Below are 57,671 nucleotides of genomic sequence, written 5' to 3'. Positions count from 1 at the left end.
TAGTCCAATATTGCAAAAGTGTACGGTTCGTCGTGTGGGCCATTGGCCGGAGCGTTTCGTTCCTAATGCCAGTGCTGGCGTTTATCGTAGCCTACGAAGTGTTTGCGCGTTATTTTCTCGATGCACCAACAATTTGGGCTTACGACACATCACTGTTCCTATTCGGCTATATCTCTGCTCTGGGTGGTGCGTATGCCCAACAAAAGAAATCGCACATCAATGTCGACATCCTGTACCTACACGTCTCGATCACGGTTCGTCGAATTTTCAGCATTATCACGATACTGCTGGCCGTCGCGTTCCTTGTCGTGATGACTAAAGTCAGTTTTGAAAAATTCCTTGAAACTGTGGAGTACGGTTACAAGCTTCAATCTGAATGGGCGCCAAACGTTCACCACTTTTGGTTCATGATTTGTGTGGCGGGTGTCTTATTCATCGCCGAATACACAGCCCAATTGATTTGCCACGTATTCTGGCTGCTCTCCAAGCGAGACCTGATGCCAGGTATTTATGAAGAACAAGTCCATACAGCGCAACAACAACCGGACAACGCTGAAACGAAAAAAGCCAATCAAAAGGAAGTGATTGAAGTGCCAGTAGGAGGCCAACATGGGAATTGAGTTACTAACACTGGTCCTTCTAGGCTGTATTCTGGTCACGTTCGCGCTAGGCGCTCAGGTTGGGCTTGCACTGGCTGGGATTGCAATGGGCGTAGGCTATCTGTCGTGGGGAGATACGCTATTTAACATCATTCCGACCACCATTGAGTCGACCTTCTTCAGCTTCATCTTGCTGGCTATCCCTCTATACATTTATATGGGCCAGCTTCTTACTCGCTCAGGAATTGGGGATGCGATGTTTAATGCTAGCCAACTGATTATTGGGCGAGTACGTGGCTCATTGGCTATCAGCGTGATCGGCGTGTGTTCGATGATTGGAGCCATGGTTGGCATCATCGGGGCAGGCATCATGACTTCAAGCAGTATTGCTCTCAAACCCATGCTAGACCGGGGTTACGACAAGCGTCTCGCACTGGGTGTCATCATGGCCGGTGGCTCGCTAGGGATTCTTATTCCACCAAGTATTCCAATGATCATGTTTGCATCCGCCACGCAAAATTCGGTTGGCCGAATGTTCTTAGGCGCCATGGGCCCTGCATTGATCACCATTATTTTGCTGATCACCTATGTAGTGATTACCTGCAAAATGAACCCGACCAAAGCGCCTCTAGACGCAGAGAATGATATTCAAGTACCGAAAGGCCTTGAAATGTTTAAAACCATTCGCGATGGAGCGTCTTCTTTAGTCCTCATTGTTGCGGTATTAGGCAGCATCATTATGGGTATCGCTACCCCTACCGAATCTGGCGCGATAGGAGTTGTCGGCGCGATCATCCTTTCAATCTTATTTAAGCGCTTTAAGCCACAAATGATGCACAAAGCCGGCGTACAAACGGCACTGTTAGTGAGCGTGGCGATGTGGATTATTCTAGGCGCCTCCATTTTCAGCAACTTCCACTTGCTGATGGGCGTGCAGAACATGGTGGCGAGTTTCGCTACCAGTATCGATCTGCCACCAATTATGATCATACTGATGTTCCAAGTCATCATGCTGTTACTGGGCTTTATCATCGACGAGTTCATTATTGTGTTGATGTGTGCCCCTATTTTCACTCCGGTTGCGGTGATGCTCGGCTATGACCCTATCTGGTTCGGTGTCTTGATGATCCTTAACATCGTTATCGCCGTCCAAACACCACCTTATGGTTTCGCTCTTTTCTACCTCAAAGGCATTGCGCCTAAAGGTATTACAATGATGGACATCTACCGTTCCATCACCCCTTTTGTTTTAGTCCAAGTCAGCGTTCTGATCCTCTGTATGTGTTTCCCAGAAATCGTACTTTGGTTACCTAATAAAATGATGAATTAACTTTGGTTTATATACACCCCACATCTAGCAATAGGTGTGGTCGGCTTGTTGCACCCTGAAAGTTAGCCAACCTAGCCTAACTGCCGTATCAGGACCTTACAAAATGGAGAATAAAAGGATGAAGTTTCCTATCACCGTTCCATTCCTGTTGAGTGGATTCATGGTACACGCAACATCGGCAGAGACTATCTTGGCAGATGATTTCAACTCAGGCTTGTCACAGTGGCAGACTAGTGGGGACGCGTCTACTAACAGCAGTTATGTTATAGATGGCCTTTCAGCCTACCTGAAAGTGACAGGGAGTATCACTAAGCAAATTGATACTGCTCATTACTCAAACCTAGAAGTCAGCTATTCGATGGCTGCGCGGCTACTAGAAGATCCTGACTACTGTCACGCGGAATACTCGCTTGATGGTGGCACGTTTACTAACCTATCTACCTTAGGCAATGGCCAAGATAACGGTTCTTTTTACTTTAATAGCCAGTCATTACCTAATGCTACAACCCTTACGCTCCGATTTCGTGCAGCAACAGGCACTGCTGACCACTGCTACGTAGAAGATGTTGCCGTGACAGGCGATGCTAGCTCGGTTAACCCTGAACCGCAAATCTCTGTCAACGAGACAGTTCAGTTTGGCAGTGTCACTGTAAATGAAACCGTGCAGCAGAACCTCACAGTAAGCAACTCAGGCGCGGCACTACTTAACATTGGTAGTATTTCCTCTCCAAGCAGCAACTTCAGCTTATCAAATGATAGTTGTACTGGTAGCAGTTTAAATGCCGGCGAAACGTGTCAGATGTCAGTGACCTTTTCTCCGGTGTCTGTCGGCAGCTACTCTAGCTTACTCACCATATCCAGTAACGATCCAAACAACGCAAATACTGATGTCTCTTTGCTCGGATACGGCAGCGCCGATTCTGGCGATGGATACGTTGAAAATTATCAACCGTTGAATGGCAGTGGTAATGTCACACGTACTGAACTTACCCATGCCCAGCTAAACAGTAACAACCCGATTACCCAGTTGGTATCGACTCAAGCGTTCAGTCTGCCTGCTGACGCCGCTCAGCCAAGCCACCAATTTGAAGGGAGTTTAAAACTCACTTCCCCAGCTACTGCGGGTATCGGTCAGTTTACCGAACATAAAGACACCTACCGCTATACTTCGAATGCCGATGACCCTCGTAAGCACATTCCAGAATTCAACTTTGAATTTGTACAAAGTGGCACCCACCTCATCCCAGTACAACGTGGGATTCAACTGGGGGCTCATCCATACTGGGAATACATCTTAGAGCCAGGCCGAGTGTGGAAGGAAACAGGCGACAACGGCGATTCCCGTGCTGCGTTCCCATTCTCTATTATGCAGAAAAATTCCAACTGTGTTCATAACGGCTTAATGACATTCACGTTTAATGATCAATCAGTCAGTCAGGTGGCTTACCAAATAGCCTCTGAAACTTGTCTTTACTACCAATTTGATATGTGGGGAAGTACCGATGCTGAATATACGCCAAAATCCATTGCCAATAGCTTATCGATCAAGCAGGCCCACCAGACGTACGAATCCAGTAAGATCGAGATGCGCCCAATCAGCCAACTAGCCGCTGATTACCCAACGTTGAATATCGACACCAATAATTTTGGCCACGCAAGCGAAGTGACGCCAGAGTATATGTCGGTATTCGGTGTGTTCTTCGAAGGCATCCATTACACCGGTGGATGTGAAACCCGACAAGGCATGCACCCCTACTGTGATCGCTTACGTGTTCCTTCGTACTCAACTGCTAAAACGACTCTTGCTGGCACCGCCTCAATGCGCCTAGAAACACTGTACCCTGGCTATATGGAAAGTCGATTAACCGACTTGATTCCTGAAGCGGCCGCTGATCCTGAAGGGGACTGGGTAGACGTTACACCAAACAATGCGATTGATATGGCAACCGGTAATTACCGCCTGTCATCAGGTTACTTGAGCGATGAATACTCTACCGCCAATGACACTGGCTTCTTCTTAGTGCTCGATCACCAAGGCAAATTGGATTACTCAGTCAGCCGTTACCCGAGAAAAGCACAGCCAGGTACGTTCTTTAACTACCACACGACCGATACCTACATCGCGACTGTCGCGGCGCAAAACTTCATAAAAGGAGAACGTGGCAATCAAGTTGATATCTTCGACAACATCATTGTTGACGATATCTGGACACCACTGAACGTTGACGAAGGGACCAAAGATACTCGTAGAACTTACGACTCAGAGGGCATGCCTTTTGGTGGTTACGGGCTAACTTATCTTCGTGACGACATCGTAAAACTAGTGAAATTCACCTCGATTGATCAAGGTGTAATCAATGGCCAAGCTATGCTTGACCCAGCAGAGTTGCGCATCGCAATGTTCCAAGACCCAAACACTCCTCCGTTGGACGTGCGCAGCGACAGCAAGTACTACAGCAATAGTGTATGGGCGAAGCTCAAAACCGTTGCTGGGAATTGTGAGATTTACGCGCCGTACATGTCTGGCTATGGCGGTATCCAATTTGTTATGTTGCCAAATGACGTCATCTACTACTACGTCAGTGACAACAATGAATTTGTGTGGGACAAAGCGCTAGAAGAAGCCAATAAGCTGGCTCCTTATTGCCCTTAGTTTCAAAACGATACGAGTACAAAAAAGCCCAACCGATAGTTGGGCTTTTTTATTTATTGTCAATGTACTAGCGGTAAATAGATTTTGTAGACTGGCGAACAATCAAGTCTATCGGCGGCAGTCTCGCTTCATGGCGCTCGCCAGTCAGTAGGTTCAAAATCGAGTGCGCACATACCGCACCAATCTCTTCGATCGGTTGCCTTAGCGTGGTGAGCGCTGGGGTAAAATAGTACGAGGTTGGCAGATCATCGAAACCAATCACCGAGACATCTTCAGGTACGCGATAACCTCGATCGGTTAGTGCTTTAATTGCGCCATAAGCAGTTTGATCATTCGCGGCGAATAATGCCGAGAAATGCACCTTCGATTCCAATAGTTCAATGGTTTTCTCGTAGCCAAGTTCTGAGCTGAAATCACCTTGTTTCACTAGCTTAGGATTAACTTTAATATCCGATTCCTGCAACGCTTTCTTATAGCCTTCAAAACGATCGCCAGAGTCAGGCTGACTACTCAAACCCTTAATATGTGCAATGTTCACATGACCCAGCTGCAACAAGTGCAGTGTCGCAATGTAACCACCAAGGACATTATCTAGATTGAGTGAGCGTACATTATTACCGACAACATCGTACCCAACAGTCACCATAGGTATAGTTTCGGCGGTTTTTAGGATTAAGTCTTCTTGAAGGTTGCCTGTCACGACGATGATGCCATCGACATTGCTTTTCACTAGGTACTCAAGAGCATGCACTTCCAGCTTACTTTGCCAATGCCCCGTTGCAATCACAAGTGAGTAACCCTGAGAGATCAGCACCTTCTCCATATCATTCAAGATACGGCTGGTATAAGGGCTGTCTGGGTGTTGGATCAGTACACCAATGGTCATAGAACGACGATTAGTATTCTGTTGCATTTGAAAGTTGGGCTTGTAACCCAGTTCGTTGATCGCCTGTTCTATATTCTGACTTTTCTCGTCGGAGACATAGGTCGTGCGATTTAAAAAGCGAGATACTGTACTAGGCGATACGCCAGCGAGTCGGGCGACATCATAAACCGTGGGTGCTTTTTTCTTTTTGGCCATAGTCAGTATCTTGCTTGCAGTTTAATTGATAGAAATGTAAGAGCCTGTCCCTGTTTGGTCAAACACCTTAATCTGCGAGTGAGATCTCAGTGAGAAACCAAGCGTTCACTTGGTTTCTCTTTAACCACTTTGGGTTTAATACTCGCTTTAACACCACTAAATGGATCTGTTCCCATATAGATAGGCAAAGATCATCCCTGGCCTAAAGTAACGTCCTGCGGTGTACTTAAGCCCAGTACTGAGCAGCCATTTATGCAGAGTAGAGTGACGATCTTTCGCTAACTTGTCACCGATTAACAGTGTAAATTGATCCAATGACTGGCTGAGGTCTGGGTTAACCCTACCATCAGACAACAGGCAATCAGAACGGGTTAACCAATCAATTAGTTCCCTCGATTGTTGCTCATCGCAGTTCAAGACTTTCGCCATCTCATCAGCCGTCACTGCCACAGAGCAATTAAAGCCTTCCGGAGCCGCAAAAGGTATTTTGGCATAGTGATACAAGGCGGTGTACACCGTGTCCATCAACTCTTCGGCTTGCTGTTTTTTACCGGCTAGCCTTAATGCTGTCGCGACACTAAACTGAACCCCAATCCACACATCTTGCGCTTGGAACGCATTATGAGGTGCGCCATTAGCCAAAGTCATGTTAGCCACACCCAGTTTAGGGCTGTTGATCTGAAAGTTGTGTTTGTACACATAATCCAACGCGCGACTGATTCGCTGGTGATCGAATAGCCCCTCTAACCCAACAAGTTGCAAGTAGCTATCGGCTAGCAAGGCGTCGCCAAAGCTGTTGTCCGAGTCGAGCAGCAATGCTTGATATTCATCGGTAAAGACCTGTGGGGCCAATTCCAACATTTGCTGTTTTTTAAACAGACGCTGCTCAAGTTTGCTTTGCTGACTATCCAAATCGCACTCGTCTAGATACGCATTGAGTGTATTTTTATCTTGGATAGCATCGCCACACAGCTCAATCCCAATCGATTTTAGTGCCTCTAATCCCTTACCGGTCAAATGCTTGGTTTGAACTGGAGTGACAAAGAAGTGGTAATAGCCTTGGCGCTCATCCCATAACCCGCTTTCTAACGTTGTCAGTGCAGCATCAGAGCGCTGGCGGTATTCCAGTGCAAGCTCTGGTTGTTCCAATAAAACGGCTAACTCAGCTGCTGCTTTCAACCCTGCAGCCCACAAGCTGGCACAGTAAATTGAAATGCCGTGGGAAGATAAGTTATCAAAAGTATCATCCGTACCACGAGTATGAGGTAGCGTGTCCCCTTCTTCAATCAGAGAAGATAAAAACTCGATGCTCTCTTGGATAGCCGGCCAGCATGCAGCGACTAAAGAGAGGTTACCGCTGTGTTGGTAATGGCGATAAACCATTAAAATGTACTTCGGTGCTAAGTCTTTCCACTCTTTGACGTTGTGCCAGCTGTATGCATCGGGCTGGATGTCATACGGGCTGCCTAAATCGTGAATCACAGCACCACGCACTGCACGCACACCTTCATACTTACTATCCACAAGCTCCGCATAAGGCTTATCTTCATATTCCCAATAGCGTCGTTTGGTTGCATCGCTGGCAAGAATCGCATCGGCGAATGCTTGCATCACACAGCCGTCAAGCTCTGGTAGTAAATACAACAAAGAAAACGACCCGTAGAAGTACACATCTAACGAGTTAAAGAATGGGTAATCGACACACTCTTTCACCAAAAATTTGTCCTGCTTATCCCACACGGTTGATTCAGCCAAGAAAGACAAGGTATTCATTGCCATAGTGGCAAACCGTTGCGCTCGTTCAGAATCTTGAATCTGTTGTTGTGTTTGTAGCAAGAATGCATTTTGCTGCTCAACAATTTGCGCCTCGATTGCATCGAGTTGAGGCAATAGGAAGGCTAAGATCTGCTGAGCACGAGATGGCTGCTCAAAAAACTGCGTGTAGGCTTTGTCAGACTGCCAACCATTAAGCAGAATTTTGCTGTGATCCATGACTTGAGCAAAACGCAATTCAACACTCTCATTTGGCTGCAGTTCAACCTGAACGGTGACCAGAGACGACAAACCTTCGCGACCACTGTAAATGCCGTGGTCGAAATGATTGTTGGTGCGCCCAGTACTCAAAGCAGCGACCACTTGCTGATCGACTTTACTGCTGTACAGTGACGATTTCACCGATACGGTTACTTTGCCGCTCTCAAGCTGGCTGTTATTGGCTTGAACGCCGTATACCACTTCCCCTTCTATATCCGAAGCGTAAGGAGAGTCACTCGCCAGCGTCACTCCGCTGAAACTGGATTCTTCCCCGGTAATTTGAAGCGGGTTATGGCTTTGTGCAATTGGGTTTTGAGTCAAAGTGCACGCCGAGTCTTGGATACCATCGCGTCCCTTTCGGTAAGTAGAACCTAACAGGTTGTTGAACGGCTGAACTAAGGTGACGACTTTGACCTGTGAACTATTATTGGTCAGCTCAAAATGATTCCAGTGAGCAGGTAACGAACATAAACGTTTGTCATCTTTCACTACCGGCGACACGACTTTACGCTCGACCGTAACCCCAGAAAACTCTGAGTAACGATAATGAGCCATTGGGTACAATGCCTGATACGTTACGTCGTCACTCGATATAGATTCAACAGCAGCACGACTATCAGCAGTCAAAGACTGGCTTCGCACCGAAGTATTAACAAGTAGACCATTGAAAAAATCCAATGCGACTAAAATTTGCGTCTCAATTGCGCGTGGATTTTGTACAATGTGGCGCTTAGTTTTATCATTAAATTCGATATTCCAACGTTCAAATGAGTCTTTATTATCTAAATAAAACTGTCCACTTTCCAATGCAGATTTAATATCTAATAGTGCTAATTCATCTGAAGATAAATTGATACCACCTTGACCAAACTTAGCAGGATAGTAATTTATAAAACTTGTTAAGTGACTTAATGAATATATTTCAAGATTATTCAAACTCGGGACATCCATCACCGAAAGATAATAGTCATTGAAATGAATATCTTGATCCTGACAATCGATAAAGATACCAGGAATGAAGCTAAAGTTAGGTGTGTCACCCTTAGCAGTTAGCGTGAACGTATTGCCAATACCACCTACCGCCATTCCTGTATTTTCAGGCGTCGTTGAAATCGGCGTATACCATGGTTGAATAAACTCTACTGCATCCCCTTTGCGGCACAATTCACTAGCTAGCCCTGAATAACTTGTATATGGAATTTTATTCTTCATATTTAAAATCCAATATTGAATATTTTATTTTGCTTGTTAATATCATCATCAAATGGAGATATTACAATGTTCAAAATCAAGAAAGATAATTTTAATAATTTAAGCGCTGTCAAAATATTAAATCCAAACCTTGGTATAGAAGTTCAAATAATCGAAGAGTTTGGGGCTATTGTTAATAAATACATTGTTAATCATAGTCCATTCTCCTTTATTTCTGGTTACCAAAACTGTGATGATTTAATGCATCAACACCCTTTTTTCTCTCGTAGTGCCAAGCTCTTCCCCTTCCCTAACCGGCTCAACCTAGGCCACTATCAGTACAATCAGCAAAGCTATCAGCTTCCAGCGAACTTCCCTTGGTCCGCTCATGCTGTTCACGGGCTCGTTTACAATCAGCCATTTAAATTGATTGACTCACAAGCGAGTGAGCAGCACGCTGAAATCACCCTTCGCTTTAGCACGCAGGATCTCGACCAATCGTCACTGCACTCAGGCTACCCATTTGGATTTCAGCTTGATATTCAGTACCGAGTAGAGGCATCAGGGCAATTAAGTTGCTCTACGCACATCACCAACCTTGGTGACGATACAATGCCTATGGGCGATGCTTGGCACCCTTATTTCACCCTTGGTTGCCCCCTCGATAACTGCACGCTTCATATGCCAGATTGTCTTGAACTGGAACATCAACACGATCTCCCTACAGGGCAAAAAACCGCTTACGATGCGTTCTCTCCCCCGTCATCACTTGAAGGCCAGTGTTTTAATCACTGCTTCGAGTTTGGGTCGAACCAATCTGTTGAACTGACGTTACAGCGACAAGACGGTTTAGCTCAACTCACCTTCCAGCAAGGTTCTGGCTACCGGTTTGTTCAGCTCTACACACCAGACTCGGAACCTTCAATCGCCATTGAACCAATGACTTGCCCTGCCGATGCTTTTAACAATCGAATCGGACTCATAGAGCTATTACCTAATCAAACTATTTCGCTCGCTTGGCAGTGCCACGCTCGCTATTCGAATCCAAGTGAATAAGAGAAAACGCACTACGTGAGAAAGGGCGCACTCTGAACCTCAGAATGCGCCCTAATTATTAACCTAGTACCACTTCAATACGATGTTCACCGGAAGTAAAGACAGGTGCTTTGTTCCCATCTATTGCCTCACCATTTACTCGCATTTCTACCACACCCTTGCTCACCCCATTCGGGTTGCTGACGTGAATATGATACGTCGCTCCGCGGAATTGGCGGCGAACCTTAAACTCAGGCCAACTGCGCGGAATACATGGGTCAATAAGCAATCCATCGATTTCAGGGCGAACACCAAGAATCCACTGAGTACCGGCCACGTATGTCCAAGAAGACGTACCAGACAGCCATGCGTTTCGGCCTAAACCAAACTGCTGGTGTTCATCACCCAGAATGTTTTGTGGGTAGCAGTAAGGTTCTGATTCAAAGGTATCAATATCGTCATTTTTCGATGCTGGATTGATTTGACGGTAGTACTCATAAGCACGGTCACCATTACCCATTTTTGCTTCCGCAATCATCACCCAAGGATTTGAGTGCAGGAAGATGCCGCCGTTCTCTTTCGCACCAGGAGGATATGTCGATACACCGCCTAACTGAGGATCGAAACCGTTATAGCCGGGTGTAGATAACTTAATACCGTTCGCGGTGTTGAGCTTGCTATACACAGACTCTAGCGCTTGTGTAGCACGCTCTTTAGTAGCAAATCCAGAGATCACAGGCCAGCTCTGACCATTGGTGTAGATTTGCCCTTGTTCGTTGGTATGAGAACCAATAGGGGCACCCGTTTCATCGAAGTAACGAATAAACCACTCGCCATCCCAACCACATTCATTAACGGTGCTTTGCATCTGCTCATATTGAGCTTGGAACTGTTTCGCAAGCGATGACTCACCGCGAAGTTCACACAAATCGAGCATATCCAATAGAGCTTTGCCGTACATGTTGGCTACCATCATCGACTCTGCGCCGGTAGGCAGGTTAACGGTATCATTCCAGTCAGCAAACCCTAGCAACGGCAATCCATGTTGACCTGTATTGCTGTAAGTAAACTCAATCGCACGGCATAAGTGATCCCACACCGTGCCTGATTCGACTGGATTGCCTTGCTTATCCTTCTGGTAATATGGGATTTCTTTGTTTAGGAAGTCTCCATTACCCGTCTCTTTCACGTACTGTGTGACAGCGTAAATGATCCATAAGTGGTCATCACCGTAGTAGTCTGGGCGGTCTTCTTCTTCACGTGAGTCACCCGCATTCGCTTCCATTGTTGAAGGGAAGAACTGGTGCATGGCCGAACCATTGGTATTTTGTACCGACAACAAGCGCTCGATGAATTCGCGTGCTTCTTCTGGCATGTGAGTAATCACACCCAGAGTATCTTGTGACGAATCACGGAAACCAATGCCGCGAGCCCCATAGCCCAGTTGGTATAGAGATAAGTAACGTGACCAGTTTTTAGTGGTATGACACTGACGAGGATTGTGGATGTTCAGCATGGAATTCATCGCTGGATCCGGCGTCTCAACTTGAACCGTATCTAGGTAGCTATCCCAGTGTTCAGTCAGCTCCGCAAACGCTGCGTCCACCACAGAATGGTCGCGATATTTCGCTAACATGTCTTTAGCGGCGTCTAAACTTTCCATTTGGGTCAACTGCACGACAGTACGTTCTGTTTGCTGCGGTGCTAACCAACCAAGACGTAGATTCAAAGCGCCGATGTTGTCACCACGTAAGCACTCACTATTACCTAATTCGTTGTTGTTTAATGCTTCTGGCGCAGCCCAGCTGCCGTAACCTAGGTTACCAATGAACTTCTGTCGGTCACCATCAAATGAGGTCGCAGGGCGGTCTGCCGTCATTAGGTTTACAGCGTAATCGCGCTTCATAAACGCATACTGCTCTAACACAGTGTGACCAGTTTGTTGCTGGTGCGCCTTGAGGGTCATCGTTTGTGGTACCCAGTCCGCATTCAGCAGTTGTTTAAGCGCGGCGAAGTGAGTGAACTCGAACACAGGTACAACATCCACATGCAGCTCGTTGCCAGAAATGTTGGTCACTTTAATGTCTTGCAGTAACACTTCGTCATTCTTTGGAATAAAGAACGTACTCTCACAACGCACACCAAATGCTTCCGCCATAATGGTGGTGTAAGACAAACCCGTGTGGTTTTCAAACTTATCTAGAGGTTTGAGTGTTGGGGTATAGAACGGAGAGAACACTTGTGTATTCCCTTCGCTATCACGTACCTTCAGGTACAAAGTCGACCCTTTAAAGTCAGAGTTTGGCAGCTGGGCAATATATTTGGTGATGCGATTGAGTGCTGGGTCCCCCTTACATAGCAGCACTCCACCATTACTATCGACCAAGCCGCCAAAATTGAGCGTGCCAACATAGTTACACCATTTGATGGGTGTACATGGTGTTGTTGCCACGTATTCTTTGTTTTTATCGTCAAAATATCCGAATTTCATCGTCACTATCCCTAGCCTCCCCCCATAGGGGAGAAGCTGAATTATTCTAGAATGAGGTTTGCCTGAGTTGGTTTTTACTTGGGCAGATTTAGCTCGCGAGTGAGTTTTCGCTCAGAGCATCAAACAAGTGAATAGCATCAAGATCTAAGTAGAGCGTCAGTGCATCAACATCGACTTCTGCCGCTTGAGTCTCAACCATCAAAGATTGGCCAGCGATTTCTGTTTTCAACAGGATGCTCGCGCCAAGTAGCTCTTTATCTTTGATTTTCACAGGGAAAGGCAGCACTCTGTCATGATCCACTTGCTCCGCTCGCAGGTGAATATCCGTCGGGCGAACACCGAAATGCAGGGCGAGGTTCTTCGACGCGTGCGCTTTGAATCGTTCTGGTAACGGAATTTGAACATCACCAAGCTCTACGAAGAATTCACCTTCTTTTTCAATCAGTTGAGCATCGAGCATATTCATTGAAGGGTTACCAATGAACTGTGCAACGAATTTGTTTGCTGGACGTTGGAATACTTCCGTAGGTGTACCGACTTGAGCCACGTAGCCATCTTTCAAAATAACGATGCGATCGGCCAACGTCATTGCTTCGATTTGGTCGTGCGTGACGTAGATAGTGGTGGTTTTCAGCTCACGGTGAAGCTGTTTGATCTCTTCGCGCATCACACCACGTAGTTTGGCATCCAAGTTAGACAAAGGCTCATCAAACAGGAACACTTTAGGTGTACGAACCATCGCACGCCCCATGGCGACACGTTGGCGCTGACCGCCAGACAACTCTTTAGGTTTACGATCCAGTAGCGGCTCAAGCTCTAGCATCTTGGCGGCTTTTCGCACTTCTACATCAATTTCCGGCTTAGGCATTCCTTTCAGCTTTAGAGCAAAAGCAATGTTTTCGTACACAGTCATGTGCGGGTACAACGCGTAGCTTTGGAAAACCATCGCAAGGTCGCGATCTTTCGCATCGATCTTATTCATCAGCTTATCGCCAACGAAAATGTCGCCCGAAGTAATGCTTTCAAGGCCAGCTAGCATGCGCAATGTGGTCGATTTACCACAGCCAGAAGGCCCAAGGAAAACCACAAACTCGCCATCGTTCACAGTGAAATCGAAATGCTTCACTACGTCTACATCACCGAATGATTTCTTGATGTTTTTGAATTCAACTTTAGCCATTATTTGTTCTCCTCAGCGCGCTCTAGCAGCATGTTTTGGTAAGCGATAGCGCTCTGTTTTAATGTTCTCTTTTGAGTTTGGTAATCGACATGCACCATGCCGAATCTTTGGCAGTAACCGAATGCCCATTCGAAGTTATCCATCAAACTCCAAGCAAAGTAACCATCGACTTTAACGCCAGCTTTAATCGCGTTGTCCACTGCCTCTAAATGGCCTTGGAAGTAGCGAACTCTTTGCTCATCATTAACTTCACCGTTAATGCAGTAGTCATCACCAGCTGCACCATTCTCAGTGATGTAAATTGGTGGCAGGTTGTCGTAACGTGTGTTTAAGCGCACCAGCAAATCCGTTAAACCTTGTGGGTAGATTTCCCAACCGATATAGGTGTGCTCTGACTCTGTTTGTTTAACCGTTTCGATGTCGCCATTTTCATTAAAACGAGCAACGCTGCGGGTGTAATAGTTGATGCCAATGTAATCCACTGGTGCCGAGATAATGTCTAAATCGCCTTCTAAGATCATTGGCATCTTAGTCGATTGACGCTCAATCACTGCTTGTGGGTATTCGCCCTTGAGTACAGGGTCGATAAACCAATGGAAGTTTTCAGCTTCGCAGTAATCTGCTGCCGCTTGGTCTTTATCTGTCAATGGGTAAGCAGGCGTCGCGTTGAACACCACACCATGTTTCGCGTTCGGTGCGTTTTTGCGTAGAACTGGCATCGCCAAGCCATGACCAAGCATCAGGTGATGTGACGCTAAAAAGCCCTCTCGCTCGCCATTAATCCCCGGCGCATGTTCGCCCCAACGGTAGCCAAGGAACGCTGAAACGAACGGTTCGTTTAACGTCGTATAGACATCAATTTTGTCGCCAAAGTAGCGGCTAACAACCTCTGCATACTCGGCAAATTTGTACGATGTTTCACGGTTTAACCAGCCACCTTTATCTTCAAGGTACTGAGGCAAGTCCCAGTGATACAAAGTCACATACACTTTCATACCACGAGCATGGCATTCATCGATGATTTGCTCATAGAAATCCAGCCCTTGCTGATTAACCACACCGTCTTGTGGCAAGATTCGTGGCCACGCGATGGATAGTCGATATGCGTCCACGCCCAAGCTGTGGATCATTTCGATGTCTTGTTTCCACAGGTGGTAGTGATCACACGCCACATCACCGTGGTCGCCATTATCTACTTTGCCTGGAGTACGACAAAACGTATCCCAGATTGAAGGCGTACGACCGCCCTCTTCGACGCCACCTTCGATTTGATAAGACGAGGTTGCGACACCGAATACAAATTCCTTACTGCGTAACTGAGAATCACTTGGAAGTTGATATTTGTTCATTGTTATACCTTTAAACCTAACCTTTAACCGCGCCAGACGTTAATCCACTGATCATTTGCTTCGAAGCAAATAGATAAGTGATCACCAACGGAAGAATTGAAATAGTGGTACCTAGCATGACTGCGCCCCAAGGTGTGTTTGGAATACCTTGTACACTTCGCAGTGCTTGAGTAATGACATAGTTGTCTGGTGAATTCAGTACCACCAGCGGCTGCATAAACATGTTCCAGAAGAAGACAAACTGAACAATGGCAAGGGTTGCCAATGCAGGCTTCATCAGTGGTAATACCACGCTCCAATACGTTCTAAATTCACCTGCGCCATCGAGCTTGGCCGCTTCAAGTAGCTCTTTCGGAATCGATGCAATCACGTGCTGGCGCATCAAGAAAATGCCAAACGGTGTTGCGGTGAAGGGCAGCCATACCGCTATGTGGTTATCGAGCAAGCCTAAGAACTTCACGATCATGAAGTACGGGATCAAGCTCAGCACTGGCGGAATCGCCATTGAACCAACCAACATCGCGAACAGCACGTTCTTACCTTTGAACTTGAATACCGCAAACGCATACCCACCCATGCTACAGAACAGCAGTGAAATGGTTGTGCCTAAGAAAGCAACGTAGATAGAGTTAAACATTGCCTGCCAAAACGGCATAATTTCAAGCAGTTGCGCGTAGTTGTACGCGAGGCTATCACCGATAGCTAAACTGATACCGGTGCCAAAAATCTCTGAACGGTCACGTGTAGACAGCAGAGCCGACCAGATAAACGGAAATACCGTCACGATGGCAGACACAATCAGTACGATTGCCAGCATCACCATCGCAATTTTGGTCAGAATATGGATGGTACGGTCACTTGGCATAAGCTTAAGCAAGCCCTTAGGATGCGACGATGATGTATTGATAGAAGTCGTCATTTTATTGTTCCCCTAAGCCTTTCTTACCAAAGAATAAGAATTGAATTGCGGTACACGTTGCGATTAATGCAAACAGTAACCATGAAATCGCCGATGCTGTGCCCATCTCTAGCCATTCCCAACCCACTTTGTAGAGGTACATAGAAATCGTTAGGCCTGATTGACCAGTACCACCGCTACCACGAGTCAGAACAAACGGTTCTTCGAACAGCTGTAGGTTACCGATGATAGTCATCGTGATTGCAAAGAAGATAAATGGACGAATCATTGGTAACGAAATATTCCAAAAACGACGGAATGCGTTTGCACCATCCATACGCGCGGCTTCAAGAATGTCTTTAGGAATGGTCATTAAGCCGGTGGTGTATAGCACGATGTTAAAACCGGTGTACTTCCAGAAAATCACAATCGCGATAGACGGTTTCACCATGGTTGCATCATCTAACCAGCGGATAGGTTGGTATTCATTCACCCACGCAAAAGCCCAGCCAAATAGCGAGCTGTCTGCCAGCGCCATTAATGTTTGGTTGATGATCCCTGAATTAGGTGAGTACATATTGAAAAAGATAAGGGACGCTGCCACCGTTGACGTGATAAACGGAAGGAAGTAGGCAGACGTTAACCAGTGACGCATACGGTCACCCATTGATACGAGGATGTAGGCGACTGGAATCGCAACTAAGTGCTGCGCCACACCCGATGTCACCGCTAGCCATAAGGTGTTTTTCAGTGAACGCCACAGCCACGGGTCGGTCAATGCAATGTGGTAGTTTTCAAACCCCACAAACTCCATTGCATCCATACCCTCAACTGGGTTCCACATTTGAAATGATAAGAAAACAGAAAACAGTAACGGGAAAATCCCAAAAACAGAAAAAATGATCAGAAACGGCAGAAGGAACCCGTACGGTGTAAGCGCTTTCAAACTCAGGCGAGAAAAAATGCTGTTACCTTGTGATGTATCCATGACGTTGCTCGCTGCTTGATTCATAGTAACGACCTCTTACACAAGGGGCGCGTTGCCACGCCCCCTACACTTAATAATTATTGCTTATAGATTACGAGTACGACGTTTAATTAGACGCTCAGCTTCTTTAAGCGCAGTTTTGATGTCTTTACCTTCATCCAACACTTCCATCAGTGCGTTTTCTAGGATGATAGAGCGAGCCACGTGGTCGCCTTTCGCTGGTGCCACTGGCTTGATGTTTTTCGCCACATCAGCAAATAGCAAGCGCGCTTTCTGGCCGCCTAGGAACTCCATCTCTTCTTCAAACAGAGCATCATCGTAAGTGGTGGTATTCGCTGGGAATGCAGCAATTGTTTCGAAGTGCTTAAGCTGAATATCACGCTTAGTTGTCATGTATTCAATCAGCTTCCACGCATCATCTTGGTTGTCAGACTGCGTTGGGATAGATAGGAAAGAGCCACCCCAGCTACCGTAGATGCCGTCAGGAAGATGAGAAACTGCCCACTTACCTTTGGTTTCTGGCGCAATCCAGTTATTTAGGTGGCCAAGTAGCCATGCACCTGAAAGCTGAGTTGCAAACGTGCCGTTACGGAAACCTTCGTACCATTCGTTAGACCACGCTAAGATTCGGCCATCTAAGCCTTTGTCGCGGATCTCTTTCGCCACTTCAAATGCGTGAACGAAACGTTCTGAAGTCACCACTGGGTTACCGTCTTTATCGAAGTACAACCCTTCACCTTCAGGTACCGTAGTAAAAATGATGGCCTGTGCAACGTCTGCTGCCGAAGCAATCAATTGAACGTTCTTCTCTTTTAGTTTTTCACCTGCGGCAATGTAAGAATCCCAATCTTTGATCGCTTCATCGATATCAATGCCGGCTTTTTCGAATACGTCAGTGCGGTAGTACATAACGCCTGGACCTAAGTCGACAGGAATGCCGTACATGTCGCCGTCTGCACCTTTACCTTGTGCCCAAGCGTATGGCGCGAAGCGCTCTTCATATTTATCGGCACCGTAGTTTTCAGACAGGTTGACTAGGCCACCAGACGCAACAAAAGGACCAATTTTCTCAACATCCACTACAATCACATCACCCGCACCAGAGCCGGTTGCCAAGTTCGTTGTCAACTTAGTGTGATGGTCACCATGGTTATTCATTAGGTAGTCGACTTTGATGCCCGTTTCCTTTTCAAAGTCAGGTAACAGCACTTTCAAACTGCTATCGAAATCAGGAAAGCCGTCGAAACGGATTTGATTGTCGGCAGCCGTTGCTGTTGCAGCAAGCCCTAATGCAACCGCGCTAGATAGCGCTAAGGTCTTAAATTTCATGTTTTATCCTTAATAATCATTTTTATAGGGTGTTGAGTAAGTCCTTGACCGAATTTCGCACCACAAGTGAAGGTGAGAGTTTGAAATTCACGTCACGTTTATTTTTATTGAGTTTTTGAATGGTGAGCTGCACCGCTTCTGTGCTCATCAGCTCAATTGGGAAATTAATTGTGGTTAAGCCTGGGGTGAGATAACGAGCGAATAGAATGTTGTCAAAGCCAATCAGTGAGATATCCTGCGGAACCGAAATCCCCTCACTTTTCAGCACTTCAAACGCTCCAAACGCCATATGATCGTTAGAAGCAAACACTGCAGTGAATTCACATTCACGCTTGAGTAGCTTCTTCATCGCACTCACACCGGTTTCTTCAGTGAAGCCCGCCTCTGAAACCAATGCTTCGTCGTACTCTAATCCCGCTTCTTCCAGAGCCCTTCGATACCCTTGCAAACGCCCCCGTGCATCTGACTTGTCGAGTGGTCCGGTTATACACGCGATTTTGGTATGCCCCATTTGCAGTAGATACTGAGTCGCGAGTTTGCCCCCAACTTCGTTATCAATATCAATGCAGCTTAACGCCATCTCTGGAATAAAGCGGTTCACCAAAACCACTGGCACCCCCTGCTCTTCCAAAGCAATTAAATAATCATCACTAAGGTGCTGAGTGTGAAGAATCAGTGCATCAACACGACGCCCTAACAAAAACTCCACCGACTCGCGCTGCCCCTGCTCCGTATTTGAGCCAGCTGTCACCACAGCGTGATACCCGAAGCGGCGCAGATTTTCTTCTATACAGTGCAAAATGCCCGAGAAGAAAGGTCCGCCTAATTCCGGAACGACAATGCCAACACTACCAGTACGGCTTGAAGCCAATGCCTGAGCAATTGAATTAGGACGATAACCTAACTCTTTGATTGCTTTTTCGACTTTAAGCTTTTTGTCGTGGCTCACACGGCTAGTACCATTTATTACTCTGGATACTGTCGCTTGAGACACACCTGCATGCTCTGATACGTGCTTAATTGTTGCCAAAGGAACCTCAATACATCTTCAACTTGAAACCGCTTACATGGTGAGTATTCCCAAATTTAGGCGCTGGTTGCGTGAGAATCGTCACAGTAAGGTCGGCCTTTATTTGGCAGATCAGCAAAGATTGAAAGCTGCGACAGTTTCATTTCATGCCATGAAACTGTTTCATGAAATTGATAAGCAACTGATGTCGCGAGTCAGAGGGTTGAAGTTCAAATAGCACTCAGTACGAGTGTGGCAAGAGAACATTACACAAGGAAGATTCGGTAAAAGTAATCTTTTTAAAATCATCACCTTCTGGCTGGACTACACTCATATAAGTAATACAACTAGTTGAGTATAGGGATATGACAAAACCAGTTTTATTAGTCGATGACGAAATCAACATTCTCAATTCATTTCGCCGAACATTGCGTAATCAAGTTGACATCGAACTGGCCAACAATGGGCAGGAAGCCCTAGAAAAAATACGCTCGAAGCAATACGCGGTGATCGTGTCTGACATGCAGATGCCGGAAATGAATGGCCTTGAATTGCTGCAAATGGTGAAAGAGATTTCTCCCGATACGGTGCGAATGATGTTTACCGGAAACGCCGACCAGAAAACCGCAGTGGATGCCGTGAACCTAGGCGACGTATTTCGCTTTATCAACAAACCGTGCTCTCCTCCTGAGCTCTTGGTCTACATTGAGTCCGCCATCCGACAATATGACTTAATCGTGGCCGAGAAAGTGCTGCTCAACAAAACGCTAAAAGGTGTGATTAACGTGTTGTCGGAAGTGATGTCACTCACCAGCCCCGAAATCAACGACCACAGCAATCGAATTCACCACCATATGCGCCAGTTAGCCAAAGCCATTGATTTAAAAAAACATTGGAGCTTTGAGCCTATGGTCCAACTGTCGCAACTGGGTTACATCATCTTCCCAGAAAGTAGCCTAAAAAACATGAGTGAAGGGAACGCTGAAACTGAAGAAGACCGTCAGCTATTTGATCAGCACCCCTGTTTAGCCTCCGATTTGTTGCGTCAGATACCTCGAATGGAAGGCGTTGCCAAAACGATTTTGTATCAGCAAAAGTGCTTTAACGGTGAAGGTATCCCCTATGACGAAGTTAAAGGGCAGGACATTCCGCTTGGCGCTAGGATGCTCAAAATCGTTTGTGACTACACCCGTTTGGAGCGCAGTGGATTCTCTAGTCTGGAAGCGACCAACACGTTGGAAGAGCAACGTGATTTCTACGACCCAACTCTGCTTGCTGCTTTCAAAAGTACGCTTGAACTAGAACAGCCTAAATTAATGGTTGAATTGGAAAGGCTTAATCCGAGCATGATCATTGAAGGCGAGATCCGAACAGCACGCGGACAGTTAGTGGCTAGACAAGGCCAGCAAGTAACCAGTGCGCTGATGAACATTATCCGTCACTGCTTAGAAAACCGAGCGATATCAGGCGAGGTCGAAGTATCACTCGTTGAGCCTGAAATAGAACAAGATAAAAATAATCAACCGAATCATTAACGTCAGTCAGCCTGCGATTAACCGTAGGCTCGCTTTATGTTTCAAGGAAGAAAGTGGCTATGTTTGAATTTTGGCGATTCCAAACTGTCGATGAGACACAATACACTCTGCTCCACGGTGAATTTACGATCTCGTTAGTGATCCTTTCCGTACTAGTATCCAGCATGGCGGCCTATTCCAGCCTGATTGTTATCGAGCGAATGTGGTACTCCAACACCCCAAAAACCGTCCAGCTGTGGCGTGTGTTCGGCAGTATTGTATTCGGTCTCGGGGTGTGGGCAATGCACTTTACAGGCATGCTGGCGTTTATGATCCCAATGCCAATGTCTTACGATTCCACACTCACAATCCTGTCATTGTTTCCACCGATCATCGGCGCTTTCTTTGCCTTCCAAATACTTTATAGACAACAGTTCACTTTGATCGACATGCTAGTTAGCGCTCTATGCCTAGCGTTAGGTATCGGCAGCATGCACTACATCGGCATGGAAGCGATGCAAATGGATGTGCTGATGGTTTACAGTTTTGGCTTGTTTTTACTGTCTATCGTCGTGGCCTTTATTTTTGCTTCTATAGCCATTTACTTGATAAAGCTGCAACACCAATACCATAACGACAACTTGTTCAGACGGATTCTGGTTGCAACCGTTATGGGAATATCAGTAGCGGGAATGCACTACACTGCAATGACCGCGGTGAGTTTCTACGCGAGTCATGAGATGGGCATGATGGGTGAGCACATGAGCAACACCCTATCGATTGCGTTAGTCGTCGCTTTCTTCGTTGTGATCATTTTCGCTGCTACCGTACTGTGTTCAATCGTCGATAGTCGTCTGCAGGCGGCAGAATCTACATTGGAGGCCAGCTTAAGCCGTGAGAAAGACATCGTAAACAACTTGGCAGATGGTCTTATCATCGTTGATAGCAATGGCATTATCGACAGCATTAATCTAACTGGGCTTAACATGTTCGGTTTTGAAGAATCTGAGACCAAGGGAAAAAACCTGGAAGATTTAATGCCCTCTTTCGATAAGCAATCTTTGAACAACAGTGCCCAATCGGAACACGAACACCGTAGCAATCTAACCATGGAAGGCATAAAACATAATGGGAACTCTTTCCCCATTGAAGTCAGCCTCTCTACCATGTCTCTCCAACATGACGGTAAAACACTGTTCAACTGCGTCGTTCGTGATATCTCAGCTCGCTTGGAGCTCGAACAACAACTTAGACAAGCTCAAAAACTTGAATCAATGGGGCAACTGGCGGCGGGTATCGCTCATGAAATCAACACGCCAACACAGTATGTGTCTGATAATACGGTGTTTCTTAAAGACGCGTTCCAGAGCTGCTTAACAGCTATTTCGGCAATCAAAACACTCAGCGAACAGTCAACCAAAGAGCCGAACGACAACTACCCCACTGAAGTCATTGGCATCATAGAGGAAAACGATCTAGATTTTGTTGCCGAGGAAATACCACTCGCACTTGACCAATCCCTAGAAGGCCTGCAACGCATCAGCAAGATTGTTCGTGCTATGAAGTCATTCTCACACTCTAGCAATCACGAAATGCAACAAGTGGATATTACAGAAGCCATTGAATCAACCGTGACAATTGCACGAAGCGAGTGGCGGTATGTGGCGAAAGTAGAAACAGATTTTGATTCGAGCCTACCTGCCATCCCATGTTATCGAGACGAGTTTAACCAAGTTATACTTAACTTCATTATTAACGCGGCTCACGCCATCGAAGAAAAATTCTCCGACAGTGATACATTAGGGTTGATTAAGGTCACCACATCCTCTGATAGCGAATACGCTATTATTACAATTGAAGACAACGGGACAGGGATCCCCGATAAAATCGTCAACCGTATCTTCGACCCTTTCTTTACCACCAAAGACGTTGGCAAAGGCACTGGTCAAGGTTTGAACCTCGCGTATTCATGCATTGTTGAACTTCACGGCGGCCTCATTCAAACCGACACAACACCGGGAGAAGGCACCACATTTACCATCAAATTGCCGCTCAATAACCAAAGTGCGCAGTCGGAGCAGGAGGTCGTCGATGAGAATCCTATTAGTTGATGACGAGCGCATGATCCTAAACGGGCTCAAGCGCGCATTGTTCGGGACTCGCTGGAAGATTCATACCGCAGAAAGCGGCACTGATGCACTTGCATTCTTGGAAGAGAACGATGTCGATTTGATTATCTCCGACATGCTGATGCCTGGAATGGACGGTGCCGAATTACTTGAAAAGGTCAGTAAGCTTTACCCTGGCATTATCCGCGCGTCACTGTCTGGTTATTCCGACCCAGAAATTACCATTAAAGGCGGGTTCTTCGCGCACCAGGCTTTCATGAAGCCTTGTGAGCCTGCGGTCATCAAAGAAGAAGTCAACCACATCGCGGATATCCTAGCCCTGTTTCCGGATCGAGTGATCCAAAATGCGATTGGTACCATTACCTCTTTGCCTATTACACCCAAACTGTTTTTTCAGGTTAAACGACTGCTCGAAGCCCCGAACTCTTCGATGCATGATGTAGCAAAGCTCATCAGCCAAGACCCGGCAATGTGTGCCAAAATCATTCATATATCCAACAATGCGATGTTTCGCGGTCGTAAAGAGATTAAAAGCATCACCGAAGCCATTACTCGCTTAGGCAGCCAAATCGTTACTAACATCATCGCCATGCTAGAAATTTACTCACTATCTTTAAATGAGCCGAGCAAACCACTCGAAGAAATTCAAGAGCACAGCTTGAGTGTTGCCTTACTCGCCTCCTCAATGGTAGAACCAGAGATTAAGGACACAACATTCTTAGTTGGTATTTTGCATCGTATCGGCGAATACGTTCGCATGAAGATCGCTCCAGACCTAATGAGCGCCTATTTAAATCCCAAAACTAAAGGGGACGATAAAACCCACCTAGAAACCTACTTATTCCAAACTAAATCGGCTCAACTTGGCGGGTACCTACTGCACTTTTGGGGATTCCCGTTACCCATCATCGAAAATGTGTTGCTTCACGACGATCCTGAAAAGCTCATACAACACTCCTTTGGACCGGGAGGTGCGGTGTATATCGCCAGTTGTATCGTCAATGGTAAGCCAATCGATGAAGGCTTCCTTAGCCACTTTGGCCTCGAAGAAAAAATTAAGAAGTGGGAAAATTCTCCCCACTCCAAGCACTGTTAAAAAGTAAGCATCTACCACGCATAGCATGGTAAACACCCACCACAATCAAACGAGCTTAAATGCTTGAGTAAGATCTGATTGTTTTTCAGCCATCCGTTCTAATTGCGCACCTTGCTTCGCCAAACGCTCTGCCCTAGCACGATTCTGTTCAGCCAGTGCATGAATTTGGCTGACATTTTTCGTCACTTCAGACGCGACCGATTGGTGCTGAGTCGTCGCGGATGCTATTTGATGACTGCGGTCCTCAACTTGATTCAACAAGGAATGTACATCGGATAAAGAGTGGCTTACTTGATCGGTCTGAGTCACACAGCCAGCCATATCACCCACACATTGAGTAATTTGGTTCACCGCCAATTTAGAGCGTTGTTGCAACTGCTCAATCTTGTTTTGAATCTCTTGAGTACTCGCGGTTGTTTTGGCCGCTAACACGCGAACTTCATCAGCAACCACCGAGAAACCGCGCCCTTGCTCACCAGCTCGTGCAGCCTCGATCGCTGCATTGAGAGCAAGTAAGTTTGTCTGTTCGGATATGCCAGAAATGACTTCTAATATCGACTCTATACTGGCGCTCTCTTTCTCCAACAGATGAATCGTCTCTGTCGACTCATTTAAACGGGCAGACAACAGGCCCAACATGTCAACGTTCTCCTGCATAAAGGATTGCCCACAGCTCGATCGTTCGACCGCTCCAGTCACAATCGACAAGGTTTCGTTTGCTGAGTTAGCAATTTCGCTTACCGAACATTCAATCTCTTCCATCGCTGTCGCGACCAAAATAGTCTGCGACGTTTGTTCGGTAATAGCATCACTTAGCGCGTCACTGGTGTTCTGATTCTCTAATGAAGCACTATTAAGCTCTTTCGCTGAGTGACGCATCTGCTTAATCATCAGCGAAAGGTGTTCAATCACTAAGTTAACCTTGCTCGCCACCATACCAAATTCATTTTTTGCGCTGTAATCCACCGTTGAAGACAGATCCTTATCGGCTACCTTGCTCAGCGCTTGCTGTAGCTGCTTGCTTGGCCTTCGAATAAGATTCGCAGTACTCACGCCAATACCCGCTGCAATGATGACAGATAACACAGATACAGAAATGAGCGCCACACGAGTTTGCGCAGACAAGCTTGATGACTCCGTATACAGTTTATTGGACGTCTCTGCCGCATAGTTTGACAATGCATCAATATGACCGAGCTGCTTGTCGATCGCCTGCTCTAACTCTTGCCTCTGTAACCCAAGAGATTCATAAAGTGATACTGAAGCAATATGCAAAGCGACCGCTCCTGTGTCTGTAAAAGCGTGTTTCTCCAGCAAAGATAATGCGTGTTCGCTGTTTTGGTGTGTTTTGCCCGCTTCCTTTTTCAGCCTATTGATAGCCTCAGAAAAACGTTCTTTTCTGGTGTTAAATCGGCGCTCTGCTGAGCGGAGTTCGATCATATCTTGCTGGGTGAAAGCTTCGTTAACTTCGCCAACTAACAAAGCGACTTGCGACAACGCATGCTCAACCGCCTCTCGCTCCTCATTGCTTTCTGCTCGAGCAATACCCGACACTAGGTTGCTGTTAAGCTGGGCGGCTAGTGACTGAAATTGAGTCTGCTGATACAAATCCAGATCTTTGGCATCGAGGTAGTCAACATACTGTGCCAAAACACGTTCAATCCTGACCAGTACGTCTTGCCCCTCATTAAGTAAGTCTGGCAGTTGCTGCTTTACATTCTCGTCGCGGCTGGCAACACTTTCAAACCACGTTAACTGCTGCTTGTAGCGCGTGATATTTTGTTCAATATTTGTTTGTAGCGGCTCGAGTTCATCGATATACATCGCGGATAAATATGGCGTTAAGCTACGGTTGATGTTCAAAAAGTCGATCGTGAGACCCGCTGTTTTCATCATTAGAGGCGTCGACTCTTGTGTCATGGACTCCATGCGGTCAGTAAGATTTTGGCTGCTTTGTAAGGAGAACCACGCTGACCCCAACATGATTGAAATCAACACAAAGAAACCGAGATAGACTCTGGAGACTAACGAAGTAAGCAGCATACGCATACCTCTCTGTCATTCTGAATGGTAAAAAAATGGGCACTAGCTGTGCCCAAAACTGTTTCTATAAGCCTTGCGGCTTTGGAGTTAATACTGGTAGGTAAATGTGGCCCCAAAAATCTGCCTTTAGGGGCCAAATATGGACAGTTAATTAAACTATTGGGGTTGCTCGGCTTACCACCAAGCCTCGAACATTGCGCCCACAGTTACGGTATCCGCCGTTACTGTATCTGTGCTCGGTCCTTTCGTTTCTACATCGCCAACCGTGGTGTAGAAGCGCAACATTGGACGGCTCCACGGCAGACCACCCAGCGACACGTTTTGAGAAAGCGTGACTTTCCAACCATTTTTCTCGCTACCGTCGTCGAAATCTTCCATTGCGTAACCCGCTTCTAACCAAGTCGAGTGCACTTCATCCCATTGATATTGTGGACGAACGATACCCGCGTATTCGCTCTTCTCGTCAGTGTCCGTACCTGAGAAGTTTTTGTATGAGACTAAGTAATCAATGATGAATTGGTCGGTAGCACCGTAGCCACCTTCAAGACTTACATAAGTGACCTTGTAGTCATCACCTTGAAGCTCAAATACTGAGTTATCTGCGCCGTCACCGTACTTCATAACAAGCTTATTCGAATCGCCTAAGCCCATCACAGCACCAACTTGCCATGCTGTCTCATCGCTCACGTTCGGATCAGATGCCGAGTTCGCTTCATCTGAGGCAAAACCATAGTTTGCGTACAGGTCGAGGTTACCAATACCTAGGTCAATGCCATGCAGTTTAGAGGTAATCGCATAACGGCCAGAGTCGTTACCTAGAGCACCTTCAGCGCTGTCTACTGCGCCAACAAAGCCCATATCCAGTTTAGCGCCACCTAGGTTCAGGTTGTTGAAACCGGCACCCTGACCATCATGAGACATCCAGAAGTAATCATTCAAACCTTGTTGAGGACGTTGGTGGAAATCGCGACCAGCCCACATGTAAAGCTCAGGCTGGCTTTCAAAAATGTTGGTCACACCAGCGTACATTTTTTTCAGGTTAACCCCGCCTGAAGATCCCCACTGGTCGTTGTTCCAATCATCAACCATGAACACGATGTCCCACTTTGCACCGCTATCTGCTTGGAAGATCTTAGCGAACTGAACTTCACCACCATTCGCTTCGTTACCTAAGCGACCCAATGAACGCCCTGAACTACCAACTTCAACATAACGGTTATCACCCGAGGAGTAGTGAGCTCCGTAACGAGCATAACCCGAGAAGATGATACCTTCTGGCACAGGTGTATCTGGTGTTAACACCGCTTGCTGCTGGTCATTAACGTAATCAATTTCAACAATCTTAGATTCAAGTTCTTGAATACGTTGCTCTAGTTCAGAGATATCTGCGTCAGCGGCAAGTGCAGAGGCAGAAGCAAGCGAAGTAGCCACCGCTAAAGTTACTGGTAAAAACTTAAAGTTTTTCATGTTATTTCCCTATTTATTTTTTTAGGTTTGTTATCTAACGGAATAAATAGTAAGCAATGAAATAACTGAAAATATCGGGGTGCTTCACAACGACTCTTTCATCAGGTCACTGTGAAACCAATCGAATCATCGACTGGAAAAATAGTTTTTATTATTCAAATAGATATGATTACAAAATCATCGAGAATAAATTTGAAATCGGTTTCATTTCATGGAATTAGGCGCGATTTGTCACGAAATTTCATAGCAAAAAGGCGGGGCAAACAGAAAGAGATTTGAAACTTTTCATAACTTTGAAAGATTTCACAGCATAAGCGTTAAAAAGATAAAAAAAGAGCCCCGACGGAGGCTCTTTTTTAAAGCTCAGGCAGCAATTCTTCCAGTGGTTTGGGCTTGGAGAAGTAGTAGCCTTGGTAATACTCAACTTGGTTATCTTTAAGCCATTGGTATTCCTGCTCGGTTTCAACACCTTCTGCGATAAGGGTATAGCCAAGCTCCTGAGCAACCGTCACCATACTCTTCACTAACTGCTGATTAGGTGGGTTGGAGTGAATATCAGTAACAAAGACACGGTCAATTTTCACTTCATCAAGCGGGAGCTGACATAAGTAGGAAAGAGAAGAATACCCTACACCAAAGTCATCGAGTGACAGCCTAAAGCCCATCTCTTTAACGGCGAATAAGTTGGTTTCCATGTTCTCATACGATTCCGCCAGTTCGGTTTCGGTCATTTCCAAAATGATATCTTGCGGGTCGAGCTGATGTTGGGCACATAAATCATGGATAACTTGCGAGAAGTTTTCGGTTGAGAATTGCTGCGCTGATATATTCACCGCAACCTTGATCCCTCTGTCGGTTAAGGCTTTACAATTGCTCAAGTTGATATCAATCAGCTTAATACCGACTTCAAGCATCTTGTTACTTTTTTCTAGGTAACGAATAAAGAAATACGGAGAAATAGGCCCAGCTTTCGGCAGCGCGATGCGGACTAACGATTCTGCACTTACGCATTTATTGTCTTTGAATTTAGGCTGATAAACATAATGTATGTGCTGATAGATCTCGCCACTTTTTATTAGCTGATTCAGCTCTGTTTCAATCTCATATTCTTTAAGGATCTCATCGTCACACAGGCGATAAGCCGAAGCTTCTTGCCTATTCTTAAGCATGGCAACACGAGCATAGTTCAGTGATTCCTTAACGCTTAAGCCACTACCCTCATAAATACCCACCGCGACTTTCACTTTAATTGGATTATCGTTAAATAGATAAACCAATTCGCTCACTCGGTTGGAGAGCCTATCGTATATCGTAGGGCTTCGGTCACACGCCACCACGAACTCGTAGTCAGAAAATCGATACACTTGTTTATCTCTACTCGGCTGAGTTTTAGGTACTCCTTTAAGTAACTTCTTGGCGACAAATTTCGCCACTTCATCACACACCAAATGACCATACGAATGGCTTATTTCTCGGCTATTCTGAATATGGACAAACGCCAATGCTCTCCGATCATGAAGTTTTTGCGAATATTTTTGGTACAAGTAACTTCTATTTCGTAATCCTGTTTGAGCATCAATGTGCGCCCTTCTCCAGTACAAGACTGCCGCGGCTGCCGTCACGATAAGGAACAACACCAAAAAGATGAGAACTAGTGTGGAACCTCGCTCAACACGCTCTTTCTCTTTAATATTGTCCCGAAGTAGGGTCTGCCAATCGGGCACATAGATATATTTTGGGTTGATGTTTTCAGTCACCAAATCCAGTGCTTGGGAAAAGAACACTTCAAAGGCTTCTAGCTCTGGTGTTTTTCGAAAAGCAAAAGTAGCGGTTTCAATATTGTGGGTGGTGATTTCACCTGCCTTTTCAACAGGTAAAGCCGGGCTATCTCGCAGCAAAGAGTTTAGATAAACCTCATCGACTGCAATGTAGTCGACTTGCTCAGCCAGCAAAGCATCGGTCATTTCTTCCCAGCTACTGTAGAGCTGCAGTTCTTTCATTGGCAATAGGTTTGACAACAACTCATGGTTCACATCACCAATCACAACCCCAACTCTTTCGTGCACTAGTTCAGACACATTGGTATACGCACCTCGTTTATATTTCGCTCGGCGCATCAACTGAGATGGCGCAGTCAAAAACGGATGACTAAAGTGCATAAAGCTACGACGCTCTTCTGTAATCGAGACCGGTGCGATAACGTCATATTCTCCTTCTTTGAAGCCTTCAATCAGCTTCTCCCATGTATCCTCTTGAGTCGTTTGGTTCTCGCAACGTATTTGCAAAATCTCACAAGCAGCAAAAAACAACTCAACGGACAACCCTGTTTGCTGACCTCCTGTTTCAGGCCAATATCCGTAAGGGTAGTAATCCTCAATGCCAGCCCGTAATGGCTGCTCAACAGAAATACCACTACGTTTATAGGCATTCAGAATCGCTTCCTTTCTGAATTCAATGTAATCGGCGGTATCTTTTTCCACTAATTTCACATATTGCTCGCTCGCGATCACCTCACCCACAATCAACTTCATGAGTTCGACCATATCTTGATCAGACTTACGGGTAATATAAGAGGCCGGCCGTATAGGTAGATAGTTACCGGTATTGATCGACTCAAAGTTTTCCGATGCGAACAGCTTGGCCTGAGAAATATTCGATATCACTGCATCGATTTCACCACTATTAAGAAGATGAGTGGCCTCTTGAAGAGTTTGATAAGGAACTACTTCAACATCGATGTTTCGTAAGTAGCGTCCGTAAACACTGGCGAGATCCACCCCTACTTTAGTCACTGAGGCTGGGTCAATTGGCTCACCAGACGCTTGAGTGGGATAGGTAAAATACAGTTGTTCACTCATAACCGGCTCAGAGAACGCATATTCTCTCGCGCGCTGACGGGTATAAGTGATACCTGGCACGATATCAATTTGACCTGAGTCTAGGGCTTCAAAAACTTGGCTGTAATCAGTGAACTCTCGATAACGGAACTCAATGCCTAGCTCATCTCCCACTTTTTCCAAAATACCTGAATGAAGTGTGTTACCTGTTTCTATCGCTATATGCACTGGTCTATCTTCTGCGCTAACAGGCGACACTACCAAGCTGCTCATAGCCATAACAACTAGGCTCGTCACTGACACCCAGCGATTCGCAAAATATCTAATCATCTAACTTCCATACTACCCGCCAAAAGCTTAAGCGGTACTTGCTGCGTTTTTCTGTTTCATCAAACATGAGTAATTCATTAGTAAGCATAGTCGAATTTTAAAAACTCACAGATTTTCAATTGATTAGCATAGTATTGTGTTAACTCCCTCCGGTTTCTATAAACGAAAAAAATCCCCATGATTTTTATCATGGGGATTTCAGTTTGATTTACGTTATCGGAAACTAGCAATTAGCCGAAGTCGCCACTGATGTAATGCTGAGTTCTGTCATTCGCAGGGGCATGGAAAATTTGGTCAGTCGTGCCAAACTCTTCCAGTTTGCCTAAATACATAAACCCTGTGTAATCGGAGATTCGCATTGCTTGCTGCATGTTGTGGGTAACGATAACAATGGTGAATTTCTCACGCAACTCAGTAATTAACGTTTCGATTGCGGCCGTTGCAATTGGGTCTAGTGCAGATGTCGGTTCGTCCATCAATATCACTTCAGGCTCTAATGCGATAGTACGAGCAATACACAAACGTTGCTGTTGTCCACCAGACAACCCATTCGCATCGGCGTGTAGTTTATCTTTCACTTCTTCCCATAGGTGCGCACGCTTCAACGCTGACTCAATGCGTTGCTCGATATCTTTCTTCGACAACTCACCTTGGATTTTCAGCCCAAATGCCATGTTGTCGTAGATCGACATTGGAAATGGCGTTGGCTTTTGGAATACCATGCCTACTTTAGAACGCAGCTCATTGACATCGGTGTCTGAGAAAATACTTTCTCCATCGAGCAAGATCTCTCCTTCTGCGAACTGACTGCCGTATAAGTTGTAGATGCGATTCATGGTACGAAGCAACGTCGATTTACCGCACCCTGAAGGTCCAATCAGCGCCGTTACACGGTTTTTGTAAATTGGCATCGACACCTGTTTAAGCGCCGCTTCACCACCTTTTTGGTAGTAAAAGTTAAGCCCTTGAATGTCCATTCGTAGTTTCGGGTCTGCGACAACATCCTGTGTTGAAAGCGCATCATTTGCTAGTGTATTCATAGCTTGTCCATTTAAGTCGTTGATGACTGCCGTATTCATGCTTTTCTCGCTTTTAAAATCTGCGGCAACGCCGTCGCCAAAACGTTCACGAATAAAATAAAGGTGGTAATAATCAATGCACCAGCCCAAGCCAACTCTTGCCAAGAAGTGTATGGACTCATCGCAAACTGATAAATTGTCACAGGTAAGTTCGCCATTGGCTTACTCATGTCTGTTGTCATGAAACTGCTGTTAAGCGCTGTAAATAACAGCGGAGCAGTTTCTCCGGAAATACGTGCCATAGAGAGCAATATCGCGGTCACTATCCCAGGCGCGGCAGCGCGGTAACTGAGCTGAGTAATGACGCGCCATTTGGGTGCACCAACACCACTCCCCGCTTCTTTCAACGTAGAAGGAACTAGTCGCAGCATCTCTTCAGTTGAAGCCACAATAACTGGCAGAGCAAGTACAGATAGTGCAATCGCGCCGGCCCAACCCGAGTAACCACCAGTTGGCACAACAATGATCGCGTAAACGAACAAACCAACCAGAATCGACGGTGCACTCATCAGCATGCCGTTTAGGAATCGAAGTGATTCTGCAATCTTGTTGTCTTTGTCTGCTTCAGCCAGCCAAGTACCTGCCAAAATACCAATCGGCGATGCGATCAAAATCCCAAGCGCAGTGAGTTTAAAGCTGCCATAAATAGCGTTTTTCAGCCCCCCTTCACTACCTGGGCCTGGTGTCATTTCAGTAAAAATCGACCAGCTAAGGCCTTTCACCCCTTCGCCCACCAGCGTGTAAAGAATGCATGCTAGGACAAACACACCGAATCCCGCCGATAAGGTGCAAAAAGATAAAAACAGCTGATTTTTTAGTTTACGAAGTTTCATGACGACTTCCTTAGTAAACGACGAGCGAAGCCCATGACAAAGAAAGTGATAATAAACAGCACCACACCTAGTCCAATCAAAGACGCAATATGAATTGGGTCGGTAGCTTCGTTAAATTGCTGAGCAATGGTTGAAGAAATAGAGCTTGCAGGCATGAAGAACGAGGTTTCAATTCGGTTCGCACCGCCAATTACAAAAGCGACTGCCATGGTTTCTCCTAATGCTCGACCTAGCCCTAAAATGCCAGCACTCACTGTGGCGTTTTTCACTTTAGGTAGCAGTACTTTAGTAATGACCTCAAATGGAGTTGCCCCCGTACCATAAGCGGCTTCACGCAATACGTTCGGAACGGATTTCAGAGCGTCTCGCGTTAGTGACGTCATAATTGGTAAGATCATGAAAGATAAAATGATACCGGCCGTAAGTAGCCCAATGCCTATTGGTGGCCCATCAAACCAAGGGCCAATAACAGGGATGCCGACTAGGTTAGCACTCGCCCACATCTGAAAGCCTTCAGAGAACCAAGGTGAAAAAACAAACAGGCCCCACATGCCATAAATAATGCTTGGCACAGCCGCCAGTAACTCGATGGCTTTACTCACTGGAATACTGATCCATTTCGGTGTCAGTTCAGCCAGAAAAATGGCAGTACCCAATGCAATAGGTGTTGCAATAACAATAGCGATGAATGAAGTAACCAAGGTGCCATAAATGGCCGAGGCAGCTCCGAATTGCCCACCAATTGGATCCCAAACATTTTGGAACACAAATCCCGGGCCAAACTCTTTAAACGCAGGCCAACCGCCTTCGATAAGAGAAAAAACGATACCGATTAAAGTAACGAAAATAAGCAAGGCGCTGGTAAAGCTCAGCTTGTTAAAAACCGAGTCGCCATTCACCTTGTTTTGAATAGTTAGTGTTGTCATAAGCGTTGAATCATATGCAGTGAATCCTACGCCTCTGCCTACGAGCAGAGGCGTGGGGTGCGTCAAGTTAGTTAATCACCGACTGGCCGTTAGCTTGAAGACCTTGCTTCCACGTGCCGTTCACCATATTCACGACTTTGCTTGGCATTGGAATGTAATCTAATTCTTCTGCTAGCTCACCTTGGGTGTAGCTCCACTCGAAGAACTTGATGATCTCCTTTGCCTTGTCAGCATTCGTTTGATCTTTGTGCATTAAGATGAACGTTGCTGCAGTCATCGGCCAAGAGTTTGCACCAGGTTGGTTGTTTAACAATAAGTGGTAGCCAGGCGCATTGTCCCAATCCGCATTTGCAGCGGCAGCTTGGAAACTCGCCATCGTTGGCATTAGGAACTCTCCATCACGGCTTTGCAGTTGGGTATAAGCCAAATCATTCTGCTTAGCGAACGCATACTCTACGTAGCCGATTGCACCGCGTGTGCGAGTCACAAAGTTTGCTACGCCTGCGTTACCATTGCCGCCAATAGTGGTCGCTTTACGTGGCCAAGTAATATCTTTACCAACGCCAATGTTCTCGCTCCACTCCGTGCTCACTTGATCTAGGTAATCGGTGAAGTTGTACGTTGTGCCTGAACCATCAGAGCGGTGAACAACGTAAATTGGTTGGCTTGGCAGCTCAACACCTTGGTTAAGCTCAGCAATTGCCGGATCGTTCCAGTTTTTGATGTTGCCTAGGTAGATATCTGCTAGCACTTTACCTGTCAGTTTTAGATCGCCAGCCGAAACGCCCGGAATATTCACTACAGGGACAATTGAGCCCATTACCATAGGAAACTGAATCATTCCCTCTTTGTTTAGCTCTTCAATCGTTAAAGGCGCATCAGTAGCACCGAAATCGACTGTTTTCGCTGTGATTTGACGGATACCACCGCCAGAACCGATCGCTTGGTAGTTAATCTGAACGCCCGTTTCCTTTTGGTATTGCTCAGCCCACTTTGCGTAAATAGGGTGTGGGAATGTCGCACCAGCACCGTTAATCGTCGTGTTGGCAGCAGCGCCAAATGAAGCTACTGCAAGAACGGAAGTCACTAGAGCTGATTTGAAGAATTTCACAATATATCTCCGATATAATTAAGCAAAAGTTTGGGTCAATTAAATACAATATTTAATTGACCCGGATAGTTTTAGTGTTCAAGTAAAACTAAAGGTATTGAAATAAATTCAACTGCCGATCGGTGCGACCAATCAACGGTTCGGAGATTAGAAATTCAATATGACAGATTTATTAAACCTATGCTTAAAATCACCACTAGTGAATAACAATTATATAAGTGATTTCCATTTTGATAAGAAAACTTCACAGATGTATTTTAATAATAAATATCTAAGTATGAAAAACTATTCCAACCCAAGCTATTCCTTTGATGTTAAGTATTGATGAAGTAAATCTGGTCAATTACACTCACAGAATGGACATGCTATTAATCTTTAAAGTTTACCTACTATATGGGTTGGCATTTTTTGCCATCTTCTTTGCGATCCTGTTTCGAGATCTCAGGAAAAGCCGAATAGCCATTGCCTCAGCTCTGCCCACCCTAGCAGTATTTGGCCTCATCCATGGCTTTCACGAATGGTCAGAACTGTATTTGGTGCTCTATGAAGAAGACTTTCCACTGTCGACGCAAATGCAAACCTTCAAAGTGTTCAAACTTTGGTTCTCTTTCATAGCGTTAGGTGCGTTTGCTTGGAAGATGCTGGATCTCACACAATGGCGCTTTACCAAACAGATTAAGTGGCTCAGCGTTAGCGTAGTAACCTTATTTACTCTGAGCTTGTTCTATCGGTTCGACACTAGCGCCTATTTGGTTTACCTCAACAATACCGCCAATCACATCCGTTGGATTTTTGGTTTAGGGGCTGGGGCACTATCGGGATTTGCGATGATCAGTTTCGCCAATATTTTGGAAAAAGAAGGCCATGGCGCCTCAATGCCATTCAAACTTACCGGCCTTGCACTTATCAGTTATGGGTTCAGTGCTGGCTTGCTATTAACGGATTACGGTATGTGGGTATTGCTGCTGCGCACAGCATGTGCCGCGGCCATCTTAATTGCACTCATGTTCGCACTGCGAATCTTCGATCACGAAAGAAACAATCAGCTTGAATCGAGCATTCAACAGAACCTTCAAGACGCCAAACTCAAAGAACTGGGAGAGCTGACTTCCGCCGTCGCCCACGAGATTAAAACGCCGCTGAGTAGTGCAATGATGAGCTGCGATCTACTTGAACAGCGACTTCCACTCGATGAAAGCAGTCAACGCCATTTGAGCCGCATTAGACAGGGGTTAGAACGTTCAGCAGAAATCAGCCATGAAGTACTCAATTACGCGCACCATAGAGCCATCAAGCGTGACGTAGTCCCACTCACCACATTGATCGAATCTGCATTATCACTCAATCAGTTCCGCTTAGAGCCTTTTCAGGTAGGGCTGAGCCTAGATGACCGTTTAAGTGTTATTGGCGATTCAGGGCAGCTTGAAGAAGTGCTCACTAATGTGATCAGCAATGCGATCGACGCCAGCACACAGCACAAGCAACTGTATATCGAAACTCATCAAAACAAGCTTATGGCGATAATCTCAATATCGGACTGGGGAATCGGCATTGATGAGGACAAATTGGAGCAGGTGAAAACACCGTTTTACACCACCAAGGCTCGTGGTGAAGGAACCGGAATGGGGCTCGCTATCAGCAACCAAATTATCATGCAGCATGGTGGTACACTCAGTTTACGTAACACAAAGAAAAGCGATGACATCACCGGGCTAACAGTGGAAATTCGCTTACCAAGGAACATCGAATGACATTAAAACTTCTTCTTGCAGAAGATGATAAAGCGCTTCGCGAAGTACTCATTGAAGCACTTGAACTCGAGTCTTTTTCTGTATCGGCATTTGATAATGCCGAAGACGCCCTAGATACAGCGATGGATGAGCACTTCGACCTCGCATTGTTCGATGTCGTAATGCCAGGCATAACAGGCATTGAAGCATTGAGAAGTCTTAGAAGGCTTCACCCTAATATCGGTATTGTCATTACTACTGCGTTTGCAACGGTTGATGTTGCAGTCGATGCCATGAAAAAAGGTGCGGATGAATTTCTCACCAAACCTTTCAACCTCGCGACCTTGTCCGTAACCTTGAAAAGAGTCCATGCGGAACGTTCCCCCAAAACACCAAAACAAGAACGAAACAACGATCTCATCTTTTCCGCTTTGTCGAACCCAATTCGACGCACAGTGATTAAGCAGCTTAAAATTCACCGCAAAATGAAATTTATGGACCTATGCCGGGTAGTCGGGGTTGAAGACCACACAAAATTTAACTTTCACTTGAAGCAACTCGTGAACAGTGGGCTGGTCGAAAAAGAAGAAGGCCGAGTCTACTCGCTGACAGAAACAGGCCTGCAAGTTCACTCTGGCATGTTGCAATAAATACCATTCTATCGTTATTTTTCAGAGAGCGTAGCTTATGCTCTCTCTTTATAAAAAAACAAGTTAACATTAATAACTCAACAGCGTTTATATTAAGAATAAAAAGCGCAATATAAGTATTATAAAACTCTTGCTATCTATTTTTCAAAACAAATAATTAACACAAAAGTTGAAACAAAGCCTTCTAAGTATTCAATATTAATTACACAACTTAAAGTATTATAACTTCCACACTTTAATTTCTCAGAGCAAAAGTTGTCCTCTCGCTATAACACTAATAACATTTTTATTAATTGCTCATTAAAAAGGATGAGATGACATGTTCACATTAAGATACTGCTTGCTTCTCGCTAGCTTGATGTTCGTTGGAGTCAGTTCAGCCAACACCGTAAAACTTGCGAATGGAGAGTGGGCTCCATATCAATCGAAGAGCTTAAAAAATGGTGGGTTTATCTCTCAGTTAGTGCAGGAAGCATTTGAAGCGGAAGGTTATCAAGTCGAGTACACCTATATGCCTTGGAAACGCGGCTTCGAAGAGTCTAAAGCGGGGAAACTAGATGGCTCACTGATTTGGAGTAAAAACCCTGAGCGAGAACAGTTTTTCCATTATTCCGACCCGGTAATTACGCTTAGCACTTCATTGTTCCAACGTAAGGACAAACCCGTTACTTGGAGGGCTCGCGAAGATCTTTCCGCTTTTAAAGTTGGGGGAGTCACCGGTTATGCTTACGGCATAGAAGATCTCGAAAAGGACGGCACCATCAAAATCCAACGGATCAGCAGTGCAGAAAACAACTATAAAAAGCTGGCAGCAGGACGGTTAGATATCGTGCTTGAAGATACTGATGTCGGGCTTGAAACCATTAATAAGCTAAACCTCACCGGTAAGTTAGAGCCGAACGATAAAACACTCACAGCAAGGAACTACTTTGTCATAATTTCCAAGAAGTCGCCAAGAGCCCAAGAGCTAGTCGACGCCTTTAATCGTGGACTGATGAAGTTGAAAGAACAAGGCAAGTTAGATAAATATCGTGAAGCCTCGATTCGAGGTGAATACAAACAATAATTAGCACGCCTGCGTCTGACGTTCAAACTACATTGGTGTAGATTTTCCCAACTTGATAACTAGGTATAACGCAAACAAAAAAGGCGCCGTCATGGCGCCTTTCTTCGTTATTCATTCGCAATTATTCTTGCTCGATCGGTTTGATCACCTTGCACGGATTACCTGCAGCTAGCACATTAGCCGGAATGTCCTTGGTCACAACGCTACCAGCACCAATCACGGTGTTTTCTCCAATGGAAACACCCGGGCATACAATCACACCACCGCCTAGCCATACGTTGTCGCCAATCGAGATGGATTTGCCAAATTCAACATTATCAACGACTCGCCCTTTCACATCTAGAGGATGGCCTGCTGCATAGATTTGAACGTTCGGAGCAAACATTACATTGTCGCCAATGGTCACTTCGCCCACATCTAGCACAACGCAGTTGAAGTTAGCGTAAAAGTTTTTTCCTAGCTTGATATTCGAGCCATAGTCACAGCGAAAAGGTGGCTCTAAATAGGCATCGGGCGCGTTAGGAATCAGAGCGTCAATGGCACTGCGCCACTCAGGTGTATTAGGCAAACTATTGTTGAGTTTTTGCATTACTTCACGGCAGGCTACCCGTTCGGCGACAAGCTGTTCATCCCAAGCGTTATAAGGTTCGCCAGCCAGCATCTTTTGTTTTTCAGTTGTCATAGTAGTTACTTCGGTATTGTCCACGGTAGAAATTGAAAACAGCTGAATCCTTGCCTTGATCGTCCATTTAGATGCGAGCCTTTGTTTGAAAGAAACGCATCTAGAGGTAACGCTACTCTAAACCGAATAGCGTTGTTCGATTTTACGAAGATTATGGCTTTGCCGCAAAAAAGCATCGCTCGCTGGTGAAACCGATTCACCGTTTTACTACTCCGGTCACGATATGGGTAAGTGACCCGTTTTGACCAAGATAATCGTTTCTTCCTCAACGTATGGAAAATGTTCACTCATATGTGGACTGCGAATCCAGCTCCCTGCTGGGTAATCGCCATGCTCGTCTTTAAATGTTCCTGAGAGGACAAAAATCTCTTCGCCACCAAAGTGTCGGTGAGGTTGAAATCGCTCTCCCTTAGGCCACTTAACCAAGGCAACATGTTCGTGCTCGAACTCATGCAATGGCATCACCATTAACCCACCTATTCCCGGTAGCCATTCGGCATTCTTTGTATCGACGCGCACCTGTTCCAAATCTCGCGAATCAAACTGGTTGAGCTTAACCAGTATCGTACACCCCTTACTACTGAAAGGAGCATGAGCACTACCGGGTGGATTTCGTAAGTAAGTCCCCGCTGGAAAGTCGCCAGTTTCATCAGAAAAAACGCCATCCAATACAAAGATTTCTTCACCATGAGGATGAGGGTGGGAAGAAAAGCTCGATCCCGCTTCATATTTCACCACACTAGTGGTGTGCCCAGATTCTTTTTGCTCTCGCTCAAGTGGTTTGCGCCACACGCCAGAGGCCGGGCTGGCGACCCAATCCATCGACTCGGTTTCAATCACGATGCGCTGTGAAAAATCCATGTTAAGCATTGCTCTGCTCCTCGAAATTAGTGGTGTATTACAACATGATATAAACGCTAGTTTCTTCCAGCGATCACACCACCATCAACATCCCATATCGCACCGGTAACCCAGCTTGCTTGATCGGACAATAAGAAGCTGACACTGTTTGCGATATCCGTTGGTGTCCCTACTCTACCAATCGGGTGAAAGTCATTAAAGCCCGCAAGAGCCTCATCCAAATCTTTCGGGTCAATAAAAGATTCGTAGATAGGGGTTTTCACAACTGCTGGAGAAACTGCGTTCACTCGAATACCATATTCGGCCAGCTCCATCGCCATATGTTGGGTTAGCGCATGGAGCCCAGCTTTTGCCATCGAATAAGCAGAAGATGGTGTGGCTTTAATGGCTTGCTTCGCCCACATAGAACCGATGTTCACTACCCGCCCACCCTTGTTTTCGATCATTCTACGCGCCACCGCCTGAGTGATTTTAAATGTCGCTTTATTCAGAGCATGGTAACGCTCGTAGTCTTCTTCAGTATGATCGATAAAAGATTTAGGGTTAAAGTACCCTGCTGCATTGACCAAGTAGCCAACCTCTTGGGCTAACGTTGCGACTTGCTTAACAAAGCGGTCGACGTCTTCAGAGTTGTATAGATTGAGCTGAACACCGCTGGCTTGTCCCACACGATTTAGTGCCTCTAGCGCATTCTCTAGTTTGTCAGCGTTGTTTCCTACTATGATCACTGGGACATTGTTTGAAACTAACTGCATTGCCGTTTCAAAGCCCATACCACTTGTTCCACCAATAATGAGTGCGATACCTGATTGAGTAAAAGTCATTTTTTGTTCTCTCGGTTAGTGTCTACGTGATAACCTTAGAGCCAGGCTAACCTTATGAATAGTAAGTACAAATAAGTAGGGTAGGTACTTTTAGGTACATCTTTATGAATAACAAAGAAAAACTTTTTTCAAGAAAACTGGCACCACAGAATAGTGCTCGTATGGTCGAAACCATCTATGGCTGTAAATGGTCGTTAACGGTATACCAATTGCTTGCAAACGGAGTCAATCGGCCGGGTGAAATGGTGCGCAGTGTTGAAGGTTTGAGTACTAAAGTGCTCAACCAATGCTTAAAAAAGAACGTCGAGTTTGGGATATTGCAAAAAAACGTGTTTAACGAGCTCCCTCCTCGGGTGGAATACGAAGTGACCGAGTTCGGAGAAAAGTTTCTCGCTATCCTCGACCAACTCGACACACTGCAACAAGAAATCGATCGTCAGCTATCCTAGGAGTCAGAATGAAAATAGGTATTATCGGATTAGGCGATATTGCTCAGAAAGCCTACCTTCCGTTCATCACACAACAGCCTGGTATTGAGCTTATATTCTGTACTCGCAATCAGCAGACGCTGTCACAATTAGCCAGCCAGTACCGAGTACCCCAAGTTTGCGACGATTACCGTCAGTTGCTCAAACTGGGTGTAGATGCCGTCATGATTCATGCAGCCACCAAGGTACACTTCAGCATCGCCTCATTTTTCCTTAAAAATGGAATTCCGACCTTCGTTGATAAGCCTTTAGCGGATTCCGCGACCGAAGTCGAACATCTGTACGCGCTAGCCTCATTACACCAGCAACCGCTTTACGTCGGTTTCAATCGTCGCCATATTCCGCTATACAACCAACACATTCCCGAGTTGGCTAAAGGTAGTATTGGTCAGTTGCTCTCTTTGCGCTGGGAGAAACACCGCCACGCTCTGCCGGGGGACATTCGCACGTTTATCTTCGACGACTTTATTCACCCCTTAGATAGCGTGAACCTCAATGCGCAGACAAACATCGACGACGTGTACATCACCCATCAAATGCATGGTGATCAACTGGCTAGACTGGATGTGCAATGGCAGGCGGGAAACACGCTATTACACGCTTCGATGAATCGTCAGTATGGCGTGACCAACGAAACAGTTTCAGCCTGCTATGAAAACCAAGCGTTCCAATTTGGGTCATTCATGGAAGGTGCTCATTGGCATAACAGCACCGAGCAAAAGCTGTCACTCAAAGACTGGACGCCCATGCTGGCGAGTAAAGGCTTTCACGCCATGCTATTGGATTGGTTCTCTGTTGTCGAAAGCGGGAAAGTAGCGGAGCATATCATTGACCGCAACATTGCCAGCCATAAACTCGCTGAAGCCATCTGCGAGAAAATCACCAAGCAATACCAAGTTTAACTAGTGACTATAGTAGGGCGTGTTGACCTTTCGAGCTGATTTTTGCAGCACTTTGTGGGAGATTTATACAAGGCCGAGGCTTTGATGTGTAGCTAGCCTACATGAGAAGCCGATAACGCAGTAGAAATGAACCACAAAGGCTGCCCGAAGGGTTCGGTTAAAATCGTTTTATACTTTGTTGAAGACTATTTGCTTAGAATACTAGGCCACACAGTCTTCGCCTCGCCTAAAACGATTTTATCCCAAACAAAATTTAACCACGAAAGAGCAACACGCCCTGGGCTTAAGCCCACAAAGCAGCCCATTTGGACTGCTTTGTGGTTGTTTATGAAAATAATCCTTTACAATGGTTCGGACTGCTGTACTATCACCCTCGCTCTGTAAGCAGAGTTATTTAAGAAACATTAAGTAAAAGCAAAACTTCAGAATTCCTTCGTTAAAGTTGTAAACCTCTGTAACTCCCTTAGCTTCATCGTCTAATAAATAATTCAGCATTCAGTGTATTCGCATTAAGCGAAGTTTTATGAATTTAATCTTATAAGGGACATCAACATGTCAAACAAAACAACTGGTACTGTAAAATGGTTTAACGAAGAGAAAGGCTTCGGTTTCATTTCTCAAGAGAACGGCGGCGCAGACGTATTCGTACACTTCCGTGCTATCGCTTCTGAAGGTTTCAAAACTCTTTCTGAAGGCCAAAAAGTGTCTTTCGAAGTAGAGCAAGGCCAAAAAGGTCCTCAAGCTGCAAACGTTGTAGCTCTATAAGCTCTCAGCTTATTTTCGCGAGCAGGCCCTGCCTGTTCGCAACCTCTCTTCGCTCGACTCTCTCGCTTTTCTTCAGAAACCCGTTACCTTCAATTACCGCATTACCGCGACATAACCTATATCGCTTATCTGCAATAGTATTGTTGCATTACTGCCATTAATTTTTCTTATAAGCGTAATAAATACGTCATTAAACGACCCTAAATTTTATTACATACGTAGGGTCTGTTGACCTTTCGAGCTGATTTTTGCAGCACTTTGTGGAAGATTTCTACAAGGCAGAGGCTTTGATGTGTAGCTAGCCTACATGAGAAGCCGATAACACAGTAGAAATGAATCACAAAGGCTGCCCAGAGGGTTCGGTTAAAATCGTTTTATACTTCGTTGAAGACTATTTGCTTAGAATGACTAGGCTACACAGTCTTCGCCTCGCCTAAAACGATTTTATCTCGAACAAAATTTAACCGCGAAAGATCAACAGACCCTAGATGTTACGACTTTTTCGTAGCGCTATTTTTAACTTAGAGGAACTCTCATGTCTCGTACTACAGGACGACATCGTTTTTGGTTTTATAAAAGCCGTGATAACAAAGTAAAAACTCACAGAGGACATAAATGAATATAGATTTTACTATCTTTAAATCCAACACTCAGTGGAGTGCACGCGCCCACCAACTCAACAGTGATTTTCTGCTGCGCAATGTACTCACCCATGGTCACGTTGCAGACCTAAATTTGCAGTTCGCGTATGATGAAAGTACCCATACCGGACTTATTACCAACCTAAACAACCAAGTGATCGGCGATTTCACCGTTCGATTCTAGTTTGCTAACCGCCACCAACTGCAAACTCAAGCGATTCTAACGACAATAACAGCCATGATACCGCCGCCCGTATCAGGCTAAACATTCACCTCACACCATCAACTTCCATTACAGCCTTAATTACTCACACGCTATCGCGTTCTATTTCAAATAAGGTTTACCATTGGAGCGACACAGTATAAACTCCGCCTCCCTTTAGCGAACCAGAGGCCGAACTATGTCATCTTCCATGTATTCAACTCACGCTAAGCAATACGATTTAGCCATCCAAGACAACCTTTATAACGCGCACTTTGAACGACCAAATACGCTTGAATTAGTGGGTGATATTGCCGGCTTGAAAGTGCTGGACCTAGGTTGTGGCTCTGGAGTGTATGCCCAAATTCTTCTGGATAATGGCGCCGACCACGTGACTTGTATCGATGCATCTGAAGAGATGGTCGCTCTTACCAAGGAAAAGCTCGGTAATAAAATCGATGCTTATGCGCAAGACTTACTTCTTGGACTGCCGAAAGAGTTGGATAACCAATACGATGTAGTGATCTGCCCATTAATGCTCCACTACCTAAAAGACGTTTCTGCCTTGTTCGCGGATATCGCACGAGTGATGAAAAAAGGTGGCCGTTTTGTATTTTCAACTCACCACCCGTTTGCCGATTTTGAGTATTCGAAATCAGGTAACTATTTCGATACAGAAAAAGTGGTCGACACATGGAATACCCTCGGAGAACCCGTTGAAGTCGTATTCTACCGCCGCCCTTTAGTCGATATCACCAATGCATTGACTGAAAACGGTTTAGTAATCAGTCACCTAAGCGAAGGCAAGGTGTCTGAAACGCTTAAACAAAAATGCGAGCAAACTTATCAACGACTATCGACCGAACCTAACTTCCTGTTCGTTCGCAGCGAAAAGCCCGCTTAAACATGAAGCAACCGATCATCGGTTATCACCTCGATGAACTGCAAGACTGGGTCGCAGAGTTACGCTGCGGCCACTTTCAGCATGTTCGCCACCAGCCACCTTTCATCTGCCAACCATGGGTCGTGAGCCAGCAAGGCCGTAGCTCAATGCTGGGCTTCGAGCTGGAATGCAAAAAGTGCGAGACGGGTGCGCCCAAGGACACTGACATCTCTCACTAAATTTTAATCACACCAATACTAGACGACTGGTCTAATTTAAATTATAGTCGCGCTTATGAACACAAAAACACAAGACACAAAACAGCATATCCTTGATGTCGGCTACCAATTGGTCGTGTCAAAAGGCTTTACCAGTGTTGGGTTATCAGAACTGCTTAAAGCCGCTGATGTCCCTAAGGGGTCGTTCTATCACTACTTTAAGTCGAAAGAGCAATTTGGTGAGGCTATGATTCAGGACTACTTCCAGCAGTACTTTGCTAGAATTACCGCGCTACTGATTGATGGAAACGGCAACGGCTTTGAGCGCCTCACCGATTATTTTTCACGTTGGATGGAAGTAGAAAATGGCGTGTGTAATGCAAACAAGTGTGTGGTTGTTAAGCTAAGTGCGGAAGTCTCGGATCTTTCCGACGCAATGCGCAGCGCATTACAAACAGGTGCTGCTAAAATTGTGTCTATCATTGCAACATGCATTGAAGCAGGCGTTGAAGACGGCTCTATCCGCAGTACTAACAGCCAAGTAACCGCACAAATGCTTTACCAAATGTGGATCGGCGCAAGCTTGCTACAAAAGCTGACGCATGATTTATCTGCGTTGTCGCAAACAATGGACACCACTAAACAATTGCTCATTGGTAAGCCACTATAGGTAGCCAATGAAAGCGCAAAGCCCCGCCAAAGTATGGCGGGATTTTTTGAAATCAACACTAGACGACCGGTCTAATTATAGAAAGATAAATAACCAAGGACTCTCCAATGACAGATCACAATCGCCAAATCGTACTCGCCTCACGCCCAATCGGCGCTCCAATTACCGATAACTTCCGCTTAGAGCAAAGCTCAATTCCACAGCCATCGGAAGGGGAAATGCTGCTTCGCTCCGTTTACTTATCACTCGACCCATATATGCGTGGACGCATGAGCGATGCCAAATCGTATGCCGATCCGGTTCAAATTGGTGAGCCTATGGTAGGTGGTACTGTGTGCCAAGTAGTGGAATCTCGTCACGCTGATTTCGAGCAAGGGGAATGGGTACTCGCCTTTACCGGTTGGCAGGATTACGGAATCTCAAACGGGGAAGGCCTGATCAAGCTGGGCCAAAATCCGACTCATCCGTCATACGCACTGGGTGTGATGGGTATGCCAGGGTTTACTGCTTACATGGGGTTATTGGATATTGGCCAGCCTAAAGCGGGAGAAACCATTGTCGTTGCAGCCGCAACAGGCGCTGTTGGTTCTATGGTCGGACAAATCGGCAAACTAAAAGGGTGCCGTGTTATCGGGGTTGCCGGCGGAGAAGAAAAATGTCAGTACGCCAAAGAGGTATTAGGATTTGATGATTGTATCGATCACAAAGCGGACAACTTCTCACAGCAACTTGCTGAAGCTTGTACCGATGGTATCGATGTCTACTTCGAGAACGTCGGTGGTAAAGTCTTTGATTCGGTCATGCCTCTACTCAATACCGGGGCTCGAATTCCGTTGTGTGGTTTGATTTCTCAATACAACGCTACAGCCCTGCCAGAAGGCCCAGATCGCATGTCGATGCTCATGGGGCAACTGTTAATCAAACGCATCAAGATGCAAGGGTTCATCATTTTTGATGACTACGCACACCGTTATCACGAGTTTGCTGCAGATATGACTCAATGGCTATCAGAGGGCAAAATTCACTACCGCGAACACTTAGTCGATGGGCTTGAAAACGCACCAGAAGCCTTCATTGGCCTACTCGAAGGTAAGAACTTCGGCAAGCTTGTCGTGCAAACAAACCAACCATTATCGTAAGGAAGCACTATGATCACTTTGCACCACCTTAACCAGTCACGTTCAAAGCGCATTATCTGGCTGCTAGAAGAGCTCGAGGTGCCCTATCAAGTCGAAGCTTACAACCGTGATAGCGTGACGTTCTTAGCGCCACCAGAGCTAAAAAGTATTCACCCACTGGGTAAGTCACCTGTCATCGAAGATAGCGATTTGGTGATCACTGAATCCGGCGCGATTACGGAGTACTTGATCCAAACTTATGGAAACGGAAAGTTTGCCCCAGAGCAGGGGACAAAAGCACATACCGAGTACCTGCAGTGGTTACATTTTGCCGAAAGTTCAGCCATGCTACCGCTACTACTGAAAATGTTTGTCTCAAAAGACGGCGCGCAGACCAACTTTCTAGCCGATTATGCGGATGCTGAAATCAAGAAAGTGATCAGCTACTTCGATAGCAGCTTAGAAGGCAAAACTTATTTAGTTGATGAAAAACTCACTGGTGCTGACATTATGATGTCGTTCGTCGTCGAAGTGGTGGCTAAGTTTGGTCTTATTGAGCACTATCCAAACATTCAGCGTTACGGTGAACAGCTCAAAACCCACCAAGCGTTTAATCGCGCTGAGCAGATCGAAGTTAAATACGGCTAAAACAGCAGTAATTAAAAAGGGCTTAACAACACGTTAAGCCCTTTCTTCAGCAAACTAAAACAACTCAACATCCCCATCGTCAGATGGATCCTGCGGTGGCTCTCTTAATGACTCAGTAGTAATGTCTAGTGCTTGAATTTTATCGGCGACAGATTGCATTAACACGTGGACATCGTTTAAGTCTTCTTTGGCGAACATCATCGACTTTAGGCCTTCCTCAAAAAGTGTGAGAAGCTCTTCTTCTTGATCGCCTACCAGCCCCAAAGTGTAAAAGCTGGAATTCAGTCGATGAACGGAGTTGCCATAGGTTTCAGAAAACCTCGCATCAAAGCTAGCGGCTTTTTCAACCACTCCTGCCATCGAACAATTTATCTCTTCTAACACATCCACTAACGTTTTATAACGTTTGAGATCCTGATATTTAGCCTCCAAACCTTCAACGATCACCGCAACCACATCCTGCAAAATACCTATTTTGACTTCATCGTCTTCGGGAAGGTTCTTAATTAAAATAGCGCAGTTTTTTTCATTCAAGATCAACCGGTTGCCAAAGCGAAATACTCGCCCTTTGGTATGAAGCAAATCAAATATGTTGCGCTCAATCGGACTCACTGTGACATCAACATTGTCGAAGTAGAGATCTTTATCATCTCGAATCACCATCGAGGCATGCAGGCCATAGCTGTCCATTGATTTAAACACAAAGTAGCTTAATTGCTCGATAAACTGACAAGTGGCTAAGCCACGGAAGAAATGCAGCACAGTGCCATACATACTGGCTTCTTGCATAAAGTGGCGCGAGGTTTCTTTGGCCTGCTGACACTCAACCTGCAGCGAACGCTGCTCAGCCAAAAACTGTTCGATCACTTCCAGCTTTGCCAACACTTCTTCACAGTTCTCTTGTGCACTGATCACCTCTATTGCACCCGCCTCATATACTCTCAAGCGCTCTTCTAAAGAATCAACATGCGTGAGGTAAACAATGGCACTACCTGTAAAGGAAAAAGGTTGTTCAGAATGCGCTGAATCTTCGTCGTAGAGTTGGCTGTCGACGATAACAATTTCGGGTTGGAATTCACTGTGGACACGATGAACGGTGATAATGTCGTTCACCGTTTTGACATCGTAATTCATACTAAGCTTGTCTAACAAAGCGACTGAGCGACTGCGATTTTCGCCCACAATTAACACTTTGCATCTCTTACTCATACTAGCCACCTTTCAATGCTATTGTTGCACTGTATCCAATAAGCTTAGTGCAACTTATTACATAATCAACAAGGCGACGGTTCTCGATGTAATTGCCTTAATCCATGCTGGCTAACAATTCACTGATTCAATAATCAAAACCTACTTAACCAATTGATTTAACAATAATTTAAACGATAAAAAACACCTATCAAATTAATAACCTAAATCAATTTCCCGAGTGTGCTGGAGTTCTATATTCTAACTGCAGATTGATATTTCGCAGGCTTCAAGGGAAGCCACAGCAGAGTATCGCCAATGCTGCATAACCCTGGAAAAGGAACATGTCATGAGTAAGAAACTAACTACCGCTGCAGGTTGCCCTGTTGCTCATAACCAAAATGTACAAACGGCGGGACCACGTGGTCCACAACTTCTACAAGACGTATGGTTTTTGGAAAAATTGGCTCACTTTGACCGCGAAGTGATCCCAGAACGTCGAATGCATGCTAAAGGGTCCGGAGCGTACGGTACCTTTACCGTTACCAAAGACATTACTCAATACACTCGTGCGAAGTTGTTCTCTGAGATCGGTAAAAAGACTGAGCTGTTTGCTCGCTTCACAACCGTTGCAGGAGAGCGTGGTGCAGCAGATGCAGAGCGTGACATTCGTGGATTTGCACTGAAGTTCTATACCGAAGAAGGTAACTGGGACTTGGTAGGTAACAACACGCCAGTATTCTTCCTTCGTGACCCACTGAAGTTTCCAGATCTTAACCACGCTGTAAAACGCGACCCACGCACAAACATGCGCAGTGCAACAAACAACTGGGATTTCTGGACCTCTCTGCCAGAAGCATTCCACCAAGTCACTATCGTAATGAGTGATCGTGGTATTCCTGCAACTTACCGCCACATGCACGGTTTTGGTAGCCACACATTCAGTTTTATCAATGCCGACAACGAACGTTACTGGGTAAAATTCCACTTCAAAACTCAACAAGGCATCAAAAACCTCACTGACCAAGAAGCGCAAGACTTGATTGGCGAAGACCGCGAAAGCCACCATCGCGACTTATACGACAGCATTGAAAACAAAGACTTCCCGAAATGGACCATGTACGTACAGATCATGCCAGAACTTGAAGCGGACGAAGTCAACTTCAACCCATTCGATTTGACTCGTGTTTGGTCACAAAAAGACTACCCACTGATCGAAGTGGGTGAGTTTGAACTCAACCGTAACCCTGAAAACTTCTACGCAGAAGTCGAGCAATCTGCCTTTAACCCAGCCGCAGTTGTACCAGGTATTGGTTTCTCGCCAGACAAGATGTTGCAAGGCCGTTTGTTTGCTTACGGGGATGCTCAGCGCTACCGTTTGGGTGTTAACCATCACCAAATCCCAGTTAACGCACCACGTTGCCCAGTACACAGCTACCACCGCGATGGCGCAATGCGCACCGATGGTAACTTTGGCTCTACCATCGGTTATGAACCAAACCACAAACAAGAATGGGCAGAACAACCAGACTACTCTGAGCCGCCGTTACGCATCTCGGGCAACGCTGATCACTATGATCATCGTGTAGATGAAGATTACTTCACTCAAGCGGGTGACTTGTTCCGCTTAATGACTGAAGAAGAGCGCCAACGGCTGCTCGACAACACAGCCCGTTCGCTAAACGGTGTCCCTGAGTTTATCCAGCAGCGACACGTAGACCACGCCTTTAAAGCCGACCCTGCTTATGGCGAAGGTTTGAAAGCTGCACTAGGCTTATAAAACCAATAAAAAAGCGAGGCGCTATGACGCCTCGCTCATTCAAGTAATGTTAGCGGCTAAGGATATCCACTATGAAAGAAATCTCATTCTTTAAGCTATTCGACACCTGTGAACTGTTTATTTTCTACTAAACAGCTAGGGTCTGTTACATCGAGTTAGATAGCCAATTGGCTGATTTGGCTGGTTGCCAAAGCAACACGAAACTCCTTGCCCATCAGCTCATACACATTGAATTTTACGGTGTTCCAGTTTTCTTTGAAGTTATATTCAAACACACTGTCACCCGTCTCTAAACTTTGGGTTAGCGTCCATTCTGTCGCGTAACCAGACATGCCAAATCCAAAGTCTTTGTATGGCGCATCGGTTGGAACTCGGTATGGCACACTAGCCAGTTTCATTAACCCGTTTTGAATGCTGGTTGGCTCAGTGAGCTTACTTTGAAAATAGCTCGCGTGAAGAAAGCGGCTTTTCGCATTGGCATTGCCGTTTGAGCCGATATCTGTTTCGCGATCCGCATTTTCCCAATTAGGTTGGTGATTTTTTTGATTCTCGATGTGCACTTGCATTGACGGGTCATTCGTCATCACCATCGCTTCTTCACCGCGATAGATATTAATACCGTCTTCATCAAACTCGATCACTGCTCGATCACCGCTTTTATCAGTTATAGACCAATGCAGCTTGATCTCCATCGGCATACCTTCTAAGGCCAAACTACCGACATTTAACGTTGGGATTGCCTTCACGGCTTCATCAACCGTCGCATAATTGGCCAATAAGTATTCACCAAACACGAACTGAGTAATTGCGCTCGGATTAGACGCCGTTGGCATGTGCATTGGATTATAAAATAAGGTATTCACCTGTAACCCTTCGCTATTCACCCCATCATGCACCAGTTCACCATACGCCAGCACGGCGACAATATCGTATTTTACTTGGTAAAAGTCCCCTACACCGTTACCTTGTAGCGAACGCATATCGCCTTGCTGAATACCGCCCAGTGTAGGGTTGGTCGCTTCGACCCAATCATTGGTTCTTGAGGTGAATGTCCCCTTTTCTGTATTCCAGGCGACCGATGTACACGCATTGGCGATGGATGCACTGCTTAAACCAACGAGTAACGCGATTGTTGCGAATCTAAATTTCATAGTCGAGCCTCTCACTTATCTTTAAGTAGTTCTTGATGAAAGATAGAGAGTCGGTCTCGACACTCTTGCCATTGCGCTAGGTCTTTCACTGTCCAACTATCTTGAGGCTCTCCACACATATCGTTATACGAGGCACAACTTGCAGTCAGCAGAATAAGTAATAGGCTAAGATATTTCGTCATGATTTACTCCGACACTCTATTTCATCACGCGCTACAACACCGTTTGTCATAACGCACTGTGATATTGGATTGGTGTCAAAGTACGCCATCCATTCATCAGATGGTAATCACTTATGTAGGATTAACCCCTCAGGTCAACCCTTCAAACTTACGACTATGGAGGGATAAGGAGTCAATGACTCGCTTTAGCACCGGCCGACCTAAAGGCTGATTCATAAACCAAATGGCGAGAGGGAAGCGCACTTGGGTATTCAATTCATCGACTTTTAGTTCGACGAGTTCTCCGGATTCAAGCGCTTTTTCAACCGCATGCACAGGGGCAATGGCCCAGCCTTCTCCCATTTTCAAAAGCTCTAAGAACACACTCATGTTTTCAATGCGTTGTATCATCGGCGAGACTCGCATGGTGCGATCAACGTCTGCGTAGTAGTAATCCTCCAGTAATAACTGGCGCTTTGCTTTGAGCTCTTTCACCCCATAGTGAACATCATGCTCGGCGACAAATTCAGGTGACGCGACCAAGGTAAATGGCATGCTCATTAGGTGTACGTAATCGCGTGGACTCGCGCCCTGGCTTCTTGCATCCACCAACACAATCCCCATATCGGCATCCCCCGAATGAAGCCCAGTTTTTACTTCCTCGACACTCCGGTGTAACCAGTTAACGTTCACATTGGGGAATTCACTGCGCACGCTTTGCATCGTGGATTTTATAAGCTCAACTGGCATTAAATCGGTGTGGTAGATGGTAACGTCACTTTCCACACCAGACTCCATCGACTGACAAAGGCTTTCAAATGCGGTTGAGCTGTCATTCAAGTTTTTGGCAAATCGAAACAATCCCTGCCCTTGTTCTGTGAGCGTAGGATACTTTCCAGAGCGGTCAAACAAGGTCATGTTAATCTCAATCTCTAGATTACTGATAACCTGACCAAGCGTTGTACGGTGCTTGTTTAGCTGACGCGCTGCTGCACTAAAAGAGCCAGTTTCCGCCACCGCGACAAAAGCACGTATCTGTTCGTAACTGATGTTCATATGAGGATTCAACCCTACAAATGTGATTTCTACCTGAGATTATTCTTTGCCACTCTTGGCGTCGAGATATTCGATTCAAAAGAGTGATACACAATGCGAAAACAAGCTTTACTGCTAGCGCTAACCCTTCCAGCCAGCGTATTTCCGGTCACCGCTATTGCGGGTCAACACCTCATCGAGTTCAAATCCGAGAGGCGTGGCGATACGTTTCAACGCCATTTTGCTGAATTGCACAGTGCCTGGGGCCAGCAAGGCATCGGGATCCTTAATACGACTTTGGAGCTTAATGGCACAACAACCGCTCTTGGTACAGCCACCAACATTCATCCAGGCTTTAGCTACTTGATGCCAGTAACGAAAACCTTACTGCTAGGCCCTGCCGCTAAATACAACTACATCGCAGGCAAGAAAGACGCCATAAAAGCAGGCATTGCGTTTGCTTATACGGGTTTTGAATCAATTCAAATGGGAGGCCAAATTCGTTACGACCATCAACTCGGTAACAATAGCTTCGACTTAGTGCGTTCCGATCTTATTGTCGGTTTCCCATTGCTTGAAGACAGTTATCTCACCACAACCTCCACCAACATGAACCCAGTTGAAGGAGACAATGGCTCATGGCAGGAATACGAACTTGAATTCAAATACACAGGGTTTGAAGGCATACACCCTTATCTTGGTACCACAATAACCACTGATAACGACCCACTTGGCCAAGGCGATAACGCGATTATTGCTGGGTTTTACGTGCCTTTTAGCTAGGAGTTGGACATGAATTTAACCCAATCTATTGCGCTACTTGCTGCCACACTGACTGCCAGTGCTGCCGCAACCACCACTGAAGAACGCCAATACTACTTGCAAAAGATGGACTTAGTGACTTTCATTACCCCAAGTGAGGAAGCAAGTTATTACTGGCAGAATATGTCGGAAGTGTTGCCCACTTCAGTTATTGCTCGCCAAGGCCTTATCAAACCATTAGAACGCGACCTAAAGTCCACCATAGCCAGTACGCAATACCAAGGTACTTCTCTAAACTCGATGTTAACCGGAGAAGATGCGCCGTTAGAAGCATTAATGGTGATAAAAGAAGGCAAAATAACCTTCGAACATTTCAACATAAACCGTAATCAAAAACACGTGTGGATGAGTAATGCTAAAACTCTGGCAGGCTTGATGGTCGCTCAGCTTGAACAAGACGAGCTGATCGATGTGCAAAAACCGCTATCTCAATACCTACCTCAAGTAAAAGGGACAGCATGGCAAAACATCAAAGTCATCGATGTACTGAACCAGCAGAGCGGACTGGATATTGAGGAAAACGATATCACCCGCTACAACCCTCGGCATTATGTGTCTCAGTTCTTCCAATCAGAAATCTATGGCGATGACTACCTAACTAACCTACTAAAGCCACCAGCGGTCAAATCACCCGGAGAGGCATTTGAGTATTCATCCCTAAACACTCAGATGTTGGCACTGTTAATCAGTACTGTAACAGGTCAACGCTTGTCGGAAGTGTTGCAGCAACGAATTTGGGCCCCCGCAGGGATGACCAGTGATGCAATTTTGGCACTGTCGCCTACTGGACATGAAATCATTCATGGCCTGATCTCATCCAATCTCGAAGACATGATGCGCTATGGAATGCTATATACGCCTTCGTGGCACGAAACAGCTAAGACACCAGTGGTTACCCCTCAGATATTAAATAAGATTCGAGGCTCAATCACGTCAGGTACCTTTAGCCAAGGGGACTCTTATTATCGCTTCAAAGCCATTACCGGTGAAGAACCTCTCGGCAGTTCATATCAATGGGACCAAATTTGGGCTGATGGCGATATGTATAAATCAGGCATGCGAGGTCAAGGCATCTATGTTTCGCCAGACAAAGATCTCGTCATTGGTTGGTTCAGCAAAAGAGACGCTAAGATAAACGCGGCAGCTTTTGCACGTCAATATGCCAAACAACTCACCCTATAGTTATGGTGACAATGGAGAACTCCAACATGTTATTCATATCAGGAATTGCACTTGGTTTTACGGCTTGTTTTCTGCTCCACAGCCAGCCTGCGCGAAGACAAGTGAGAAACCTTTCTAGAGCTCTACAACTGATCGAGCAAAAATCAGGCTTTTACATCCAAGTGAAACAAGAGGGGCTGACTTTACAACACAGCAACGCTGCAAATGAAAAAGCGGCAGCACAACTGGCAAGGCTGACCAAAAACGCTACCAATTGCTAAGCATAAACCTACAAGTGCCTACGGCTTATGTCGTAGGCACTTGCTTTGTTTTGGAAAGTTGTGACGATTAACGCTCCAAAGTGTCTATCAATTCGTGCAGCAGCGCTTTGAGCTGCTCGGCTTTCTCTACATCGTAATCAACATTTTCAATCAGTTGACTAGGTAAACAAGAGAGCTCTTGCTGCAGTTGCCCGCCTTGCGCGGTGAGGTGGATAAGCATCTTGCGCTCATCATCTTCATCTCGTCGGCGGGAGATGAGCTCAGATTGTTCCATCCGCTTTAGAATTGGCGTCAGGGTATTACTGTTCAGTAGCGCTTGTTTACCAATCTCTCCCACAGTGATTCCATCTTGCTGCCACAATATAAGCAAGATGATGTATTGCGGGTACGTCAGTCGATGTCGGTCGAGCAAAGGCTGATATAAGCGAGTCACCAAGCGAGATGCAGCATAAAGGGGAAAGCACAGCTGGTTTTCCAACTTCTGATGCTCCTCTCCTTTAAAAGTCATTTTTGCCATGCTATTTCGCTAACGCTTTTTGAATATGTTTCTCTAGCGCGTCTGGTTTGGTGGTTGGTGCGAAGCGTTTGATCGGCTGGCCATCTTTACCAATCAGAAACTTAGTGAAGTTCCATTTGATTCGGCTACCCAAAACACCTGGAAGTTGCTGTTTTAGATACTTAAACACCGGGTGGCTACCCTCTCCGTTCACTTCGATTTTTTCACTAATAGTAAAATCCACACCATAGTTAATTAGGCATCCACCTTGGATCTCACTAGCGCTGCCCGGTTCTTGGTTTCCAAACTGATTACAAGGGCAACCTAAAATGACCAAGCCTTGTTCAGAATATTGTTGATGAAGCTTTTGCAAACCTTCGTATTGAGGGGTTAGGCCGCATTGACTTGCGGTGTTCACGACCAGCACAGCTTTGCCTTCAAACTGGGAAAAATCTAGAGGTTGGCCTTGTAACGTCGTCATTGATAGTTGGTGAAATTCGCTCATTGTTCTGCTCCTGTATCGGCTTGAGCAAAATATATCGCGCACGATATAATTCCACAACGATAGTTCAAAAATTGAAGTAATTCCAAATGTCGCTTAATCGTAGCAGTCGTGCCTTTTAACCCAAGCCATGGTGTAAGGGAGATCTTGCTCGTCTCGCCCTTTAGGCACTAAGTCCATCAAATGATAGGCGCCATTGAGCATGTCTAACCCTCGGGCATAACAAGAGTACGTATGGAAAACCTCACCACGGTCGTTTTTCACAAACACGCTTATCCCAGGAGCTTCCGAGCTAGGGAACTGGCTGGGACGGTAGTTGTAAACTGCTTGCCCAGAATCGATCTCCTGTTGGCTAAAAGAGACATTGAAGTCCGAGTTAAAGGAATTAGAAAAAGACGAGACCCAATCAAAGCTCCAGCCCATACGTTTTCTGTAGTTCTGAAGTTTGTCTAACGACGCCCGAGAAACGGCCACCAAGTGAATGTCTCGCTGATTTAAATGCGTCACAATCGGATTGAAGTTATCTGCCCAAAAGGAACAACTCGGACACCCTTCTTCCCAGTCGGGGCCAAACATAAAGTGGTACACAATGAGTTGGCTTTTACCAGCAAACAGCTCGGTAAGTGATTTCGTCCCGCCTTCGGTTTCAAAAAGATAATCTTGGTTAATTTTACGCCACGGCATGTCTCGGCGCTGCTGACTGAGTTCATCCCTCAATTGAGTAAATTGTTTCTCTTTTTCTAGTAGGCGCTGCCTTGCCGCTAGCCAATCTTCATCTGACACCACTTGTTTTTTAAACTCGCTGTTTTCACTCATTGTTCTACCCTTTCACCTGCGTTTGCTCGTGTTGCCACCGGCAGCTTTCTTGCCTTAAAGGTAGTTGCGAATTCCCCATTCTGCGCCTTAATTATTCACCAAAGAAATAACTCAATATGACACTTATCACACATTAACGAATTGAAACACAACCGCGCTTTTACGAAGTAAAAAACCCGATATTGATAACATTTTATTTACATTAGGCGATGCAATAATCGGTTCGATAACTAAGGCAATGGATAAGACTATGATAAATCTAGCAACGGCTTTACAACGCAGTGCAACCTGCTCTCCAGATAAAACCGCGATCATTTGCGGTGATGTTGAACTCAGCTACCAGGAGTTCAACGACATCTCCAGCAAGATCGCCAGCGCTCTTATTGAGCAAGGGGTAGAAAAAGGCGATAAAGTGGCGTTAAGCTGCTTCAACATTCCATACTTCCCGCTGGTCTATTTCGGCATCCTTAAAGCGGGCGCATGTGTAGTTCCACTTAACGTGTTACTTAAGAGTCGCGAGATCGCTTACCACTTAAAAGACGCGGATGCGAAGTTCTATTTCTGCTTTGAAGGCACATCACAACTACCAATGGCAACAGAAGCGATTGAGGCGTTTAAGCAAGTAGACAGCTGCAAACAACTTTGTATTCTTACGGCAGATCAAACCGCCCTTGAGCATCAAGGGTTTCCTACGCTCAGTGCATTGATCGCCACCGCTGAGCCTATTGCACAAGCCGCGAATACCCAAAGTGACGACACGGCCGTCATTTTGTATACCTCTGGGACTACAGGCCTGCCAAAAGGAGCAGAACTGACTCACAGCAATATGCTCACCAATGCGTTGGTGTCGAACGATTTAATGTCGGCCACTTTCGATGATGTTCACATCATCACTCTCCCTTTATTCCACTCTTTTGGCCAAACGGTTCACATGAATGCAGCTGTCGTTAGCGGCGCCACTATGGTTTTGGTACCTCAGTTCACTCCAGATGGGGTACTGAGCCTTATCGATAAGTACAAAGTGACGCTATTTGCGGGTGTACCAACTATGTATATCGCACTTCTGGCAACACAAACCGAGGCAGATATCAGTTCACTACGCCTTGCTATTAGTGGCGGCGCATCGCTCAACCATCAGGTCATAAAAGAGTTCGAGCAACGTTTTAACGTCGCTATTTTGGAAGGGTATGGCCTTTCTGAAACCAGCCCTGTGGCAAGTTTTAATTACCAGCATTCTCGTCGCCCAGGCTCTGTTGGATTACCAATTCTAGGAGTCGAGATTCAAGTCGTTGACCTTGATGGCAACCCAGTAGCTCAAGGAGAGAAAGGTGAGATTACTATTCGTGGCCACAATGTTATGAAAGGCTATTTGAACCGTCCCGAAGAAACCGAAGCAGC

Annotated in this window: 50 protein-coding genes (2 of these 50 only partly in view); 24 read left to right on the top strand and 26 right to left on the bottom strand. The window is 45.7% G+C overall.

Annotation, left to right across the window (positions count from 1 at the left end):
• The 3 genes from J4N42_RS15965 to J4N42_RS15955 all read left to right on the top strand — a co-directional run.
• Window positions 1-620, top strand: partial view of a TRAP transporter small permease subunit gene (locus tag J4N42_RS15965; RefSeq protein ID WP_252033378.1) — the 3' portion only. The gene continues 16 nt to the left of window position 1, outside the view; 620 of the gene's 636 nt are visible here — the last part of the coding sequence; its start codon lies beyond the left edge, outside the window; it ends in the stop codon at window positions 618-620.
• Window positions 610-1,929 (top strand): TRAP transporter large permease, encoded by a 1,320-nt coding sequence (locus J4N42_RS15960; protein ID WP_252033376.1) that lies wholly within the window; start codon window positions 610-612, stop codon window positions 1,927-1,929. Before J4N42_RS15965 ends, J4N42_RS15960 begins: the two co-directional genes overlap by 11 nt.
• A 118-nt stretch (window positions 1,930-2,047) precedes the next feature.
• Entirely contained in the window at window positions 2,048-4,582 is a 2,535-nt protein-coding gene (locus tag J4N42_RS15955) for a choice-of-anchor D domain-containing protein (protein WP_252033374.1), read from the top strand.
• 67 nt (window positions 4,583-4,649) lie between these two features.
• Here the strand turns inward: J4N42_RS15955 and J4N42_RS15950 are convergent, their stop codons facing one another.
• On the bottom strand, window positions 4,650-5,663 hold the full coding sequence (locus J4N42_RS15950) for a LacI family DNA-binding transcriptional regulator (RefSeq protein ID WP_252033372.1): 1,014 nt from the start codon (window positions 5,661-5,663) through the stop codon (window positions 4,650-4,652).
• 156 nt (window positions 5,664-5,819) lie between these two features.
• Window positions 5,820-8,909 (bottom strand): GH116 family glycosyl hydrolase, encoded by a 3,090-nt coding sequence (locus J4N42_RS15945; protein WP_252033370.1) that lies wholly within the window; start codon window positions 8,907-8,909, stop codon window positions 5,820-5,822.
• Between the two features lie 66 nt (window positions 8,910-8,975).
• Here J4N42_RS15945 and J4N42_RS15940 point away from each other — a divergent pair, with 66 nt between their 5' ends.
• Complete coding sequence (locus J4N42_RS15940) at window positions 8,976-9,944, top strand: aldose epimerase family protein (RefSeq protein ID WP_252033368.1); 969 nt, start codon at window positions 8,976-8,978, stop codon at window positions 9,942-9,944.
• Window positions 9,945-10,002: 58 nt separating this feature from the next.
• Here J4N42_RS15940 and J4N42_RS15935 read toward each other — a convergent pair whose 3' ends face one another.
• From J4N42_RS15935 to J4N42_RS15905, 7 genes are all read right to left on the bottom strand, one after another.
• Entirely contained in the window at window positions 10,003-12,414 is a 2,412-nt protein-coding gene (locus tag J4N42_RS15935) for a glycoside hydrolase family 94 protein (RefSeq protein ID WP_252033344.1), read from the bottom strand.
• A gap of 88 nt (window positions 12,415-12,502) precedes the next feature.
• A complete protein-coding gene (locus J4N42_RS15930; RefSeq protein ID WP_252033343.1) occupies window positions 12,503-13,594 on the bottom strand; it encodes an ABC transporter ATP-binding protein in 1,092 nt (363 codons plus the stop codon).
• Window positions 13,594-14,943 carry a GH1 family beta-glucosidase gene (locus J4N42_RS15925; RefSeq protein WP_252033341.1) on the bottom strand — a complete coding sequence of 450 codons (1,350 nt, stop codon included), beginning with the start codon at window positions 14,941-14,943 and terminating at the stop codon, window positions 13,594-13,596. The genes J4N42_RS15930 and J4N42_RS15925 overlap by 1 nt, the downstream gene beginning before the upstream one ends.
• 16 nt (window positions 14,944-14,959) lie before the next feature.
• The gene (locus J4N42_RS15920) at window positions 14,960-15,808 is read right to left on the bottom strand and encodes a carbohydrate ABC transporter permease (RefSeq protein ID WP_252034168.1); all 849 of its coding nucleotides are present in this window, start codon (window positions 15,806-15,808) and stop codon (window positions 14,960-14,962) included.
• A gap of 55 nt (window positions 15,809-15,863) precedes the next feature.
• Window positions 15,864-16,853, bottom strand: a complete 990-nt coding sequence (locus tag J4N42_RS15915; RefSeq protein ID WP_252033339.1) for a carbohydrate ABC transporter permease — start codon at window positions 16,851-16,853, stop codon at window positions 15,864-15,866.
• 60 nt (window positions 16,854-16,913) lie between these two features.
• Window positions 16,914-18,158, bottom strand: coding sequence for an extracellular solute-binding protein (locus tag J4N42_RS15910; RefSeq protein ID WP_252033337.1), 1,245 nt, complete (start codon window positions 18,156-18,158; stop codon window positions 16,914-16,916).
• A 22-nt stretch (window positions 18,159-18,180) separates the two neighbouring features.
• The gene (locus J4N42_RS15905) at window positions 18,181-19,188 is read right to left on the bottom strand and encodes a LacI family DNA-binding transcriptional regulator (protein ID WP_252033335.1); all 1,008 of its coding nucleotides are present in this window, start codon (window positions 19,186-19,188) and stop codon (window positions 18,181-18,183) included.
• Window positions 19,189-19,532: 344 nt separating this feature from the next.
• Between J4N42_RS15905 and J4N42_RS15900 the strand changes: the two genes are divergently transcribed.
• Genes J4N42_RS15900 through J4N42_RS15890 form a run of 3 tightly spaced genes read left to right on the top strand, consistent with a single transcriptional unit; the run spans window position 19,533 to window position 23,906 of the window.
• Window positions 19,533-20,702, top strand: a complete 1,170-nt coding sequence (locus tag J4N42_RS15900; RefSeq protein WP_252033334.1) for an HD domain-containing phosphohydrolase — start codon at window positions 19,533-19,535, stop codon at window positions 20,700-20,702.
• A gap of 59 nt (window positions 20,703-20,761) precedes the next feature.
• Window positions 20,762-22,792 carry an MHYT domain-containing protein gene (locus tag J4N42_RS15895; protein ID WP_252033332.1) on the top strand — a complete coding sequence of 677 codons (2,031 nt, stop codon included), beginning with the start codon at window positions 20,762-20,764 and terminating at the stop codon, window positions 22,790-22,792.
• Entirely contained in the window at window positions 22,773-23,906 is a 1,134-nt protein-coding gene (locus J4N42_RS15890; RefSeq protein WP_252033330.1) for an HDOD domain-containing protein, read from the top strand. Before J4N42_RS15895 ends, J4N42_RS15890 begins: the two co-directional genes overlap by 20 nt.
• Before the next feature lie 45 nt (window positions 23,907-23,951).
• Here the strand turns inward: J4N42_RS15890 and J4N42_RS15885 are convergent, their stop codons facing one another.
• From J4N42_RS15885 to pstS, 7 genes are all read right to left on the bottom strand, one after another.
• On the bottom strand, window positions 23,952-25,949 hold the full coding sequence (locus J4N42_RS15885; protein WP_252034166.1) for a methyl-accepting chemotaxis protein: 1,998 nt from the start codon (window positions 25,947-25,949) through the stop codon (window positions 23,952-23,954).
• A gap of 174 nt (window positions 25,950-26,123) precedes the next feature.
• Entirely contained in the window at window positions 26,124-27,416 is a 1,293-nt protein-coding gene (locus J4N42_RS15880; RefSeq protein ID WP_252033327.1) for a carbohydrate porin, read from the bottom strand.
• Window positions 27,417-27,772: 356 nt separating this feature from the next.
• Window positions 27,773-30,583, bottom strand: coding sequence for an EAL domain-containing protein (locus J4N42_RS15875; protein ID WP_252033325.1), 2,811 nt, complete (start codon window positions 30,581-30,583; stop codon window positions 27,773-27,775).
• Between the two features lie 230 nt (window positions 30,584-30,813).
• Window positions 30,814-31,662 carry a phosphate ABC transporter ATP-binding protein PstB gene (gene pstB, locus J4N42_RS15870; protein WP_252033323.1) on the bottom strand — a complete coding sequence of 283 codons (849 nt, stop codon included), beginning with the start codon at window positions 31,660-31,662 and terminating at the stop codon, window positions 30,814-30,816.
• Complete coding sequence (pstA, locus tag J4N42_RS15865; RefSeq protein ID WP_252033321.1) at window positions 31,659-32,495, bottom strand: phosphate ABC transporter permease PstA; 837 nt, start codon at window positions 32,493-32,495, stop codon at window positions 31,659-31,661. The genes pstB and pstA overlap by 4 nt, the downstream gene beginning before the upstream one ends.
• Window positions 32,492-33,421, bottom strand: a complete 930-nt coding sequence (gene pstC, locus J4N42_RS15860) for a phosphate ABC transporter permease subunit PstC (protein WP_252033319.1) — start codon at window positions 33,419-33,421, stop codon at window positions 32,492-32,494. Before pstC ends, pstA begins: the two co-directional genes overlap by 4 nt.
• A gap of 67 nt (window positions 33,422-33,488) precedes the next feature.
• Window positions 33,489-34,532 carry a phosphate ABC transporter substrate-binding protein PstS gene (gene pstS / locus J4N42_RS15855; protein WP_252033317.1) on the bottom strand — a complete coding sequence of 348 codons (1,044 nt, stop codon included), beginning with the start codon at window positions 34,530-34,532 and terminating at the stop codon, window positions 33,489-33,491.
• A gap of 356 nt (window positions 34,533-34,888) precedes the next feature.
• Between pstS and J4N42_RS15850 the strand changes: the two genes are divergently transcribed.
• The 3 genes from J4N42_RS15850 to J4N42_RS15840 all read left to right on the top strand — a co-directional run bounded on the left by J4N42_RS15850 (window position 34,889) and on the right by J4N42_RS15840 (window position 37,978).
• Window positions 34,889-36,283, top strand: a complete 1,395-nt coding sequence (locus J4N42_RS15850; protein WP_353505404.1) for a sensor histidine kinase — start codon at window positions 34,889-34,891, stop codon at window positions 36,281-36,283.
• Entirely contained in the window at window positions 36,280-36,912 is a 633-nt protein-coding gene (locus J4N42_RS15845; RefSeq protein ID WP_252033313.1) for a response regulator, read from the top strand. The genes J4N42_RS15850 and J4N42_RS15845 overlap by 4 nt, the downstream gene beginning before the upstream one ends.
• A gap of 319 nt (window positions 36,913-37,231) precedes the next feature.
• The gene (locus J4N42_RS15840; protein WP_252033311.1) at window positions 37,232-37,978 is read left to right on the top strand and encodes a substrate-binding periplasmic protein; all 747 of its coding nucleotides are present in this window, start codon (window positions 37,232-37,234) and stop codon (window positions 37,976-37,978) included.
• A gap of 121 nt (window positions 37,979-38,099) precedes the next feature.
• On the opposite strand, the gene J4N42_RS15835 is transcribed toward J4N42_RS15840, so the two are convergent.
• The 3 genes from J4N42_RS15835 to J4N42_RS15825 all read right to left on the bottom strand — a co-directional run bounded on the left by J4N42_RS15835 (window position 38,100) and on the right by J4N42_RS15825 (window position 40,345).
• Window positions 38,100-38,660 carry a sugar O-acetyltransferase gene (locus J4N42_RS15835; protein WP_252033309.1) on the bottom strand — a complete coding sequence of 187 codons (561 nt, stop codon included), beginning with the start codon at window positions 38,658-38,660 and terminating at the stop codon, window positions 38,100-38,102.
• Window positions 38,661-38,876: 216 nt separating this feature from the next.
• Window positions 38,877-39,530: a cupin domain-containing protein gene (locus J4N42_RS15830; protein WP_252033307.1), complete on the bottom strand. Its 654-nt coding sequence runs from the start codon at window positions 39,528-39,530 to the stop codon at window positions 38,877-38,879.
• A 47-nt stretch (window positions 39,531-39,577) separates the two neighbouring features.
• The gene (locus tag J4N42_RS15825) at window positions 39,578-40,345 is read right to left on the bottom strand and encodes an SDR family NAD(P)-dependent oxidoreductase (RefSeq protein ID WP_252033305.1); all 768 of its coding nucleotides are present in this window, start codon (window positions 40,343-40,345) and stop codon (window positions 39,578-39,580) included.
• A gap of 104 nt (window positions 40,346-40,449) precedes the next feature.
• Here J4N42_RS15825 and J4N42_RS15820 point away from each other — a divergent pair, with 104 nt between their 5' ends.
• The 9 genes from J4N42_RS15820 (at window position 40,450) to J4N42_RS15780 (ending at window position 46,880) form a co-directional block, all read left to right on the top strand.
• Window positions 40,450-40,794 carry a winged helix-turn-helix transcriptional regulator gene (locus J4N42_RS15820; protein WP_252033303.1) on the top strand — a complete coding sequence of 115 codons (345 nt, stop codon included), beginning with the start codon at window positions 40,450-40,452 and terminating at the stop codon, window positions 40,792-40,794.
• Window positions 40,795-40,802: 8 nt separating this feature from the next.
• The gene (locus tag J4N42_RS15815) at window positions 40,803-41,735 is read left to right on the top strand and encodes a Gfo/Idh/MocA family protein (protein ID WP_252033301.1); all 933 of its coding nucleotides are present in this window, start codon (window positions 40,803-40,805) and stop codon (window positions 41,733-41,735) included.
• A 552-nt stretch (window positions 41,736-42,287) separates the two neighbouring features.
• Window positions 42,288-42,500, top strand: a complete 213-nt coding sequence (gene cspE / locus J4N42_RS15810) for a transcription antiterminator/RNA stability regulator CspE (protein WP_252033299.1) — start codon at window positions 42,288-42,290, stop codon at window positions 42,498-42,500.
• A gap of 615 nt (window positions 42,501-43,115) precedes the next feature.
• A complete protein-coding gene (locus J4N42_RS15805) occupies window positions 43,116-43,325 on the top strand; it encodes a hypothetical protein (RefSeq protein WP_252033297.1) in 210 nt (69 codons plus the stop codon).
• A 217-nt stretch (window positions 43,326-43,542) separates the two neighbouring features.
• The gene (locus J4N42_RS15800) at window positions 43,543-44,247 is read left to right on the top strand and encodes a class I SAM-dependent methyltransferase (RefSeq protein WP_252033295.1); all 705 of its coding nucleotides are present in this window, start codon (window positions 43,543-43,545) and stop codon (window positions 44,245-44,247) included.
• A gap of 2 nt (window positions 44,248-44,249) precedes the next feature.
• Window positions 44,250-44,465, top strand: coding sequence for a DUF3565 domain-containing protein (locus J4N42_RS15795; protein ID WP_252033294.1), 216 nt, complete (start codon window positions 44,250-44,252; stop codon window positions 44,463-44,465).
• Window positions 44,466-44,520: 55 nt separating this feature from the next.
• Entirely contained in the window at window positions 44,521-45,114 is a 594-nt protein-coding gene (locus tag J4N42_RS15790) for a TetR/AcrR family transcriptional regulator (RefSeq protein WP_252033292.1), read from the top strand.
• 107 nt (window positions 45,115-45,221) lie between these two features.
• Window positions 45,222-46,253 (top strand): NADPH-dependent curcumin/dihydrocurcumin reductase, encoded by a 1,032-nt coding sequence (gene curA, locus J4N42_RS15785; protein ID WP_252033290.1) that lies wholly within the window; start codon window positions 45,222-45,224, stop codon window positions 46,251-46,253.
• A 9-nt stretch (window positions 46,254-46,262) separates the two neighbouring features.
• Window positions 46,263-46,880, top strand: a complete 618-nt coding sequence (locus J4N42_RS15780) for a glutathione S-transferase family protein (protein WP_252033288.1) — start codon at window positions 46,263-46,265, stop codon at window positions 46,878-46,880.
• A gap of 54 nt (window positions 46,881-46,934) precedes the next feature.
• On the opposite strand, the gene J4N42_RS15775 is transcribed toward J4N42_RS15780, so the two are convergent.
• Window positions 46,935-48,089: a DNA-binding response regulator gene (locus tag J4N42_RS15775; RefSeq protein ID WP_252033286.1), complete on the bottom strand. Its 1,155-nt coding sequence runs from the start codon at window positions 48,087-48,089 to the stop codon at window positions 46,935-46,937.
• A 328-nt stretch (window positions 48,090-48,417) separates the two neighbouring features.
• Between J4N42_RS15775 and katE2 the strand changes: the two genes are divergently transcribed.
• The gene (katE2, locus tag J4N42_RS15770; protein WP_252033284.1) at window positions 48,418-49,848 is read left to right on the top strand and encodes a catalase KatE2; all 1,431 of its coding nucleotides are present in this window, start codon (window positions 48,418-48,420) and stop codon (window positions 49,846-49,848) included.
• 155 nt (window positions 49,849-50,003) lie between these two features.
• Here katE2 and J4N42_RS15765 read toward each other — a convergent pair whose 3' ends face one another.
• The 3 genes from J4N42_RS15765 to J4N42_RS15755 all read right to left on the bottom strand — a co-directional run bounded on the left by J4N42_RS15765 (window position 50,004) and on the right by J4N42_RS15755 (window position 52,216).
• Window positions 50,004-50,999 (bottom strand): linear amide C-N hydrolase, encoded by a 996-nt coding sequence (locus J4N42_RS15765; protein WP_252033282.1) that lies wholly within the window; start codon window positions 50,997-50,999, stop codon window positions 50,004-50,006.
• 11 nt (window positions 51,000-51,010) lie between these two features.
• A complete protein-coding gene (locus tag J4N42_RS15760) occupies window positions 51,011-51,181 on the bottom strand; it encodes a hypothetical protein (protein ID WP_252033281.1) in 171 nt (56 codons plus the stop codon).
• A gap of 129 nt (window positions 51,182-51,310) precedes the next feature.
• On the bottom strand, window positions 51,311-52,216 hold the full coding sequence (locus J4N42_RS15755) for a LysR family transcriptional regulator (RefSeq protein WP_252033279.1): 906 nt from the start codon (window positions 52,214-52,216) through the stop codon (window positions 51,311-51,313).
• 93 nt (window positions 52,217-52,309) lie between these two features.
• Between J4N42_RS15755 and J4N42_RS15750 the strand changes: the two genes are divergently transcribed.
• The 3 genes from J4N42_RS15750 to J4N42_RS15740 are packed head-to-tail and all read left to right on the top strand — an operon-like array spanning window position 52,310 to window position 54,459.
• Complete coding sequence (locus tag J4N42_RS15750) at window positions 52,310-52,978, top strand: hypothetical protein (protein WP_252033277.1); 669 nt, start codon at window positions 52,310-52,312, stop codon at window positions 52,976-52,978.
• 9 nt (window positions 52,979-52,987) lie between these two features.
• A complete protein-coding gene (locus J4N42_RS15745) occupies window positions 52,988-54,199 on the top strand; it encodes a serine hydrolase domain-containing protein (protein WP_252033276.1) in 1,212 nt (403 codons plus the stop codon).
• Window positions 54,200-54,225: 26 nt separating this feature from the next.
• Entirely contained in the window at window positions 54,226-54,459 is a 234-nt protein-coding gene (locus tag J4N42_RS15740; protein ID WP_252033275.1) for a hypothetical protein, read from the top strand.
• 67 nt (window positions 54,460-54,526) lie between these two features.
• On the opposite strand, the gene J4N42_RS15735 is transcribed toward J4N42_RS15740, so the two are convergent.
• The 3 genes from J4N42_RS15735 to J4N42_RS15725 all read right to left on the bottom strand — a co-directional run bounded on the left by J4N42_RS15735 (window position 54,527) and on the right by J4N42_RS15725 (window position 56,273).
• Window positions 54,527-54,976: a MarR family winged helix-turn-helix transcriptional regulator gene (locus J4N42_RS15735; RefSeq protein WP_252033274.1), complete on the bottom strand. Its 450-nt coding sequence runs from the start codon at window positions 54,974-54,976 to the stop codon at window positions 54,527-54,529.
• 1 nt (window position 54,977) lies between these two features.
• The gene (locus J4N42_RS15730; protein ID WP_286036693.1) at window positions 54,978-55,460 is read right to left on the bottom strand and encodes a glutathione peroxidase; all 483 of its coding nucleotides are present in this window, start codon (window positions 55,458-55,460) and stop codon (window positions 54,978-54,980) included.
• Between the two features lie 93 nt (window positions 55,461-55,553).
• Window positions 55,554-56,273, bottom strand: a complete 720-nt coding sequence (locus tag J4N42_RS15725) for a DUF899 domain-containing protein (protein ID WP_252033273.1) — start codon at window positions 56,271-56,273, stop codon at window positions 55,554-55,556.
• 250 nt (window positions 56,274-56,523) lie between these two features.
• Here J4N42_RS15725 and J4N42_RS15720 point away from each other — a divergent pair, with 250 nt between their 5' ends.
• Window positions 56,524-57,671 carry the 5' portion of a long-chain-fatty-acid--CoA ligase gene (locus J4N42_RS15720; RefSeq protein ID WP_252033272.1) on the top strand. The gene runs 397 nt beyond the window's last position, so 1,148 of the gene's 1,545 nt are visible here — the first part of the coding sequence; the start codon lies at window positions 56,524-56,526; its stop codon lies off the right edge, out of view.

Source organism: Vibrio sp. SCSIO 43135 (assembly GCF_023716665.1).
GTDB lineage: Bacteria > Pseudomonadota > Gammaproteobacteria > Enterobacterales > Vibrionaceae > Vibrio > Vibrio paucivorans.
Note: the sequence above shows the minus strand (reverse complement) of the source record. Positions and strands in the feature narration are given on the sequence as shown.

Excerpts from the sequence above, each read along its gene's own strand:
- J4N42_RS15960 (WP_252033376.1), top strand. The coding sequence starts at position 610 with ATGGGAATTGAGTTACTAACACTGGTCCTTCTAGGCTGTATTCTGGTC.
- J4N42_RS15955 (WP_252033374.1), top strand. The coding sequence starts at position 2,048 with ATGAAGTTTCCTATCACCGTTCCATTCCTGTTGAGTGGATTCATGGTA.
- J4N42_RS15950 (WP_252033372.1), bottom strand. The coding sequence starts at position 5,663 with ATGGCCAAAAAGAAAAAAGCACCCACGGTTTATGATGTCGCCCGACTC.
- J4N42_RS15945 (WP_252033370.1), bottom strand. The coding sequence starts at position 8,909 with ATGAAGAATAAAATTCCATATACAAGTTATTCAGGGCTAGCTAGTGAA.
- J4N42_RS15940 (WP_252033368.1), top strand. The coding sequence starts at position 8,976 with ATGTTCAAAATCAAGAAAGATAATTTTAATAATTTAAGCGCTGTCAAA.
- J4N42_RS15935 (WP_252033344.1), bottom strand. The coding sequence starts at position 12,414 with ATGAAATTCGGATATTTTGACGATAAAAACAAAGAATACGTGGCAACA.
- J4N42_RS15930 (WP_252033343.1), bottom strand. The coding sequence starts at position 13,594 with ATGGCTAAAGTTGAATTCAAAAACATCAAGAAATCATTCGGTGATGTA.
- J4N42_RS15925 (WP_252033341.1), bottom strand. The coding sequence starts at position 14,943 with ATGAACAAATATCAACTTCCAAGTGATTCTCAGTTACGCAGTAAGGAA.
- J4N42_RS15920 (WP_252034168.1), bottom strand. The coding sequence starts at position 15,808 with ATGCCAAGTGACCGTACCATCCATATTCTGACCAAAATTGCGATGGTG.
- J4N42_RS15915 (WP_252033339.1), bottom strand. The coding sequence starts at position 16,853 with ATGAATCAAGCAGCGAGCAACGTCATGGATACATCACAAGGTAACAGC.
- J4N42_RS15910 (WP_252033337.1), bottom strand. The coding sequence starts at position 18,158 with ATGAAATTTAAGACCTTAGCGCTATCTAGCGCGGTTGCATTAGGGCTT.
- J4N42_RS15900 (WP_252033334.1), top strand. The coding sequence starts at position 19,533 with ATGACAAAACCAGTTTTATTAGTCGATGACGAAATCAACATTCTCAAT.
- J4N42_RS15895 (WP_252033332.1), top strand. The coding sequence starts at position 20,762 with ATGTTTGAATTTTGGCGATTCCAAACTGTCGATGAGACACAATACACT.
- J4N42_RS15890 (WP_252033330.1), top strand. The coding sequence starts at position 22,773 with ATGAGAATCCTATTAGTTGATGACGAGCGCATGATCCTAAACGGGCTC.
- J4N42_RS15885 (WP_252034166.1), bottom strand. The coding sequence starts at position 25,949 with ATGCTGCTTACTTCGTTAGTCTCCAGAGTCTATCTCGGTTTCTTTGTG.
- J4N42_RS15880 (WP_252033327.1), bottom strand. The coding sequence starts at position 27,416 with ATGAAAAACTTTAAGTTTTTACCAGTAACTTTAGCGGTGGCTACTTCG.
- J4N42_RS15875 (WP_252033325.1), bottom strand. The coding sequence starts at position 30,583 with ATGATTAGATATTTTGCGAATCGCTGGGTGTCAGTGACGAGCCTAGTT.
- pstB (WP_252033323.1), bottom strand. The coding sequence starts at position 31,662 with ATGAATACGGCAGTCATCAACGACTTAAATGGACAAGCTATGAATACA.
- pstA (WP_252033321.1), bottom strand. The coding sequence starts at position 32,495 with ATGAAACTTCGTAAACTAAAAAATCAGCTGTTTTTATCTTTTTGCACC.
- pstC (WP_252033319.1), bottom strand. The coding sequence starts at position 33,421 with ATGACAACACTAACTATTCAAAACAAGGTGAATGGCGACTCGGTTTTT.
- J4N42_RS15850 (WP_353505404.1), top strand. The coding sequence starts at position 34,889 with ATGGACATGCTATTAATCTTTAAAGTTTACCTACTATATGGGTTGGCA.
- J4N42_RS15845 (WP_252033313.1), top strand. The coding sequence starts at position 36,280 with ATGACATTAAAACTTCTTCTTGCAGAAGATGATAAAGCGCTTCGCGAA.
- J4N42_RS15840 (WP_252033311.1), top strand. The coding sequence starts at position 37,232 with ATGTTCACATTAAGATACTGCTTGCTTCTCGCTAGCTTGATGTTCGTT.
- J4N42_RS15835 (WP_252033309.1), bottom strand. The coding sequence starts at position 38,660 with ATGACAACTGAAAAACAAAAGATGCTGGCTGGCGAACCTTATAACGCT.
- J4N42_RS15830 (WP_252033307.1), bottom strand. The coding sequence starts at position 39,530 with ATGCTTAACATGGATTTTTCACAGCGCATCGTGATTGAAACCGAGTCG.
- J4N42_RS15825 (WP_252033305.1), bottom strand. The coding sequence starts at position 40,345 with ATGACTTTTACTCAATCAGGTATCGCACTCATTATTGGTGGAACAAGT.
- J4N42_RS15820 (WP_252033303.1), top strand. The coding sequence starts at position 40,450 with ATGAATAACAAAGAAAAACTTTTTTCAAGAAAACTGGCACCACAGAAT.
- J4N42_RS15815 (WP_252033301.1), top strand. The coding sequence starts at position 40,803 with ATGAAAATAGGTATTATCGGATTAGGCGATATTGCTCAGAAAGCCTAC.
- cspE (WP_252033299.1), top strand. The coding sequence starts at position 42,288 with ATGTCAAACAAAACAACTGGTACTGTAAAATGGTTTAACGAAGAGAAA.
- J4N42_RS15805 (WP_252033297.1), top strand. The coding sequence starts at position 43,116 with ATGAATATAGATTTTACTATCTTTAAATCCAACACTCAGTGGAGTGCA.
- J4N42_RS15800 (WP_252033295.1), top strand. The coding sequence starts at position 43,543 with ATGTCATCTTCCATGTATTCAACTCACGCTAAGCAATACGATTTAGCC.
- J4N42_RS15795 (WP_252033294.1), top strand. The coding sequence starts at position 44,250 with ATGAAGCAACCGATCATCGGTTATCACCTCGATGAACTGCAAGACTGG.
- J4N42_RS15790 (WP_252033292.1), top strand. The coding sequence starts at position 44,521 with ATGAACACAAAAACACAAGACACAAAACAGCATATCCTTGATGTCGGC.
- curA (WP_252033290.1), top strand. The coding sequence starts at position 45,222 with ATGACAGATCACAATCGCCAAATCGTACTCGCCTCACGCCCAATCGGC.
- J4N42_RS15780 (WP_252033288.1), top strand. The coding sequence starts at position 46,263 with ATGATCACTTTGCACCACCTTAACCAGTCACGTTCAAAGCGCATTATC.
- J4N42_RS15775 (WP_252033286.1), bottom strand. The coding sequence starts at position 48,089 with ATGAGTAAGAGATGCAAAGTGTTAATTGTGGGCGAAAATCGCAGTCGC.
- katE2 (WP_252033284.1), top strand. The coding sequence starts at position 48,418 with ATGAGTAAGAAACTAACTACCGCTGCAGGTTGCCCTGTTGCTCATAAC.
- J4N42_RS15765 (WP_252033282.1), bottom strand. The coding sequence starts at position 50,999 with ATGAAATTTAGATTCGCAACAATCGCGTTACTCGTTGGTTTAAGCAGT.
- J4N42_RS15760 (WP_252033281.1), bottom strand. The coding sequence starts at position 51,181 with ATGACGAAATATCTTAGCCTATTACTTATTCTGCTGACTGCAAGTTGT.
- J4N42_RS15755 (WP_252033279.1), bottom strand. The coding sequence starts at position 52,216 with ATGAACATCAGTTACGAACAGATACGTGCTTTTGTCGCGGTGGCGGAA.
- J4N42_RS15750 (WP_252033277.1), top strand. The coding sequence starts at position 52,310 with ATGCGAAAACAAGCTTTACTGCTAGCGCTAACCCTTCCAGCCAGCGTA.
- J4N42_RS15745 (WP_252033276.1), top strand. The coding sequence starts at position 52,988 with ATGAATTTAACCCAATCTATTGCGCTACTTGCTGCCACACTGACTGCC.
- J4N42_RS15740 (WP_252033275.1), top strand. The coding sequence starts at position 54,226 with ATGTTATTCATATCAGGAATTGCACTTGGTTTTACGGCTTGTTTTCTG.
- J4N42_RS15735 (WP_252033274.1), bottom strand. The coding sequence starts at position 54,976 with ATGGCAAAAATGACTTTTAAAGGAGAGGAGCATCAGAAGTTGGAAAAC.
- J4N42_RS15730 (WP_286036693.1), bottom strand. The coding sequence starts at position 55,460 with ATGAGCGAATTTCACCAACTATCAATGACGACGTTACAAGGCCAACCT.
- J4N42_RS15725 (WP_252033273.1), bottom strand. The coding sequence starts at position 56,273 with ATGAGTGAAAACAGCGAGTTTAAAAAACAAGTGGTGTCAGATGAAGAT.